The 45529-nt window shown below is 67.9% G+C and carries 50 protein-coding genes, 1 tRNA gene, 1 other RNA gene and 2 pseudogenes (1 of these 54 cut by a window edge); 21 read left to right on the top strand and 33 right to left on the bottom strand.

Annotated elements, in window-relative coordinates:
• Both OXS27_RS12400 and OXS27_RS12405 read left to right on the top strand, forming a co-directional pair.
• Positions 1-98, top strand: partial view of a TonB-dependent receptor gene (locus OXS27_RS12400; RefSeq protein WP_267356450.1) — the 3' portion only. The gene continues 2035 nt to the left of window position 1, outside the view; 98 of the gene's 2133 nt are visible here — the last part of the coding sequence; the start codon falls outside the window, past its left edge; the stop codon is at positions 96-98.
• A gap of 281 nt (positions 99-379) precedes the next feature.
• A complete protein-coding gene (locus OXS27_RS12405) occupies positions 380-910 on the top strand; it encodes a DUF1465 family protein (protein ID WP_243916172.1) in 531 nt (176 codons plus the stop codon).
• A 303-nt stretch (positions 911-1213) separates the two neighbouring features.
• On the opposite strand, the gene OXS27_RS12410 is transcribed toward OXS27_RS12405, so the two are convergent.
• Positions 1214-1972: a MetQ/NlpA family lipoprotein gene (locus tag OXS27_RS12410; RefSeq protein WP_267356451.1), complete on the bottom strand. Its 759-nt coding sequence runs from the start codon at positions 1970-1972 to the stop codon at positions 1214-1216.
• A gap of 441 nt (positions 1973-2413) precedes the next feature.
• On the bottom strand, positions 2414-2662 hold the full coding sequence (rpmE, locus tag OXS27_RS12415) for a 50S ribosomal protein L31 (protein ID WP_243916173.1): 249 nt from the start codon (positions 2660-2662) through the stop codon (positions 2414-2416).
• Between the two features lie 242 nt (positions 2663-2904).
• Here rpmE and OXS27_RS12420 point away from each other — a divergent pair, with 242 nt between their 5' ends.
• Positions 2905-4749, top strand: a complete 1845-nt coding sequence (locus OXS27_RS12420) for an ABC transporter transmembrane domain-containing protein (protein ID WP_267356452.1) — start codon at positions 2905-2907, stop codon at positions 4747-4749.
• A 27-nt stretch (positions 4750-4776) separates the two neighbouring features.
• On the opposite strand, the gene OXS27_RS12425 is transcribed toward OXS27_RS12420, so the two are convergent.
• The 7 genes from OXS27_RS12425 to OXS27_RS12455 all read right to left on the bottom strand — a co-directional run bounded on the left by OXS27_RS12425 (position 4777) and on the right by OXS27_RS12455 (position 11116).
• Positions 4777-5790, bottom strand: coding sequence for a peptidoglycan -binding protein (locus tag OXS27_RS12425; protein WP_243916175.1), 1014 nt, complete (start codon positions 5788-5790; stop codon positions 4777-4779).
• Positions 5790-6782: a MotA/TolQ/ExbB proton channel family protein gene (locus OXS27_RS12430; RefSeq protein WP_267356453.1), complete on the bottom strand. Its 993-nt coding sequence runs from the start codon at positions 6780-6782 to the stop codon at positions 5790-5792. Before OXS27_RS12430 ends, OXS27_RS12425 begins: the two co-directional genes overlap by 1 nt.
• A 168-nt stretch (positions 6783-6950) precedes the next feature.
• Positions 6951-7769, bottom strand: coding sequence for a TIGR00282 family metallophosphoesterase (locus tag OXS27_RS12435; RefSeq protein ID WP_267356454.1), 819 nt, complete (start codon positions 7767-7769; stop codon positions 6951-6953).
• A gap of 3 nt (positions 7770-7772) precedes the next feature.
• Positions 7773-8378 (bottom strand): 5-formyltetrahydrofolate cyclo-ligase, encoded by a 606-nt coding sequence (locus tag OXS27_RS12440; RefSeq protein ID WP_267356455.1) that lies wholly within the window; start codon positions 8376-8378, stop codon positions 7773-7775.
• A non-coding RNA gene (gene ssrS / locus OXS27_RS12445) (6S RNA) lies at positions 8368-8524 on the bottom strand. Before ssrS ends, OXS27_RS12440 begins: the two co-directional genes overlap by 11 nt.
• 363 nt (positions 8525-8887) lie before the next feature.
• Positions 8888-9151 carry a hypothetical protein gene (locus OXS27_RS12450; RefSeq protein ID WP_267356456.1) on the bottom strand — a complete coding sequence of 88 codons (264 nt, stop codon included), beginning with the start codon at positions 9149-9151 and terminating at the stop codon, positions 8888-8890.
• A 435-nt stretch (positions 9152-9586) separates the two neighbouring features.
• A complete protein-coding gene (locus tag OXS27_RS12455) occupies positions 9587-11116 on the bottom strand; it encodes a formyl transferase (RefSeq protein ID WP_267356457.1) in 1530 nt (509 codons plus the stop codon).
• Between the two features lie 256 nt (positions 11117-11372).
• Here OXS27_RS12455 and OXS27_RS12460 point away from each other — a divergent pair, with 256 nt between their 5' ends.
• The 3 genes from OXS27_RS12460 to OXS27_RS12470 all read left to right on the top strand — a co-directional run bounded on the left by OXS27_RS12460 (position 11373) and on the right by OXS27_RS12470 (position 15536).
• Positions 11373-13472, top strand: a complete 2100-nt coding sequence (locus OXS27_RS12460) for an exopolysaccharide transport family protein (protein WP_267356458.1) — start codon at positions 11373-11375, stop codon at positions 13470-13472.
• 32 nt (positions 13473-13504) lie between these two features.
• Complete coding sequence (locus tag OXS27_RS12465; RefSeq protein WP_267356492.1) at positions 13505-14773, top strand: VpsF family polysaccharide biosynthesis protein; 1269 nt, start codon at positions 13505-13507, stop codon at positions 14771-14773.
• A 148-nt stretch (positions 14774-14921) separates the two neighbouring features.
• A complete protein-coding gene (locus OXS27_RS12470) occupies positions 14922-15536 on the top strand; it encodes a septation protein A (protein WP_243916182.1) in 615 nt (204 codons plus the stop codon).
• Positions 15537-15539: 3 nt separating this feature from the next.
• On the opposite strand, the gene OXS27_RS12475 is transcribed toward OXS27_RS12470, so the two are convergent.
• From OXS27_RS12475 to OXS27_RS12485, 3 genes are read right to left on the bottom strand one after another with little or no spacing between them, the layout of a single operon-like run.
• Positions 15540-16154 carry a DsbE family thiol:disulfide interchange protein gene (locus OXS27_RS12475; protein WP_243916183.1) on the bottom strand — a complete coding sequence of 205 codons (615 nt, stop codon included), beginning with the start codon at positions 16152-16154 and terminating at the stop codon, positions 15540-15542.
• Positions 16151-16294, bottom strand: coding sequence for a heme exporter protein CcmD (gene ccmD / locus OXS27_RS12480; RefSeq protein ID WP_243916184.1), 144 nt, complete (start codon positions 16292-16294; stop codon positions 16151-16153). The genes OXS27_RS12475 and ccmD overlap by 4 nt, the downstream gene beginning before the upstream one ends.
• Positions 16295-16304: 10 nt before the next feature.
• Positions 16305-17105 (bottom strand): heme ABC transporter permease, encoded by an 801-nt coding sequence (locus OXS27_RS12485; RefSeq protein ID WP_267356459.1) that lies wholly within the window; start codon positions 17103-17105, stop codon positions 16305-16307.
• Positions 17106-17510: 405 nt separating this feature from the next.
• Between OXS27_RS12485 and OXS27_RS12490 the strand changes: the two genes are divergently transcribed.
• On the top strand, positions 17511-18185 hold the full coding sequence (locus OXS27_RS12490) for a trna delta -isopentenylpyrophosphate transferase (RefSeq protein ID WP_267356460.1): 675 nt from the start codon (positions 17511-17513) through the stop codon (positions 18183-18185).
• 29 nt (positions 18186-18214) lie between these two features.
• Complete coding sequence (locus OXS27_RS12495; RefSeq protein ID WP_243916187.1) at positions 18215-18526, top strand: hypothetical protein; 312 nt, start codon at positions 18215-18217, stop codon at positions 18524-18526.
• Between the two features lie 9 nt (positions 18527-18535).
• On the opposite strand, the gene OXS27_RS12500 is transcribed toward OXS27_RS12495, so the two are convergent.
• A complete protein-coding gene (locus OXS27_RS12500) occupies positions 18536-19288 on the bottom strand; it encodes a methyltransferase (protein ID WP_267356461.1) in 753 nt (250 codons plus the stop codon).
• Positions 19285-19509 carry a DUF2007 domain-containing protein gene (locus OXS27_RS12505; RefSeq protein WP_267356462.1) on the bottom strand — a complete coding sequence of 75 codons (225 nt, stop codon included), beginning with the start codon at positions 19507-19509 and terminating at the stop codon, positions 19285-19287. Before OXS27_RS12505 ends, OXS27_RS12500 begins: the two co-directional genes overlap by 4 nt.
• Before the next feature lie 156 nt (positions 19510-19665).
• Here OXS27_RS12505 and OXS27_RS12510 point away from each other — a divergent pair, with 156 nt between their 5' ends.
• Positions 19666-20685, top strand: a complete 1020-nt coding sequence (locus OXS27_RS12510) for a polyprenyl synthetase family protein (RefSeq protein ID WP_267356493.1) — start codon at positions 19666-19668, stop codon at positions 20683-20685.
• A gap of 125 nt (positions 20686-20810) precedes the next feature.
• On the opposite strand, the gene OXS27_RS12515 is transcribed toward OXS27_RS12510, so the two are convergent.
• Complete coding sequence (locus OXS27_RS12515; protein WP_267356463.1) at positions 20811-21239, bottom strand: helix-turn-helix domain-containing protein; 429 nt, start codon at positions 21237-21239, stop codon at positions 20811-20813.
• A gap of 153 nt (positions 21240-21392) precedes the next feature.
• On the opposite strand from OXS27_RS12515, the gene OXS27_RS12520 reads away from it, so the two are divergent.
• On the top strand, positions 21393-23210 hold the full coding sequence (locus OXS27_RS12520) for a chloride channel protein (protein WP_267356494.1): 1818 nt from the start codon (positions 21393-21395) through the stop codon (positions 23208-23210).
• Positions 23207-23686, top strand: a complete 480-nt coding sequence (locus tag OXS27_RS12525; protein ID WP_267356464.1) for a hypothetical protein — start codon at positions 23207-23209, stop codon at positions 23684-23686. Before OXS27_RS12520 ends, OXS27_RS12525 begins: the two co-directional genes overlap by 4 nt.
• Positions 23687-23698: 12 nt before the next feature.
• Here the strand turns inward: OXS27_RS12525 and OXS27_RS12530 are convergent, their stop codons facing one another.
• The 5 genes and pseudogenes from OXS27_RS12530 to glp all read right to left on the bottom strand — a co-directional run bounded on the left by OXS27_RS12530 (position 23699) and on the right by glp (position 26695).
• Entirely contained in the window at positions 23699-24571 is an 873-nt protein-coding gene (locus OXS27_RS12530; protein ID WP_267356465.1) for a 4-(cytidine 5'-diphospho)-2-C-methyl-D-erythritol kinase, read from the bottom strand.
• A 121-nt stretch (positions 24572-24692) separates the two neighbouring features.
• Positions 24693-24938: pseudogene (locus tag OXS27_RS12535) on the bottom strand (PIN domain-containing protein); the annotation flags it as partial.
• A 91-nt stretch (positions 24939-25029) separates the two neighbouring features.
• Positions 25030-25116: pseudogene (locus OXS27_RS12540) on the bottom strand (VapC toxin family PIN domain ribonuclease); the annotation flags it as partial.
• Between the two features lie 11 nt (positions 25117-25127).
• Positions 25128-25355 carry an AbrB/MazE/SpoVT family DNA-binding domain-containing protein gene (locus OXS27_RS12545; protein ID WP_267356466.1) on the bottom strand — a complete coding sequence of 76 codons (228 nt, stop codon included), beginning with the start codon at positions 25353-25355 and terminating at the stop codon, positions 25128-25130.
• Positions 25356-25459: 104 nt separating this feature from the next.
• Positions 25460-26695, bottom strand: coding sequence for a gephyrin-like molybdotransferase Glp (gene glp / locus OXS27_RS12550; RefSeq protein ID WP_267356467.1), 1236 nt, complete (start codon positions 26693-26695; stop codon positions 25460-25462).
• Between the two features lie 157 nt (positions 26696-26852).
• Here glp and OXS27_RS12555 point away from each other — a divergent pair, with 157 nt between their 5' ends.
• Positions 26853-27998, top strand: coding sequence for an aminotransferase class V-fold PLP-dependent enzyme (locus tag OXS27_RS12555; RefSeq protein ID WP_267356468.1), 1146 nt, complete (start codon positions 26853-26855; stop codon positions 27996-27998).
• Between the two features lie 8 nt (positions 27999-28006).
• Here OXS27_RS12555 and OXS27_RS12560 read toward each other — a convergent pair whose 3' ends face one another.
• From OXS27_RS12560 to OXS27_RS12570, 3 genes are all read right to left on the bottom strand, one after another.
• Positions 28007-29137 carry a GNAT family N-acetyltransferase gene (locus OXS27_RS12560; protein ID WP_267356469.1) on the bottom strand — a complete coding sequence of 377 codons (1131 nt, stop codon included), beginning with the start codon at positions 29135-29137 and terminating at the stop codon, positions 28007-28009.
• A gap of 2 nt (positions 29138-29139) precedes the next feature.
• Positions 29140-30129: a sterol desaturase family protein gene (locus OXS27_RS12565; RefSeq protein WP_267356470.1), complete on the bottom strand. Its 990-nt coding sequence runs from the start codon at positions 30127-30129 to the stop codon at positions 29140-29142.
• Between the two features lie 233 nt (positions 30130-30362).
• Positions 30363-31499, bottom strand: coding sequence for a glycosyltransferase family 4 protein (locus tag OXS27_RS12570; RefSeq protein WP_346733012.1), 1137 nt, complete (start codon positions 31497-31499; stop codon positions 30363-30365).
• A gap of 214 nt (positions 31500-31713) precedes the next feature.
• On the opposite strand from OXS27_RS12570, the gene OXS27_RS12575 reads away from it, so the two are divergent.
• Together OXS27_RS12575 and OXS27_RS12580 are read left to right on the top strand one after the other, a co-directional pair.
• Positions 31714-32892: a DUF1972 domain-containing protein gene (locus OXS27_RS12575; RefSeq protein ID WP_267356471.1), complete on the top strand. Its 1179-nt coding sequence runs from the start codon at positions 31714-31716 to the stop codon at positions 32890-32892.
• Positions 32889-34133 (top strand): cellulase family glycosylhydrolase, encoded by a 1245-nt coding sequence (locus tag OXS27_RS12580; protein WP_267356472.1) that lies wholly within the window; start codon positions 32889-32891, stop codon positions 34131-34133. The genes OXS27_RS12575 and OXS27_RS12580 overlap by 4 nt, the downstream gene beginning before the upstream one ends.
• Positions 34134-34446: 313 nt before the next feature.
• Here the strand turns inward: OXS27_RS12580 and pyrC are convergent, their stop codons facing one another.
• The 3 genes from pyrC to aroQ all read right to left on the bottom strand — a co-directional run bounded on the left by pyrC (position 34447) and on the right by aroQ (position 36828).
• The gene (gene pyrC / locus OXS27_RS12585) at positions 34447-35526 is read right to left on the bottom strand and encodes a dihydroorotase (protein ID WP_267356473.1); all 1080 of its coding nucleotides are present in this window, start codon (positions 35524-35526) and stop codon (positions 34447-34449) included.
• Between the two features lie 10 nt (positions 35527-35536).
• Complete coding sequence (locus tag OXS27_RS12590) at positions 35537-36238, bottom strand: orotate phosphoribosyltransferase (protein WP_243916201.1); 702 nt, start codon at positions 36236-36238, stop codon at positions 35537-35539.
• Positions 36239-36378: 140 nt separating this feature from the next.
• The gene (gene aroQ / locus OXS27_RS12595; protein WP_243916202.1) at positions 36379-36828 is read right to left on the bottom strand and encodes a type II 3-dehydroquinate dehydratase; all 450 of its coding nucleotides are present in this window, start codon (positions 36826-36828) and stop codon (positions 36379-36381) included.
• A gap of 175 nt (positions 36829-37003) precedes the next feature.
• Between aroQ and OXS27_RS12600 the strand changes: the two genes are divergently transcribed.
• The 3 genes from OXS27_RS12600 (at position 37004) to OXS27_RS12610 (ending at position 38594) form a co-directional block, all read left to right on the top strand.
• The gene (locus tag OXS27_RS12600; protein WP_267356474.1) at positions 37004-37846 is read left to right on the top strand and encodes a 3-keto-5-aminohexanoate cleavage protein; all 843 of its coding nucleotides are present in this window, start codon (positions 37004-37006) and stop codon (positions 37844-37846) included.
• Positions 37847-37897: 51 nt separating this feature from the next.
• Positions 37898-38422 carry a hypothetical protein gene (locus OXS27_RS12605; protein WP_267356475.1) on the top strand — a complete coding sequence of 175 codons (525 nt, stop codon included), beginning with the start codon at positions 37898-37900 and terminating at the stop codon, positions 38420-38422.
• Between the two features lie 98 nt (positions 38423-38520).
• A tRNA-Gly gene (locus OXS27_RS12610) sits at positions 38521-38594 on the top strand.
• A gap of 88 nt (positions 38595-38682) precedes the next feature.
• Here the strand turns inward: OXS27_RS12610 and OXS27_RS12615 are convergent.
• The 7 genes from OXS27_RS12615 to OXS27_RS12645 all read right to left on the bottom strand — a co-directional run bounded on the left by OXS27_RS12615 (position 38683) and on the right by OXS27_RS12645 (position 42568).
• On the bottom strand, positions 38683-39909 hold the full coding sequence (locus tag OXS27_RS12615; RefSeq protein WP_267356476.1) for an integrase: 1227 nt from the start codon (positions 39907-39909) through the stop codon (positions 38683-38685).
• On the bottom strand, positions 39899-40150 hold the full coding sequence (locus OXS27_RS12620) for a hypothetical protein (RefSeq protein WP_267356477.1): 252 nt from the start codon (positions 40148-40150) through the stop codon (positions 39899-39901). The genes OXS27_RS12615 and OXS27_RS12620 overlap by 11 nt, the downstream gene beginning before the upstream one ends.
• Complete coding sequence (locus tag OXS27_RS12625; RefSeq protein WP_267356478.1) at positions 40150-40689, bottom strand: hypothetical protein; 540 nt, start codon at positions 40687-40689, stop codon at positions 40150-40152. The genes OXS27_RS12620 and OXS27_RS12625 overlap by 1 nt, the downstream gene beginning before the upstream one ends.
• A 511-nt stretch (positions 40690-41200) precedes the next feature.
• Entirely contained in the window at positions 41201-41383 is a 183-nt protein-coding gene (locus OXS27_RS12630) for a hypothetical protein (protein ID WP_267356479.1), read from the bottom strand.
• Positions 41374-41832, bottom strand: coding sequence for a hypothetical protein (locus OXS27_RS12635; RefSeq protein ID WP_267356480.1), 459 nt, complete (start codon positions 41830-41832; stop codon positions 41374-41376). Before OXS27_RS12635 ends, OXS27_RS12630 begins: the two co-directional genes overlap by 10 nt.
• Entirely contained in the window at positions 41829-42161 is a 333-nt protein-coding gene (locus tag OXS27_RS12640) for a hypothetical protein (RefSeq protein ID WP_267356481.1), read from the bottom strand. Before OXS27_RS12640 ends, OXS27_RS12635 begins: the two co-directional genes overlap by 4 nt.
• Entirely contained in the window at positions 42158-42568 is a 411-nt protein-coding gene (locus OXS27_RS12645) for a hypothetical protein (protein WP_267356482.1), read from the bottom strand. The genes OXS27_RS12640 and OXS27_RS12645 overlap by 4 nt, the downstream gene beginning before the upstream one ends.
• 300 nt (positions 42569-42868) lie before the next feature.
• Here OXS27_RS12645 and OXS27_RS12650 point away from each other — a divergent pair, with 300 nt between their 5' ends.
• The 4 genes from OXS27_RS12650 to OXS27_RS12665 all read left to right on the top strand — a co-directional run bounded on the left by OXS27_RS12650 (position 42869) and on the right by OXS27_RS12665 (position 45430).
• A complete protein-coding gene (locus OXS27_RS12650; protein ID WP_267356483.1) occupies positions 42869-43093 on the top strand; it encodes a hypothetical protein in 225 nt (74 codons plus the stop codon).
• Between the two features lie 577 nt (positions 43094-43670).
• A complete protein-coding gene (locus tag OXS27_RS12655) occupies positions 43671-43823 on the top strand; it encodes a hypothetical protein (protein WP_267356484.1) in 153 nt (50 codons plus the stop codon).
• 271 nt (positions 43824-44094) lie between these two features.
• Positions 44095-44994 carry a DUF3800 domain-containing protein gene (locus tag OXS27_RS12660; RefSeq protein WP_267356485.1) on the top strand — a complete coding sequence of 300 codons (900 nt, stop codon included), beginning with the start codon at positions 44095-44097 and terminating at the stop codon, positions 44992-44994.
• A 115-nt stretch (positions 44995-45109) separates the two neighbouring features.
• Positions 45110-45430 carry a cell wall-binding protein gene (locus tag OXS27_RS12665; protein ID WP_267356486.1) on the top strand — a complete coding sequence of 107 codons (321 nt, stop codon included), beginning with the start codon at positions 45110-45112 and terminating at the stop codon, positions 45428-45430.
• The last annotated feature ends 99 nt before the right edge of the window (positions 45431-45529 follow it).

Here is a 45529-nt window from a genome sequence, read left to right on the forward strand (position 1 = left end):
TGGCGAATGCCCGGACGGCTGGGAGCCCGGCGGCCTTGGCGGCGTTCTATCCTGGAAGCGGTCGCAGCATATTCGGCGGTCTGCGTGCTGCGTTCTGAACGTGAGAGCCGTGCCGGATCGCGTTGCAATCGGGCACGGCTCTCAGCCTTTATGTGACGCGCTTTCCCACGCCGAACCGGTGTCCAGTTCGGCGGAGAGCGCTCTAGCATCCCCCGGTAGACCGCTTATCTTGAAGATCCGCGGTCCGTTAAGGTTAAAAAAGGTTGAAGCCTGCTGCCAGCGTCGATCGGCGCTAGGATTGCAGCGTCGTCGGATAGCGCGGGGCAGCGCGTCCCGATTCGAGACGGACGGCGCCGTCTGACGGCACGGGAGAGGCAGGATGAACGGCTTCGATGTTACGTTCCGGCACGATCAGGATTGGGTCGATTTCGGCAAGTCCTACGTCAACTCGGACGCCTTCAAGTCTCTGTTCCGTGAGGGCATGAGACTTGTCGAGGAGACGGCCGCCTATCTCGACGGCGAGGGCCGCGACGAATCACGCCTCATCTCGCGCGATGCGACGCTGAGCTACGCGGCGGAGAGCATGCGACTCACGACGCTGCTGATGCAGGTCGCCTCCTGGCTGCTGGTGCAGCGTGCGGTGGCCGAGGGTGAAATGACCCCGGCCGAGGCACTGCAGGAGAAGCACCGGGTGAAGCTTGCCAGCAGCGAGCCGCCGAAGCCGCAGGATTTCAATCTGCTGCCGGTGCGGCTCCAGCAGCTGATTATGCGGGCGCGACGCCTGCACAGCCGCATCCTGCATCTCGACGTTCTGATCACCGAGGACCGGCCGACGCCCGCCCCGGTGGAGAGCCCGGTCGCTGCCCAGCACGGCCTTCTGCGCATGGCGTTCCGCCTCGGCGAGGGCTGAGGCGCCCTAAGGCGGATCGGGCTGTGGCAGATGTTGCCGGCCGCGTCGCAAGATGGTCCACGACGCGAGGTCGGGAAGGCCTCGGGTCGGTTGTCCGACACACTCCCTCATCCTGCGGTGCAAGAGCGTAGCTGAGGCCTCGAAGGAACCTTCCAGGGACCGCTCCCCTGGCTGGAGGCCCCCTTGGAGGCTCACTGCGCTCGCACATCCGAATGAGGGCAGCGGGTGGGATCGCCCCGGCACGGCGCGCGCTGGAGTACCGCGCTCCTGCGTTGAACCCTCATCCAAGGTGGCTTGGAATGTCTAGAACGCCGGGAACTGGCCGGGAAACTGCTCCTTGAGGAGTTGGCGGATGGCGTCGTTCTGGAAGGCCCGCACCAGCCGGGCCACCCAGACGGCATTCCTGTCGGTCTCTCGCACCACGATGACGTTGTTGTAGGGATTGGCGACTGCAGACTCGACGGCGATCGAGTCCTTGCCGGGCGTCAGGCCGGCCGCCACGGCGTAGTTGGTGTTGATCACTGCCGCGTCGAGATCGTCGAGACTGCGCGGGAGCTGCGCGGCGTCGAGCTCGTGGAACTTCAGCCGCTTCGGGTTCTCGATCACATCGAAGACCGTGGGCAGCAGACCGACGCCATCCTTCAGCTTGATCAGCCCCTGGGCCTGCAGCAGCAGGAGCGCGCGCCCACCGTTCGACGGGTCGTTCGGGATGCCGAGTTCGGCCCCCGGCTTGAGTTCGCCCACAGCCTTCACGCGCCGGGAATACAGGCCGATCGGCGTGACGATCGTCTCGGCGACCGGGACGATCTTGTAGCCGCGCACCTTGATCTGATTGTCGAGGAAAGGCCGATGCTGGAAGGCGTTCGCGTCGAGATCGCCGGCGGCCAGGGCCTCGTTCGGCAAAAGATAATCCGAGAAGACAACCAACTCGATATCGAGCTCGTCCCGAGCGGCGATCTCCTTGGCTTTCGCCCAATGGATCTCGGAATCGCCCCCTATGATGCCGAGCTTGACCCGGTCCCGGGCGAAAGTGGGCGCAGAACTCGCGACCCATAGCGCCAAAGCCCAAACAACCCACCGAAGAAGCTTATTCCTCACGGAGGTGCGCAAATCATCACGGCGCATCGCCATCGAAGAACCCAAACTCCGCACCGTCTTCCTCCCGTTCGCCGGATCAACAGGCCTAGGATCTACGATGTTGAGACGATGCCGAGAATGGACCAGATCTACGAAAGACTGCGCGCACAGGTCAAAAAGCGGCGCATCAGAGAAGGATCAACTCCGGCGCGACGGATAAACAGCCGCATCATCGTACGACCGGCCGCCTCTTCGCGATACGGTTCTGTGGACAACACCCGGGTGGCCGGTCCTTCGAGGCGGCTCCGCCGAACCAGGGCGCGCAAGCGCACGCCCGGCTCAACCGAAACAAAAAACGGGCGGCCCCGCAAGGAAGCCGCCCGTTTTCGAGATTGGCCGCACCCCGGGGCGCGGCCTCCGCTTCGCTCAGCGCTTGCCGAGGTTGCCGAAGCGCGAGTTGAAGCGCGAAACGCGGCCAGCCCGGTCGAGCATCTTCTGCTCGCCGCCGGTCCAGGCCGGGTGGGTGAGCGGATCGATGTCGAGGTTGAGGGTGTCGCCCTCCTTGCCGTAGGTCGAACGGGTCCGGTACTCGGTGCCGTCCGTCATCACGACCCTGATGAAGTGGTAGTCGGGGTGCTCTGTCCCCTTGGCCTTTGCGGCCGCGTCCTTCGCCATGACCTGTCGTCCCTAATCTGGCACGCCGGCGGGAAGCGCAGGAGGCGCCGCCCGGCCCGGAATGCGGAAGATGACACCGGTTGCACCGAACCGTGGGTTCGTGCAACGGCACGTACAAGCCGACCGTGGTGGCGGCCCGCGGCCATTGAACACACGCAATCGGATGAGCGGCGGCGTATACCGCACGCGCTTCCCGGTCACAAGCGCCGCGGACCGGGAGAGTGAGGGACACGAGAGGCGTAATGGCCCGCAAACCCAAGGTGGCCGTTGAGGGGCGGCCCAAAGCTCCGCTGAGCGCGCTTCGGCCGCTGCTCCCATTCGCGCTGCGCTATCGCGGCCGGATCATCGGCGGAGTCCTCGCCCTCGCCTGCGCGTCGGCCTCGACGCTGGTGGTCCCCATCGCGATGCGCCGGGTGATCGACCACGGCTTCACGGCCGACGGCTCAGGCGTGATCGACGCCTATTTCCTCGCCCTGCTCGGGGTGGTGGCGGCCTTCGCGCTGTCGAGCGCGGCCCGGGTCTACACCGTGGTGACGCTCGGCGAGCGGGTCGTGGCGGATCTGCGGGCAGCCGTGTTCGCCCGGCTCACGATCCTCGATCCCGCCTTCTTCGACCGGGCGCAGTCGGGCGAGATCGTCTCGCGTCTCACCGCGGACGCGACGCAGATCAAATCGGCTTTCGGAGTCTCGGTTTCGATCCTGCTGCGCAACCTGTTCCTGTTCGTGGGCGCCACCGCCATGATGGTGATCACGAGCCCGCGGCTGTCCGTGATGGTGCTGGCCGCGATTCCACTGATCGTCTTCCCGCTGATCCTGTCGGGCCGCGGCGTGCGGCGCCGGTCCAGGGCCGCCCAGGACCGGCTGGCCGAGGCCTCCGCGTATGCCGCCGAGGCGGTCGGGGCCGTGCGGACCATGCAGGCGTTCGGGCGTTCGGGCAGCACGGCCGCCCAGTTCGCAGCGGCGTCCGAGGAGGCTTACGGGGCCGCCCGCGATTCGATCCGGGCGCGGGCGCTGCTGACGGGGGTCGCGATTTTCCTGATCTCCGCCTCCGTGGTCGGGGTGATGTGGTACGGCGCGCAAGGCGTGCTGAGCCACACGATGACCGGGGGCGAACTCTCGCAATTCGTGCTCTACGCGGTGTTCGGCGCCGGGGCACTCGGCCAGCTCTCCGAGGTCTATGGGGATCTCGCCATGTCGGCGGGCGCCGCCGAGCGGCTGACCGAGATCCTGGCCGCCGAGCCAGCGATCCGCGCGCCCGTGCCGCCCCTCCCGCTGCCGGAGCCCGCGCAGGGCGCGGTGACCTTCGAGGCGGTGCGCTTCGCCTATCCGACGCGGCCCGGCCACACCGCGTTGGGCGGCCTGAGCTTCGCGGCGGCCCGCGGCGAGCGAATTGCCATCGTGGGCCCGTCCGGCGCCGGCAAATCGACGGTCTTCCAGCTGCTGCTACGCTTCTACGATCCCCAGGACGGTCGCGTCCTGGTCGACGGCGCGAACATCGCGCAGGTCGATCCCGAGCACTTGCGCGCCCGCATCGCCCTGGTGCCGCAGGATCCGGTCGTGTTCTCCGGCACCGTGACCGAGAACATCCGCTACGGCCGGCCCGAGGCGAGCGAGTCGGAGGTCCGGCATGCCGCCGAACTCGCCCACGCGCATGGCTTCGTCACAGCCCTGCCCCAGGGCTACGACACGCAGGTCGGCGAGCGCGGCGTGACGCTCTCGGGCGGCCAGAGGCAGCGGATCGCCATTGCAAGGGCGATCCTCAAGGACGCGCCGATCCTGCTTCTCGACGAGGCGACCTCGGCGCTCGACGCCGAATCCGAGCGCGCCGTGCAGGCGGCTCTCGACACGCTGATGCGGGGGCGCACCACCCTGGTGATCGCCCACCGGCTCGCCACCATCCGCGCCGCCGACCGGATCCTGGTCCTCGACGATGGCCGCATCGTCGAGACCGGAACCCACGAGAGCCTGCTGGCGCAGGGCGCGCTCTACGCGCAGCTGGCGAACCTGCAATTCACGGATGCGCTCGACGAGACCGCCCGGGGCAAGGAGCCCCGCACCCGGGGCGAGCGTCTGCCGGCGGCCGAGTGAGTTGCCCCTACGAAAGGGAGAGACTCGCTATCGCTCGGTGAGCTTCATCTCGATCCGGCGGTTGCGGGCATAGGCGTCTTCGGTGGTGCCGGCATCGAGCGGCTGAAACTCGCCGAAGGCGCCGGCCAGGAGATGCTGCGGCGGGATGCTCTTGCCGGCGAGGTACTGAACCACCGCGATGGCCCGGGCGGCCGAGAGCGCCCAGTTCGACGGGAATTGTGACGTGCTGATCGGACGGGCATCGGTGTGGCCGTCGACACGCAGCACCCAGGGCAGATCCGCCGGGATCTGCTTGGCCAGGTCCGAGATCGCTCCGGCGATTCGGTCGAGCTCCGGTCCGGCCTCGGGCTTGAGGGTCGCCGAGCCAGCCGGGAACAGCACCTCCGATTGCAGCACGAACCGGTCGCCGACCACGCGGATGTCGGGGCGGTTGCCCAGGATCTGGCGCAGGCGCCCGAAGAAGTCGGACCGGTAGCGCGCGAGTTCCTGGACCTTCTGGGCCAGGGCGACGTTCAGCCGGCTGCCGAGCTCGGCGATGCGGGCCTGCGATTCCCGGTCGCGGCTCTCGGAGGCGGCGAGCGCATCCTCCAGGGCGGCGAGCTGGCGGCGCATGGCGCTGATCTGCTCGTTCAGCAGGTCGATCTGTGACAGCGCCCGCTTGGTCGCGCCCCGCTCGGCGTCCAGTTGCTTGTCGAGCGCGCCCGTAGCCCCCTGAGTGACGGTCGCGGCCTCGGCCTGGGTCTTCGCCCGATCGCGCTCGGCCTCGACGCCGGCCAGCGTCGTGCGCAAGTTTCGGACTTCGTCCTCCTGCGTGCGGCGGCTGGAGCGTTCCAGGGCGAGGAGATCGGTCAGATCGGCGATCTGGCGGTTGAGCTTGGCCAGCGTCTCATCCCGACCGGTCAACTCCTGCGACAGGAAGAACTGACCGACCACGAACACCGTCAGCAGGAACACGACCGCGAGCAGCAGGGTCGCCAGCGCATCGACGTAGCCCGGCCAGACATTGAGGGTGCGCCGGGAGCGTGCCGCCCTGGACGCCATCAGACCCGCTCCCGGCCGAGCCGGTCGAGCACCTGCTTCAATTCCCGCTCACGGCTGGCCTGGGCCTCGACCCAGTCGCGGATCATCTGCTGCTCGGCGCGCATGTGCTGCACGAGCCCCTGGATGCCCTCGGCGAGGTTGGTCATGGCGAGCGTCGCGGCGCGGCTGCCGCCGCCCTCCGCCACCAGGGCGGTCAGACGATCGATCGCCTCCTTCAGTTCCTGCGTGCCGGCCCCCCCCGCCGTCCGGACCGGCACCGATGCCGCGGCGCCAACGGCCGCGACGGCGGCCTCGCCGGACATCAGCCAGTCCTGCAATTCGTTGTGGAAACGCGCATGGGCCTGGCCCGCCTGCAACTCCAGGAAGCCGGTGATCAGCGACGAGGCAAGTCCGAACAGCGAGGCGGAGAACGCCAGACCGATTCCCGACAGCGGGACCGCAAGGCCTGATTTCAACTCGTCGAACATCACCCCGGCATCGCCGCCGCCGCGCATGCCCTTGATCACGCCGCCCACGGCCGAGAGCGTATCGATCAGGCCCCAGAAGGTGCCGAGCAGGCCGAGCAGGATCAGGATGCCGGCGATGTAGCGCAGGATCTCGCGCCCCTCGTCGAGGCGGGCCGCAATGATGTCGAGATAGCCGGCGGTGCCCGGCAGCGTCGCCCCCTCGTTCCGGGCCACGATCATCGGCACCATGGGCGCCAGAAGGGCAGGCGGACGTTTCGACTGCGCATTGCGCGCGGCCGCGTTGACGTAGGCGACCTCGCGGAACAGCCGGATCACCTGCCCGAAGGCGATCACGACCGCGATGAAAAGAACGCCGAGGATCAGGCCGTTCAGGCCGGGGTTGGCCAGGAAGGCTGGCGTGATCTGCTTGAACAGAATGAAGGCGAGGAAGCCGACCAGGATGAGAAAGACGATCATGCGCCCGAGATAGATTCCGGGCTGAGCCAGCGGCCCCTTGGTGTTCTCGCCGGTATCGCGGGCGGCCATCGGTCGCTCTAGCCTGATCTCAGAAGATGCGGCCGCCGGCGGCGCCCGTCACGGTCACTGTGGCGGCAGGGCCGGACGCGATCAAGTCGCGCACAGGACGCAGTCGCGTCGCGTGGTGAACGGCAGGCGGCTCCGGGGGTCACCCGCGCGATGCGATCGGGACGAAGCCTAATCCCAGAAGTGTGGCGCACTCTCCTCCAGATGCGGCCCCAGCCGCAGGGCCGCAACCTGGGTGGCGAGCCCCCGTGCATCGATCTCGACCGCGATACCGCTGAGCGTGCCTTCCCCGGTGGCGACCTCCCAGCGGGAGCCCGGCGTCTTCTGGATCATCCGCCGGATCGGCTCGTCTTTCTGCATGCCGATCACCGAGTCATAATCGCCGCACATGCCGGCATCCGACATGTAGGCGGTGCCGCCGGGCAGGATCCGGTGATCGGCGGTCGGTGTATGGGTGTGGGTGCCGACCACGAGGCTCGCCCGGCCGTCGAGGTAATGGCCGAAGGCCTGCTTCTCGCTGGTTGCCTCGGCGTGGATATCCACCACCACGGCGTCGGCGGCGGCCCCTAGCGGGCAGGCCATGATCTCGCGTTCCACGGCGGCGAAGGGGTCGTCCATCGCGTCGAGGAAGACCCGGCCCATCACGTTGACGACGAGGACTCGGGCGCCCCCCTGCGTCTCCACCACGGTGGCGCCCCGTCCCGGCGTTCCGGGCGGGTAGTTGGCCGGGCGCACCAGACGCGGCTGGCGGGCGATGAACACCAGGGCCTCGCGCTGGTCGAAGCTGTGGTTGCCAAGCGTCACCGCGTCGGCACCGGCCTGGATCAGCTCATCGCAGATTGATTCGGAGATCCCGAAGCCGCCGGCCGCGTTCTCGCCGTTCACCACCACGCAGTCGAGCCGCCACCGGTCCCGCAGACGTGGCAGCTGTTCGCACACCGCGATGCGGCCCGAACGACCGACGACATCGCCGAGGAAGAGCAGCCGCATCGGTCACACCGTCCTGTCGAAGCGGATCAGACCCGCCTCGGTGATCACGCAATCGAGGGGCCGGTCGTGCGGCTCGGCCGGCACGTGCGCCACCTCCTGCACGGCAAAGCCGATACCGACGGTGAAGACCGGGTGGCTGCGGGACAGGCGCTCGATTGCGCCGTCGTAATAGCCGCGGCCGTATCCGATCCGCTGGCCGGTCCGGTCGAAGACGGCGAGCGGCACGATCAGCGCGTCGGGTTCCACCGGTGGCAGGGCGGGGTCGGGTTCACTCAGGCCGAAGCTGCCCGAGACCAGCGCATCCCCGGCGCGCCATTCCCGAAACACAAGACCGTCCTTGGTGACCTGCGGCAGGGCCACGGCCTGGCCGCGGGCGAGCAGTCCCTCGGCGGCGGGGCGAGGATCGACCTCGCTGCGGATCGGCCAGAAGGCTCCCACGAGCCGGGCGCGCGTCAATTCGGGTAGGCTGAGGAGTGCGCGGGCGATCGCCGCCGAAGAGGCCTGCCGGTCTTCCGCGCCGAGCGCGTCACGAGCCGCCAAGGCTGCGCGGCGCAGCTCGGGTTTGCGCGCCGCATCGGCAGGATCGGAGAAAGACGAGTGCGGAGCCACGTGAGCCGTTGGAGGATCGATCCCGGGAAACCTACAGAGTAGGTGGGCGCCGTATTGGCCAGGTCCAGGGACGAGGCCAGGGACAGCTCCCGAGGGAGTCGATAAGGCCCCGGGGATAGTGCTCCTGACGAACTCTGCAGCCCCGCCTCCGATATGTAGCGGGCCGGACGCCGTCCCGCCAGGGCTATGCGGCTAAGAAATTGGTGCCCAACGCGGGAGGGGCCAATCCCCCGCGCACTCGCCCGCAGCCTGCGCAAAGCGTCGGACCAACCCTAGGCCGCCGCCGACGCAACACTGAAGACCCGGGCGACAATCACCGGGTCGCATTGCACCGGCGTTCCATGAGCCCGGGTATCCATCTGCTCAGGACGAAGGCGGCACGGCCAAACGCGAATGCGATCGACGGCCGTGGATTCTATTCGACTCTCCGGTTCGGTCCCGCCGGGCTCGAACCGGGGATCAGGCATGCTTCCACGCCGTCGCGCGCGCCACCCGCGCTGGATGGCTTGCTAGGCGCGATCGGCGGCCTGCGCACCGGTCCTATCACGCGCCTCATTCTTACGCAGAAGCGAGATCTTCGCGTGATCCTCAATGGCCAAGTTCAGTACTGCATCGCTTTGCCGAGGAGAAACCTTCTGCGCGGATCGGGGATCGGCGGATTGCACATGCTGCGTGGTCTTGGCGCTGTCCGACTGCTTCGTCTCGGACTTCGCGGCATGCGCTTGAACGGCATGCGTGTGGGCGGTGGATACCGGAGCGATGGACGTACTCATCGGAAAACTCCTGTTGAGCGGCTAGCCTCCAGTGAGTCGTCTTTAAACTGATTGACTCGCCGAGCGGATGCGTGATCGAGCTGAAGAACTCAGACTTGGCTTTGCCCAGTTTGAGTCGGCATCCGGCACGATCAGCCGTTTTCGGCACCCGCGGATCGGAAACTTGACAAACATCGAGCAAATGTCAAGCATCGGCCTATGAAGCAAAGATACGACTTTATCTGATAATACATCCTTTATAGATGCGCAAAATACCAATCCCATGGTCTGAAGCATATAAAATTGAATTGCAGAATATTTAGAGCATTAAAAATTCTTGACCGCGCGGGCCGCACGGCGCTGCCCTGTCTCGAAAGTTGTTCCGCTCCAAGTTTCGGTCTAACGGCGGCCGCCCAGAGCCACAAAACGGATGCCCCTGCGACAACTTGGTCCGGATCACCCCGTGAGCCGGGCGCGGCCCGGGATCGTGACACGCGGCGCGCGCCCGGCCCCGTCGATGCACTCGATCCCGCCACCCGCGTTCAGGGTATGCAGCCGGTTGCCGGGCCATGCCGGGCCGGGCTCGACTCGGCCGATCACGGTCTGGGCGAATCCCTCCGGATCGAGGCGGTCGATCCGCGCGAGCACCACAGCGCGGCCGTAGCCGGCGGCGCAATCCTGGATCGGGCGGATCAGCCGGCCGCCCCGCGACACGATCCGGCCCGCCGGCCGCGCCAGGGACGGATCGACCAGGACCGGATTGGCCGGATGCGGCGTGTAGGGGCCGCGGAAATCGGGCGCCGACCAGAGGTGCAGCGCGTCGTGGAAGGAGCCCGCGCCGGGCGGCGCGTTGAGGCCGGCATCGCGCACGGTGGCGAAGATCCACCAGCGGCCTGCGTGCTCCACGAGGGTCGCGTCGCTCGCCACCACGCCGGAGAGGAGCGTCGCCTCCTTGACCCAGCCGCCGGGGAAGCGCGTGGCGCGGTAGAGGTCGACCGTCCCGGCGGCGGAACTCTCCGGCACCATCCAGACAGCTCCGTCCCGCTCGAACACGAACGGGTAGGACAGGTGATGCGTCTCCTCCAGCACCGGCACCGGCACGCCCTCCGGCCCGTCCGGCCCGAAGCAAACGGACGAGATGATCGCCTTGCCCGTGGCGTGCGGGAAATCCTCGACGAAGAGGTGCGTGCTGCCCCCGACGGAGATCGGAAAGGGATCGGCATAAAAGCGCCGGCCGTCATCGGGCAGGACGGTCCATCTCGCCTCGGGATGACGGCCGAGATCGATCAAGTCCGGCCCGGCAAGGCGCCGCCAGCCGCAGCGCCAGTGCGGAGCGTTGTAGCAGAGGCGATAAAGCCGATGGATCAGGGCGCCCGCGAGCATGCGCCCGGCCCGCACGCCGAGGCGCGGAACCGTCAAGACCACGCGATGATCAACGGACGCGTCGCCGGCGCCCCCTGCCCCGGCCCCTCCCGCTATGTGGTCGCGCAGAGCCGCGGCAACCAGCGTGATCGTCCGGGCGAGCGCATCCTCGAAACTGGCCAACACGATCCCGGGCCGGTCGGCACCAAGGCGGCCAGCGGCGCGGATTGCGCCATTCTCCACGAGGGTGAGACGCGGCACTGCATCGGCGAGCAGGCTGGCCAACAGGGCGTCCGCGCCGACCCGGCCGTCATACGCGATGTGCCATGTGGCCGGTCCGGACGGGACATCGCCGCACAGGTCGAGGACGATATCCGGTCGGGCGGCGGGCTGGCGCCAGAGCTCGAGTTCGGCGCTCGGAACCGGCTCCGTGCCGGGGCGAGGCAATCCATGAACGAGCGCCTCGAGCCGGAACAGCAGCTCAGCCGTACGCGGCCACGCCCCGGATGCCGGCGCGTCGTCGACGCTGACCGCGGTCAGGCCGGGGATCTCGACGATCCGCCGCAGCAGGGCCACGTGCCAGTGCTGCGGGTTGGAACCGTCGAGGCGAACGCGCACATGCATCGATCAATGCACCCTCATCCAGCACCGTGCCGCGTCACGCAATGAACCACGCCGCTCCAATCCCCAACCGTAACGCGCGTGATACATAGTAAATATCATTCGAAGTTGCGCGAGGTGTTTACCGGAAACGCAGTAATGGATACGTCTTGTTGGGACAACTTCAGTTTCGGCAGCTTATCACCCATATGCGCGACTCTTGCAGGCTCGGGTACGGCCCCCGCGGGTCTGGCCAGGATTGAGACGACGGTGACCGATCGTGACACGGATCGACCCTAACCTCGCTGTCGCGACTTGGCTGGCGCCGGTGCAGCCTGCTCTGCCCGAGCGGCCCGTCCGGCCGGAGACGAGCGCCGAGGCCAGCGACCTGTGGCGCATCCTCTGGCGGCGCAAGACGCTGGTGATCGGGACCGCCCTGCTGCTGGCCCTGCTGGCCCTGACCTATGCCCTGCTTACACCATCCCTCTACACGGCGACCGCCCAGATCCTGATCGACCCGCGCGACCGTCAGGTCGTGTCCAACGACGTCAACCCGGGCACCCTCTCGCCGGATGGCGGCATCGCGCAGGTCGAAAGCCAGGTGAAGGTGATCGAATCCGACGCGGTTTTGGGCCGGGCCGTGGCCCAGACCGGGCTGGAAACGGAACCGGGCTTCGGCGCACCCCGCAACCTCTGGCTGACGCGCACCGTGGCCACGCTGCGGGCGCTGGTCACTGGGCCGCAGCCCGAACGGAAGGTCGACGCGCAGGGCCGTGCCCTCGCGCAGCTCCGGCGCAAGCTCGCCGTGAAGCGCGCCGACAAGGTGTTCGTGATCGACGTGATCGTCACCACGGAGGATCCCGACCTCTCGGCGAAGATCGTCAACGCGATCGCCACCGCCTACCTGACGGACCAGACCGAGGCGCGTGCCGATGCCGCCCGACGCGCGGCGGGCGATCTTCGGGGCCGGCTCGACGAGTTGCGCCAAGCGGTCAACGTCGCCGACAAGAAGCTCGAGGATTACAAGGCCCGCGCCGGCCTGATCACCGCCAGCGGCCGGCTCGTCAACGAGCAGCAGCTGACCGACCTCAACACCCGGCTGGTGGCCGCCCAGGCCCGGACCGCCGACGCGCAGGCGCGGCTTCAGGGGATCCGCGACGCCCGCGGCCGGGCGGTCGGGGCCGGCGCGATGCCGGAGGCGGTGCAGTCCGCGTCGATCGACCGCCTGCGCGGGCAATACGCCGAACTCGCCGCCAAGGAGGCGGACCTGCGCACCAATTTAGGCGAGCGCCATCCGTTCATCGCCGCCGTGCGCACCCAGATGCAGGATGTCCGCCGCCTGATCGACGCCGAGCTCAACAGGATCGCAGGCGCGGCCGAGACCGAGGCCCACCGCGCCCAGGCCAACGAGCGGACGCTCACCGCCGAGTTGACTCGGCTCCGGCAACAGGCGGCGGTCAATTCCCAGTCTTCGGTGCAGCTGCGCGAACTAGAGCGCGAGGTCGAGGCGGCGCGTTCGGTCTACAACGCGTTCCTGGTCCGCGCCCGAGAGATCAAGGAGCAGAGCAGCATCGACAGCTCGAACGCACGGATCATCACGGCGGCCCGCCCGCCGGAGGATCCGAGCTGGCCGCCGCGGTTGATCCTGATCGCCGCCGCGCTGTTCGGCGGGATCGGCCTCGGCGCCGGGCTCGCGCTGATGCGGGAATATCTCGCCCCCACGGTGCTGTCGCCGCGCCAGCTGGAGCGGATCTCGAACGCGCCGGTCGTGGCGGTCCTGCCGGGCCTGCGACCGCGCGGCGCCAACGCGACGGCCGCGGGCATCACCCTGGACCATCTCGCCGCGACCGCCGGCAGCCTCGGGCGCTCGCTCGTGCTGATGGTGACGTCGGGCGAATCGGACCAGAAGCGGCGCCGGGCCGTGATCGGGCTTCTCGCCGCGGTAGCGGTCGGGCGCGGTGATCGGGTTCTGCTCGTGGACGCGGATCTGCGCGGCTATGGGGCGAGCGCCGGCGGCCTGCTCGATGTGCTGCGCGGCGAGCAGAGCCTCAACGCGGTGACCGACACTGATTCGAAATCCGGCGCGCGGCGAGTCGGGCTCGGCGACACGAGCAAGCTGGTCCGTGAAGCCCTCACGGTCGATAACGTCGAGCGGTTCGTGGCCGGCGTGAAGGCCCGTTTCGAGCTGGTGATCGTGGATGGCGGGGTCCTCAGCGAGAACCTGCGGCTCGGCCCGCTCGCGAACGCTGCCGATCGGGTGCTCATGGTGGCCTGCAATGGCGCGACCCGCCAGCGCGACCTGATCGACCTCGTCGACAGCTCCGAGGCTTTGGGCCGGCCGATCTCCGGCTCCCTGTTCCTGACCCGGCGCCGGGCGTGAGGCTCGCGCGCGCCGAACCCGCGGCCGAGCGAATCGCGCCGCTGCGGGCGGGCACATCACGGCGCGGCGTAATCGCCCGTGCCGAGTCCCTGGTCTTCGTCCTGTGGGCGGCGCTCCTCGTCGGTGTCTCGGGGGGCCTGCTGTGGGTGTTCGGGCTCAACTATGACGGGCTCACCGGCTCGGCCGCCTCCAAGATCCACCCGGCGACCTACCTCGCGGTCGCGCTGTTCGGCTGGACGCTGCTGCGCGCTGGCAATCCGGTGATTCCCGTGGCGCAGGCTCTGAACCGCCGGCCCGCCAGCGTGCTGCTCTCCGTCTGTGGCGTGCTGCTCCTCGCCCTGATCGCAACTCGCGGCGGGACCGGGCTCGCGGGCTCGATTGATACCTTCGTGCTGGCGGGCCTCCTGCCGATCCTGCTGCTCGATCGCGACGCGGAGACCCTCGGGCGGATCGAGATCGTGTTCCATCTGGTGATGCTCGCCAATGCGCTGCTCGGCCTCTACGAGCTCGCCAGCGGCCAGCGCTTCTTCCCGTTCCGCCTCGACGGCGCGGATTTCGACTGGGACACGCGCTCGGCGGCCTTGCAGGGCCACCCGCTCAGCAACGCGACCGTCACGGCCTGCTACATCCTGGCGCTCGCCGCGGGCGGTGGCCGGCTGGGGCCGGCCCTGCGCACCGGGATGATCGCCCTGCAGCTCGTGGCGCTGGTGACGTTCGGCGGGCGCTCCGCCATCGTGATTACGCTTATTCTCGGCGGCGCAGTCGGGCTCGTTGCACTTGGGCGCGTCCTGCGGAGCGGGCGGATTCCGCTGATCGGTGCGGCCTGCGCCTGCTTTGCGCTGACGCTGGTGCCGGTCGCGGTGGCGGTGCTGGCGGCGCTTGGCTTTTTCGACACCTTGCTGGACCGATTTGCCTCCGACGGCGGCAGCGCGCAGGCCCGGGTCGACATGCTGGAAATCTTCCGCGCGATCCCGTTCCGGGAGCTGCTGCTCGGCCCGGATCTCCAGCAGGTCACCACTCTACGGCGGATCTACGGGCTGGAATGGGGCATCGAGAACTCGATCCTCTCGACCCTGCTCTACCAGGGCATCCTGATGACGACGCTCCTCGTGGTCGCGGTGGGCTTGTACCTCGCCGAGGTCGCGCGCGTCTGCCGGCACGGCGTCTGGCTGCCGATCCTCGCCTTCGTGATCCTGGTCAACACCTTCGAGGGGCTGGCGGGCAAGACCACGCTTCTGGCGAAATTCGCCCTGATGCTGATCGTCTTGTTCCCGAAAGCGCCGCTCCGCGGGCGCGCCTGAGACCGTCCGGCGCCGGGCGGGCCGAGGTGGGCGATCCCGGCAGTCTTGATCGTGATGGACAACGCGCGCGCCGCGTTCCACACACCCCACGAATCCAGTCCGGCCCCTGCACGTCCCGCGGGTGCCGCATCCGAGCCAACTGACGCGCATGCAGATCGAATCCGTCCCTCCGCGCCGCCACCTGCCGCCGCTGATGAAGCTGGCGCTCGAACTCGGCCCGCTGGTCCTGTTCTTTCTTGGGAATGCGTACTCGGAAAAATTCGGCGTCGCCCCCGACCAGAAGCTGTTCGTGGCCACCGGCCTGTTCATCGCGGCGACCGTGGTGGCGCTGGCGATCCACTACGTGCTGATGCGGCGCCTGCCGATCATGCCGCTGGTGTCGGGCGCGGTCGTGATCGTCTTCGGCGGGCTGACCGTGGCGCTGCAGGACAAGACCTTCATCATGGTCAAGCCGACCATCGTGAACGCCCTGTTCGGCACCATCCTGCTCGGCGGCCTCGCCTTCGGACGGCCGCTCCTGTCGGTGGTGCTCGATTCGATGTTCAGCCTCACCGAGGAAGGCTGGCGCAAGCTGACCTTCCGCTGGGGCCTGTTCTTCTTCGTGCTGGCGGCGCTGAACGAGATCGTGTGGCGGACGCAGACCGAGGATTTCTGGGTCAACTTCAAGGTGTTCGGCATCATGCCGATCACCGTGCTGTTCGCCCTGGCGCAGACCCCGCTGCTCTCCCGCTACGAGAACAAGGCGCCGCAGCCGGAGGCGTGAGCCCTACTGGGCCGCCGCGACCTTGCCGGCGGCCCGGATCCGCGTGAGCACGCTCGCAAAGTTATCGGGCGTGAGGATGCCGACGAGCTTGTCGCGGATCACCCCGTCCGGCCCGACGATGAAGGTCTCGGGCACGCCGTAGACACCGAAATCGATCGCCGCGCGCCCGCTCGCATCGGCGCCGACGGCGCTGAACGGTACGCCGTGCCGGGCGAGGAAGCGCTGCCCGGCCTCCGGGTTCGGCTCCTTGTAGTCGATGCCGACGAGCCGGATGCCGGGCTCCTTGGCTAGCCGCATCAGCATCGGGTGCTCGACCTGGCAGGGCGCGCACCACGAGGCGAACACGTTGATCACCGTGATCTGCCCCTTCAGCTCGGCGCTCGACAGCCCCGGCACGGGAGCCCCGGCCGCGGTCAGCCCCGGCACGGCCGGCAGGTCGAAGCTCGGCACGGGCTTGCCGATCATCGCCGAGGGCAGTGCGGCCGGGTCGACCCCGGAGCGCAGGCGCAGGAAGAATACGGCGGCGAGCAGCACGAAGGCGAGCGCCGGCACGATCAGCAGCAGGGAGCGGCGAACCGGAAGCGGCCGCTCGGTCACGTCGTCATGCAGGTTGGTCATCGGCGGTCCTCACCGAAACCCTTGAGCGCCCGTAGCTGCGCCCTCCGGTCGCGGATCGCGTTGCCAACCAGCGCGACCATCACCAGCGCGGTGAAGGCGTAGGCCACCAGGATGAAGCCGCCGTGAGACCCGAGATCCATCGTGCCGATCCTAAACCGGTTGGCCCACCGGCAGCCCGGTCGAGGGCTGCGGCGTGATGCGGGGCTGAACGCGATCCAGGCGCTCGGCCTCGCGGATGGTCAGCGTCCGGACCCGGCGCCGCATGATCTCGGTGCGCATCGCGTAGAGATGCAGCGTGGTGCCGCCGAGCGTCGCGGCGCCGATCATGATGAGCAGCGGGTAGAGCATCGAAGGGTCGATGGTCGAGCCGCCCATGCGTAGGATCGAGGCCGGCTGGTGCAGGGTCGACCACCAGTTCACCGAGAACTTGATGATCGGCAGGTTCACGGCGCCGACCAGCGTCAGGATCGCGACCGCGCGGGCGGCGCGGTTCGGATCCTCCAGCGTGCGCCAAAGGGCGATGATGCCGCAATAGATCAGCAGCAGGATCAGCATCGAGGTCAGCCGCGCGTCCCAGACCCAATAGGTCCCCCACATCGGCTTGCCCCACAGGGAGCCGGTCACGAGGCAGATCAGCGTGAAGGCCGCGCCGATCGGCGCCGCCGCGCGCTGGGCCACGTCGGCCAGCGGATGGCGCCAGACCAGGGAGCCGATCGCCGACACGCTCATGGCTCCGTAGAAGAACACGCCGAGCCATGCCGCCGGGACATGGATGTACATGATCCGCACAGTCTCGCCCTGCTGGTAATCGGGCGGCACGACGAAGAAGGTCTGATACAGGCCGACGGCCAGCACAGCGAGCGATAGGACCGTAAGCCACGGCACCAACGCTCCCGACCAGCGCATGAAATGGCTGGGATTCGACAGGCGGGTCCAGAGGGAAGGCGTCATCGCGGCTGCTGTCTCGGACATCGTGATTGCCGGTCTACCCTAGGGTGCGGTGCAGCAACAATGCGGGTCGTCGGCGCAGTCTGTCTGGTCGCTGAAATGTGGTCGCTTCGGGCTGGCAAGGGCTCGGGTGATGGACAGGGCATCTGCAGGAGCTGAAATGGCACTCAACGTGGATTGGCCTCCAGCCTCATACGGCTTCGCGTTCCTCCTAACCCCCGGCGCCGAGACGCGCGGGCGATGATGAGGCGCATCCATCGCACGCCCCCCAGGCCATGGCTTTTCACGTCCCGACCTTGCAAGCGGCGGGACGATCACGCATATAGATACGAACAAAAAGAGAACAAAAGAGCGTCGCCTGAGAAAGCTGTGGACGACGCGGCCTGATCCTCCCGGAACGAGCCCCGCATGCGCACCGCCGACAAGCAGATCTCCGACATCCTCGTCCGCTACGGCGAACCCTTCGGGGGCAACGTCTGGCGGGTTCAGGGGACGGCCGTCATCTACCACAAGACGCTGGAGCGGATCGCCGCCCAAGCCGGGATCGTGTTCGAGCCGCCAACGGTCATCCGTGCCGAGCGCGACGAGGCGGTGATGCTCGTCACTGGCCGTCTGCCCGGCACGAAGCCCGGGACGGAGCGGGTCGAGTGGTCGATGGGCGAGGCGCTGGTCAACGTGAACTACCGCGTGTCCGGCAAGCAGGCGGCCTACGTCTACGCCATGGCGGAGAAACGCGGGAAAGATCGCGTGATCCTCAAGCTCATCGAGTTGCACGGTCTCGTCTACTCGGAGGAGGAGGCCGACGAGTTCCGCGCCCACCAGCTCCCGATCCGGGCCGTCGACGAGGATTTCGAGGAGGCGCCCGCCTTCGACGAGGTCACCGAGGCGGAGGGCGACCTCAAGCGCCGGATCGACGAGGCCGGGACGATCAACGCGGTCACCGACCTGATGCTGGATGGCGCCACCCAGACGATCCTCGCCGCGATGCCGCCCGGCACCCGCGACGAGGTCCGCGATTACGCCAAGGCACGCCTCGTGGCGCTCGGCTGGCCGAAGCGCCCCGGCCGCCGCAGCGCCGCCTGACCCGTATCCCTTCACCCAAGGAGACCGCCATGCATCGCGCGACGCGCCGCCGCACCATGAAGGCCCGCGGACACAGCCACCAAAGCTGGAGCATCGAGACCCTGTCGTACAGCCCCTCCCGGATCGTTCGGCTGGGCGACGAGAAGGTCGCAATCCTGTTCCCGCCGGTGGAGCCCGGCGCCGCCTGGCAGCTTTACCCGCATCCCGACACGTTCCCCGGCCTGAACTTCGAGGGCCTGCCGGCGCCGCTCCGCCCGGAATTCCTGGCCTTCGCGGATCTTCCGGAAGTCGAGCGCTTCCTGGGGATCGGGGACGAGGAGCCCGCCGCCCTGGCGGCGTGACCGGTCGGGTCAGCAGCGCGGCGGCGCCCCGTGAAGTTCGGCGGCCTCCCGCGTGAAGGCGCCGTCCGGTCCGTGCAGAATTAAGGGTGGCTGCAAACGCAGCGGGGCGCGGCTTCCCTTGACGGCGCTGATCAGGATCCGGATCGCCGGCGCCTCGGCGCGGGGATGGACCGGACGGATCGCCAGATCGCCATACCGGCCGCGAAGGGTTTGCAGGCATTCGGCGAGAGCGTCGGCCCGATGGATCAGCCCAAGCCGCCCGCCGGGTCGCAGGATCGCCGTGCAGGTGCGGATCCAAACGTCCAGCGTCTCACTGGAGGCCTCACCGGCAAAACTATGCGCCGTAGCCCGGCCAGGATGCGGTGAAACCCGGTGATGGCCGACCGTGAAGAACGGGGGGTTCGTCAACACCACGTCGAAACTGTCCGGCAGCAGACCGGCTGCGCGGCGTTCTGTCGCGGGGGCGAGCACGTTGGCTTCGATCACGCGGGCATCGATCCCGTTCAGCGCGGCGTTCGTCCGAGCCTGTGCAGCAAGATCGGGATCGCGCTCGACCAGGGTCGGTCGAAGGCCGGGCACCATCGCGGCGCAGCCGAGCCCGACGGCTCCGGTTGCGGCTCCGACATCGCACAGTCGATCCTCGGGGGCCGGGATAAGGAGGCGCGCCAGCAGCACCGCGTCGGTCCCCGCCCGGTGTGCTCCGCGCGCGGGCTGATGCAACCGCAGGCTCCCGCCCAGGAAGGCATCCGGCGCCTCCGTCACGGCTGGCGCAGCTCGTGGGCGAGGCCGGCATCCTTGAGCAGGCGCCGCGCCTGGGCCTCGTAATCGCGCGGCACCAGCAGCCGCTGCCCGAACATGCCGATCGACCCCTCCATCAGGCTCATCTGGCTGTCGGCCACGAGGACCGGGATCTCGGCCGCTTCGAGGATCGTGCGGGCGAACCCGATCAGCACGACATCGTTGGCCCGGATCAGCTCGACCATCAGAGTCCCCCAAGGGCCGGCGGTTTCGCCGCGTCGGCACTGCGCTCCCGGCGACCCATATCGCAGGGGAGCCGATGTTGCGGCGCCGCGAGGCCCGTGCGAAGGGATCGCCCTCCGCCCGGGGCGGAACCGGTCTGGAGGTCACGCATCTTGGGTATGGCCCTCTCCATCGAGAACCCGAAGCCTGAGATCGAGGCGGGGTTGAACGACCTCGTCGCGCTGGTGGCCGACGGCATGGCGCGGGTCAACACCACGATCCTGTCGCGGACGGGCTCCGAGGTGACGATGATCCCGGAGGTGGCGAACCACCTGATCGCCTCCGGCGGCAAGCGCCTGCGCCCGATCCTGACCCTCGCCTGCGCCAAGCTCTGCGGCTACGCGGGCGACACGGACGGCGACGTGAAGCTCGCCGCCAGCGTCGAGTTCATGCACACCGCCACGCTCCTGCACGACGACGTTGTGGACGAGAGCGACATGCGCCGTGGCCGGGTCGCCGCCCGGATCAAGTGGGGCAACGAGGCCTCGGTGCTGGTGGGCGACTTCCTGCTCGGCCAGGCCTTCCGGATGATGGTGGAGGTCGGCTCCCTGAAGGCGCTCGACATCCTCTCGGCCGCCGCCACGGTGATCGCCGAGGGCGAGGTGATGCAGCTCACCAACGCCAAGAATCTGGAAACCGATGAGGCCGCCTACCTCGCGGTGATCCGCGGCAAGACCGCCGAGTTGTTCGCGGCCGCCTGCGAAGTCGGGCCCGTCCTTGCAGCACGCCCCGAGGCAGAGCAGGCGGCGGCGCGCGCCTACGGCATGAGCCTCGGCATCGCCTTCCAGTTGATCGACGACGTGCTCGATTACGGCGGCACCTCGGCCGAACTCGGCAAGAACGTCGGCGACGATTTTCGCGAGGGCAAGATCACGCTGCCGATCGTGCTTGCCTATCGCCGGGGCAGCGAGGGCGAGCGCGGCTTCTGGCGGCGGACCCTTCAGCAGGGCGAGATTCGCGACGGCGATCTGGAGACGGCCCTCGACCTGCTCCAGCGCCACGGCGCCCTTGAGGAAACGGTGGCCCGTGCCCACCAGTACGGCGCCGAGGCCCGGGCGGCCCTCGATATCTTTCCGGACGGTCAGGTGAAAGCGGCGCTCAACGGGGCCATCGAGTTCTGCGTGGCGCGGGCGCGCTGAGGCGGCGCGTCAGAGCGTTTCCGATCGATTGATCGGGTCTGCCGGATTGGCGAAAGACAGTATGCGGCGCAATCGGCGCCCTGGCAGAACGACCAGAAAGGTCGGCCGGACGGACATGCCCTGCGTCAACGCGCCGCGGATGCGAGCGCCTCGGTCAGCGCGGGTGCCAATCCGCGCAGCTCTCCCAGATGCGCTGCCGTCAAGGTCCGCAGCAGCGCCTCGGCGCGGGGGGTGAGCGCAAGCTCGCTCCGGCGCCGGTCCTCGGCAGCCCGTGTCTTGCTCAAGAGCCCGGCCTCGACCATGCGGGCGACCAGTTCGGCGGCGCTGTGGGGCGCGATGAGCAATTGCTCCGCCAGCAAGCCAACGGTGGCCGGGTTGCGCCCAACATGCCCGGCAAGGGTGAGCAGGGCCTGATGCTGCTGCGGCGGCAGCCCAGCCCGGCCCGCGGCCGCCTCGCTGAAGGCCAGGAAGCGCCGGAGGCGGAACCGGAAATCCGCCAGAGCCGCATATTGCTCCGATGACAATGTCTCGGCGCCCAATGCATCGGCGTCCATAGCAATACCCCAGCTTCCAGGGCCCCCGTATCCTAACGCACCCCTGCGCGTCCCATGCCGAACGACGCTCGTCCGTTCCGCCCACCCGTAGATCCGCGCCTAGATGTATCGTATTACGATATATATGACGGGGTGACGGAAGAGGAGGCCTTGATGGAGGGCGGGCTGGAGATCGAGCGTGGCGGGCGCGGGCCGCATCGTCGGGCGCTGGGCGATTTCAGCGCCGATCGGCGCGTGGTGATCCTGGCCGGGATGGCGATCGTCACCGGCACGGCAGCGAGCGGCACCGCCTGGATCCTGCTCACGCTGATCGGCTTCGTCACCAATGTCGCGTGGTACGGCCGCTTCGACACGGCCCTGACCTCCCTCGCCGACGCCGCTCCGGGCCCGTGGATAGTGGCGATCCCGGTGATCGGCGCCCTGATCGTCGGCGCCATGGCGCGTTACGGCTCCGAGAAGATCCGCGGGCACGGCATCCCGGAGGCCATGGAGGCGATTCTGATCGGCGGCAGCCGGATGTCGCCCAAGGTCGCGGTGCTTAAGCCGCTCTCGTCCGCGGTTGCCATCGGCACCGGCGGACCGTTCGGCGCCGAGGGGCCGATCATCGTCACGGGGGGCGCAGTCGGCTCGCTGTTCGCCCAGTTCTTCCACCTCAGCGCCGCCGAGCGGAAGACGCTGCTGGTGGCAGGCGCCGCCGCCGGCATGACGGCGATCTTCGGGACGCCGGTGGCGGCCGTGCTGCTGGCGGTCGAGGTGCTGCTGTTCGAGTGGCGCCCGCGCAGCCTCGTCCCGGTCACGGTCGGGGCGGTGACGGCGGCCTGCTGGCGGCCGGCCTTGTTCGGGGCGGGCCCGCTGTTTCCCTTCGCCGACAACCCGGCGCTGCCCTGGTGGGGCCTGCCGGCCTGCGCAGTTCTGGGCCTCGCCTCCGGCTTGATCTCGGGCGTTCTGACCCGGGCGCTGTATGCTCTGGAGGACGGGTTCGGCAAGATCCCGCTGCACTGGATGTGGTGGCCGGCGCTCGGCGCCGTCGTGGTGGGTTTCGGTGGCCTCGTCGAGCCCCGGGCACTCGGCGTCGGCTACGATGTCATCCACGACCTGCTGTCCGGGCATATGCTGGCCGGCGCGGTCGTGACGATCCTGGTGGTCAAGGCAGTGATCTGGCTCGCCGCCCTGTCGTCGGGCACCTCCGGGGGCGTGCTCGCGCCCCTGCTGATCCTGGGCGGGGCGGTGGGATGGCTGATCGGCCTCCTGTTGCCGGGGGCGCACGGATTCTGGGCGCTGATCGGCATGGCCGCGATGCTCGGTGGCACGCTGCCGGCACCGCTGACCGGCGTGGTCTTCGCGGTCGAGGTGACGGGCGACGTCGCCGCCCTGGGGCCGCTGCTTGCCGCGACCGTGGCGGCCTACGCGGTGACCGTTTTGCTCCTCAAGCGGTCGATCCTCACGGAGAAGATCGCCCGGCGCGGCCAGCACATCACCCGGGAATACGGGATCGATCCCTACGATCTCACCCGGGTCGAGGCAGTGATGACCCGCTTCGTCGCGACCCTCGACGCCAATCTTTCAATACCGGAAGCGCTGGCCGCCATCGAGGCGGGCGTGCATCATGCCTACCCTGTCGTCGACGCGGTAGGCCGGACGGTAGGTCTGGTGTCGCGCAGCGATGCGCTGCGCTGGACTCTGGAGCAGCAGGACACCGACCCTCTGGCGGAGACACTCGGCGAGCGCGTTTCCGATGCCGACCTCGCGATCGTCCATCCGGGCGACGTCATTTCGCACGCGCTCGACGTGATGCTCTCGGCCGGGCAGGGCCGCCTGCCGGTCACCGACCCACAAAGCGGACGCTTGGTCGGCTTACTGACCCGCAAGGACCTGCTGCAGGTGCGCGCGACCGTGGTGCGGGCCGAAGCCGAGCGCCGCGCGTTCTTCCGGAGACGCCGGGGTGAGCACCGCACGGGATCAGGAGCATGAGTTTGGAGATTCGGATCCCCGGGCGGACGATCGGCCTGGATCGACTCAAGCCAGGCGCCTGCTATCTCGCGACCGGTGCCGATGGGCCGGACCTCGCCCTCATCGTCATCCGGGCGGGACGGCGGGAGGCGCTGCTGCTCAACCGACGCAGCGGCAACGGCGATCTGCCCATCCTGTCCGGTCTCGCCACCGGCATCGATGTCCTCGAATTGCAGGGCGCCGTCCTGGCGCCCTGCGGCGCGATCGGCGACATCGCTTTCGGCCCGGCAGACAGCGTTCCCGCGGCACTCCATCTCGGAGACGGCAACGCCTATCTGTGCGGCCGCGACGCGTCCGGGGGCTTGGCAACCTTTGATGTCGTCAGCGGTGTCGCGAGCGTGATCGATCCCGGGGACTTGCCGCATGCAAAGCGCTGGCGCGTGATCGTGCCGGATGCAGGCGGCGTCGTCACAGTCTACGCGGCGGAGCCGGCCTGAACCCGGCGGGGCTCAGCGCAGGAAGGTCGGCGCCACCCACCAATCCGGATGGGCAGCGCGCAGGCTCGCGGCCGCCCGCACCGCCCCGCGCCGATCGGCGTACAGCGCGAACACCGTCGCGCCGGAGCCCGACATCCGCGCGAGCCGACAGCCTTGGTTGCGCAGGGCCGCCAGAACGGTCCCGATCACCGGCGCCACCGTGAGGGCCGGCGGCTCCAGATCGTTGCGCGCCGGACCGATGGCCGCCACGAGGGCGTCGCCGCCGAGCCCCAGGCCGATCACGGGATGCTCCGCCCCAGGCAGGCTCTGCCCGACGGCGAGGCCCAGCGCCTTGAACACCGGCGCCGTCGGCACCGGGACGCCGGGATTGATCAGCACCGCAGGCAGCGGTGCGAGATCGAGCGGCGCACCGATCTGCTCGCCGACGCCGCGCATCATCCGAGCCCGCGGATCCAGGCAGACCGGCACGTCGGCCCCCGTCTCCCGCGCCGCCGCGACGACGGCCGCGTCGTCGCGCGACAGTCCGTTGAGACGCGCAAGCAGGCGCAACGCCGCGGCGGCGTCGGACGAGCCCCCGCCAATTCCGGCCGCCACCGGGAGGCGCTTGGTCAGGTGGAAGGCGCCCGTGCGAAGACCCGGCACGCGTGCCGCAAGGTGGCGCGCCGCGCGCAGGACGAGGTTGTCGCCGGTGGGACCGGCCGGCCCGGCGGTCGGACCCGAAACGGTCAGCCCGAGGGGCGCGGTGGGATCGAGGGTCAGTCGGTCGGCGGTGCCAGCGAAGGCCACAAGGCTCTCCAACGCGTGGTAGCCGTCATCCGCCCGCCGCCCGAGGATGTGGAGCGTCAGGTTGACCTTGGCGGGGGCGCGGTCTGCAAGCAGGGGCACGGGATCTCGGGCAGGTGACGATTCGAACGAGCGGTCGCTGTACAGGCTCCCGACCGCGAAGTCCCGCTGCCGTGAATGCAAATCCGGGCCGTGCGACCGGCCGCTTTCCGCTATGGCAGCGTCACGCGGGTACGCCCGCTGCCCCTTCGACCCAGTTCTCAACGCGAAGATCCGGCTTCAGCCGGTCGAACTCGCGCGTATTGTTGGTCACCAGCGTCACATCCCGTGCAGGGGCGTGAGCGGCGATCCAGAGGTCGTTGTTCACGATCATCAGACCGACCTTCTGGAGCTTCGCACGGAACAGCGCATACCGTGCGGCGACCGACTCGTCGAAGGGCACTGCCGGGATGAGCTGTGCAAGATCGGTGAGCGCGCGTCGCGCCGCCTCGCACCGGAGTCTCCCGGATCTTCTCGATACCGAACAGAAGTTCGCCCAGGGTGATCGGCGACATCACGACCTCGCCTGGCTGAAGCACCTGGAACCGCTCCAACACCTGCCGCGGCCTCGCGCGGCGGATGTGGATGCAAATGTTCGTGTCCAGCATGTAGCGCGGGGTCACGGAGTGTTGCGGTCCTGTGGTGGCCCATCGTCCCGGGCGAGATTGTCGATCGGCAGTTCCGTCAGGAGCGCGAAGGCTGCGGATAGATCACGGTCCTGAACCTCGCGCAGGACGACCTCGTCGCCCCGCCGATAGATCTCGACCTCAGGACCCTGCAGCTGAAAATCTGTCAGGATCCGAACCGCTTGACTGTTTCCGGAGCGAAAGACCCGCGTTCGTGTCATGTCCGCCTCCGAGTCTATACGGGGAGTATATATGCCCGATGCACAGTGTCGACGTGATGGTCGATACCGTGGGCCGGGGTGCCGCATGACGCTACCCGATACGCTCAGCCGAGATCCCCATGCGGCCGGTACGGCAGTGCATCGCCTGGGCGAATCTCCGTCAGGTCCTCGCCGAGTTCGACCAGCCCGTCGCTCGCCGACAGGCCGGTAAGCGCCCCCCCCGGCACGAGAATGGCCTCGGCCATTCCGGTCTCGCCGGGGCGCAGGCACACCCGCAGGTATTCCCGCCGGCCGGCGCGTTTCTGCAGGGCGAAACCGCTGCGCACGGTGAGCGCCGGCGTCGCATCCTCCGTCCCGGAAAGATGCAGGACCATGGGCTTGAGCACCGCAAGCGCGGTCACGTAGGCGGCGGCCGGGTTGCCCGGCAGCCCGATGAATGGCGTGCTCGCCACCGTTCCGAGCGCGACCGGACGGCCCGGCTTGATCGCGAGGCGCCAGAGCGTGAGCGACCCGGAGGCCTCAACGGCGGCACGGACGTGATCCTCCTCCCCGACAGAGACGCCCCCCGAGGTCAGGATCAGGTCGTGCTCGGCAGCGGCCGCCGCGAGGCGGTCGCGCACCTGCCCGGGCACATCGCGCAGGATGCCGAGATCGTGGGGGTCGGCGCCGAGCCGCCGTAGCAGGGCGGCGAGCATCGGCCGGTTGGCATCGTGGATGCCGGCGGGTGGCAAGGGCTCGCCCGGCGGCGTCAGCTCGTCGCCTGTGGAGAACAGCGCGACCCGCAGGGGTACGCGCAGGCGCAGATCGGGGCGCCCGAGCGCGGCAGCGAGCGCCAGATGCCGTGGCCCAAGCCGGGTCCCGGCGGGGATCGCACGGGTGCCGCGTGCGATGTCCTCGCCGGCACGACGCCGATTGGCGCCCGGCGCGAGCTCCGCGGGCAGGCGCACGATCTGTCCGTCGAGTTGAACGTCCTCCTGCATGGCCACGGTATCGGTGCCCGGGGGCATCGGTGCCCCGGTGAAGATCCGCACCGCGCGGCCCATTCCGGTTTCGGCCGGCGCATGGCCAGCCGGCACCCGACCGCCGAGGGGCAGGCTGTCCGCTCCAGGGGCAAGATCGGCGGCCCGGAAGGCGTAGCCGTCCACTGCGGCGTTGTCGAAAGGCGGCAGGTCGAGGGGCGCGATCAGATCCTCGGCGAGAATCCGGCCGTCTGCGCCCGCCAGCGGCACGGTCTCGATGCCGGCGAGCACCGGAAGGCAAGCCCGGATCAGCGCCACCGCATCGGCGACCCGCAGGGGTGCGGGCGGCGTCTCGAAGCAGTCGGAACTCAGGCGACCCATGATGGCACGGGATCAGGCTGGGGCAGGCGGGTCGGCACGGGGCGGCCTCGCGGACGGTGGTAGGCCGGCTTGCGACATCGGGATCGCGCGATCAAGCCCCGGGCGACGGCGCGAATCATCGCTCGCACGGGTCCGATCCGCTACGATCCAGTTCGCCATGCCCGAGCCCGCTCTGCCGACCGCCCAGGAACTTCCCTGCCAGCGCCACCTGTTCGAGGTGCCGGAGGCGGTCAGCTACCTCGATGCGGCGGCGTGGTCGCCGCTGCCGCTTTGCGTGCGCGCCGCCGGCGAGACCGGCCTCCTGACCAAGAGCCGACCCTGGGACCATCCGCGTGAGGCAATTCCCGCTCAGGTCGAGCGAGCTCGGGCCGCGGCGGCCCGGCTGATCGGAGCCGGGCCGGACGATGCCGCGATCGTCGGCGCAGTCAGCCACGCCATGGCAATAGCCGCGCGCAACCTCGTGCCGATCCCCGGCGGCCGCCTGCTGCGGGTGGCCGACGAATTTCCGTCCCTGCGCTTCGCCTTCGACCGGCTGGCTGCCGCACAGGAGCTCACCGTGGAGGAGGTCGTGCGTCCCCCGGATGGCGATTGGACCGCCGCGCTGCTCGCCGCAATCGCGCGCCCGGGCGCACCGCCGCTCGCGCTCGCCACTCTGACCCCGCTGCACTGGACCGACGGAAGCCTGATCGACCTCGACCGCCTCGCGCCCGCAGTCCACGCGACCGGTGCGGCCCTGGTGATCGATGCGACGCAGGCGGTCGGTGCCATCCCGGTGGATGTGGCCCGCTGGCGGCCCGATTTCCTGGCGTTCCCGACCTACAAATGGGCGCTGGGACCCTACGGCCTCGCCTTCCTGTACGCGGCGCCGCACCGGCAGGACGGCACGGCGCTCGACGAGCATGTCGGCAACCGCCCGGCGGCTGTTGGCGCGCGGCGCTACGATCGAGGCGAGCTCAACGATCCCGTGGCGCTCCCGATGGCCGCAGCCGGGCTGGAGCTGATCACGAGCTGGGGCGTGCCGGCCGTCGCCGCTCGCCTGCGCGGGCTGACGGACCGGCTTGCGGATGCGCTCGATGTGCTCGGTCTCGAGATTGCACCGCGAAACCTGCGGGCGCCCCACATTCTTGGAGTGCGGCGGCCAGGTGGGCTGCCTGCCGGATTTATCGAAGGCCTGCGCCGCGACGGGGTCTTCGCGAGCGAACGCGCCGGGGCTCTGCGGCTGAGCCCCCATGTCTGGGTCAACGACGACGACCTCGCCCGCTGCGTCGCGGCGATCCGGAACGGCCTCGGCGGCGCAGCGTAGCGCGACGGTCAGGCCGCGATCTCCGCCGCGGGGGCCTGCCCGGCCGCGTCCGCTCGCTTGCCGAAGCGTCGGCGCCACGCGTGCTGCGCCCGGTCCACGAGCTGCGCCGCCGTGCCCTGCGGCGTGCGCGCGCCCGTCATCGAGGCCAGGGTCAGGACCTCGGTGCCGAACCGGCTCTTGAAACCCTCGTCACCGCAGAGGAAATCCACCGTGTGCAGCCCGCGATCAATCGACCACATAATGTAGTCCATCATCAGCACCATGCCGGGCGAGGCGCGCTCGACCTCCGGATCGTAGGTGGTGACGAAGGCCATCATCGCGCCGGCCTGGACGAAGTTGATCGACACGGCCACAACGGCGCCGCCGCATTCCAGCACGAAGGCGTGCAGCAAGCCTGCATCGGCGAGTACCTGGACCATGACGGGCAACGCTTCGGACCCCGCGTCGTAGAAGGCAGTGGAGGCGAGGCCGTGGCGCTCGAGCCAAGCCCGCTTGAAGGTGGTCAGCCGGTCGAGCACCGGCCCGAGGGGCTCGTCCAGTCCGAGCAGGCGGAAAACGAGGGGGCCGCGTTCGCGCAAGGCTTTCTGGCCGCGCCGGTAGTTCTGCCGGGTCTTTTTCGACTGCGCGTCGAACCACGCCTGTCCGGTGGTCCACGAGCCGCGCACCCGCCAATTCGCCTCGTCGCGGTGGTTCAGGTGCAGCCGAACCCCGCCACCCTCCGGCTGGAGCAGCGTCCGAGCCACCGCGTCCGGCAGGAGCCGGTTGAGATAGGCGAGATCGAAACCGCCGGCCCGCCCGGCGTAAAGCCACATCCGCCGGACGAGGTCACGGTCGGTCCGGTCGGCGAGCAGTGCATCGCCGAAATCCGAGCAGTCCTTGGCGGCCCATTCGAGCACGCGGAACCCCTTCCGGCGCACGGTAGCGAGCGGCAGCACGCCGATGATATCGTCGCCCCGCCACGCCAACACGACGGCGAGCGCCCGGCGCTCCCGGTCGGGTGCGCTCGCCCACCACGCGGAAACCCAGGCGTGGCTCTGGAAGACCAGCGCGCCGCTCGCCTTCCACAGCGCCGTCCAGGCGGGCCCGGCCTCCGCCAGCCGCCCGGCGGTGCGGATGGTCTCGAAACGCTCGGTCGCCATGCTCAGGCCCCCGACCGCGGCTGGGCCGGCACGCCGCGCAGGCGTCGCACCTGTCGCGCGATCCGCCGGCCCATCTTCTTCAACGGCAGCACGTAAAGCCCCGACAGGGACTGGTAATCGGCGACGTCCCGGTCGACGAGGCCGAACTTGAAATCCTCATTGGGCTTCGGGATGCAGAGGGTACCGAACACCCGGTCCCAGAACGAGAACAGCAGGCCGAAATTCTTGTCGTAATGCTCCGGCGCCGTGGAGTGGTGGAGCTGGTGCCAGTGCGGGCACAGGATGATCGTGTTGAGCCGGCCGAACGAAATCTTGAAATGGGTGTGACGCACGAAGTCCATCATCAGGATGTTGCGCATGATGTAGACGTTGATGCCGAACACAGTCAGCTCGACCGGGTTCAGCGCCAGCAGGCTCCAGATCCCAAAACAGATCCCGGGGATCACGCCGTCCCAGGCGCGGTTCATCAGCTCGTCCAGCGGATGGACGCGGTCCTTGGTGATCCCGACCATCACCTCGGCCGAGTGGTGGACCTTATGGAGCTCCCACAGGAACGGGTAGCGGTGCTGGGCCGTGTGGTAGAGGTAGTAGGACAGATCGTAGGCCAGCAGCATCGTGGCGGTGAATACCACCACGGTAACCGGACCGGGCTCGCCGAGGATCGGCTGATCGATCCCGAACAGCGCGCCCAGCACCCGGTTGGTGGCGTAGCCGACCGCGACCACGAAAATCACGCCTGCCGGGATCAGCAGGAACGGCATGATTGCCTTGCGGGTGACGTAGAACAGCAGGTCCGCCCGAGCGGAGGGATGGGTCATCACCTCCCGCGGTAGCGCAAATTCGAAGAACTCGGCGAACGAGTACTTTTCGGCCGTGCGCAGATAGGCGATCAGGGCGCAGATCAGCGCCGTCGCGAACAGCAGGCCAGCGGCGAGCAGGTTCTCACCCGAGAGCTTCGCGGCGATCCGCTGGATGAAGTCGGCCACATCCATGTCTACGCGTTCCCTTCGGCCGATCGAGCCCGATCCATCAGCGCACCGTTCGGAGACTGTCGGTTCGAGGTCAGTGTCGGTGGCTCGCTCCACACAGAGTGCGTAGCCTTTGGACTATTTTGCCTGACAGACCGTCTGTCGGACATTGGTTTTGATTACGGATCGGTACCTTGAACGCCATGCGACGCGATCTTCGATCCTGTTCCGCCCCTGATGCCTTCACGCATCCCGGCTTAGCCGACCGGGACAACCGGACATCCTCGCCTCCCCGCTCGCCGCAGGGTCGCCTGCACCGCGGCCTCGATGCCCTCGGCCGCGGACGCTTCCGAGAACAGCGCCTCATAGCGCGCCCGTGCCGCTTGTCCGAAGCCGCGCCAAGCCGCCGGATCGCCGATCATGCCGGCGAGCGCCTGCGTGATCGGTTCGGGGCCGCCGGGCGGAACGATCCACCCCGTCCGCCCGTCTTCGACGACCTCCGGGAGCCCGCCGACCGCCGTCACCAGCGGCGGAACGCCGTACGCCATGGCCTCGATCGCCACCCGGCCGAGGGATTCCGGGCGCTGCGACGGCATGGTCACCACGTCGGCCCAACGGTAGAGGGCGTCCGGATCGGCCACGAACGGTTCGCGGGTGACCTGCTCCGACAGGCCGGCTGCCGCGATCCGCTCCACCAGGCCGCGTTCGCGCGCCGCGTCCTCGAAGGCGCTTCCGACGATGCGCAGTTCGATCCGCCGCCGCAGCGCCTCGGGCAGCGCGGCCACGGCTTCGATCAGAACGTCCTGTCCCTTGATCGGGCTGATGCGCCCCAGCATCAGTACCCGCAGCGGGCGGCTGCCGTCATACCCGCCCCGGCTCATCGCGGCCGGTGCGGCGATGCCGTTGTAGACCACCTGGGCGCCGACCCCCGCCGACAGCGGGTAGGCCCGGGCGGTAGCGTGCGAGTTGAACACCACGTCGGCCCCGCTCCAGCGGATCAGCCCGCGCAGGACCTTCAACACGGCGCCTTCCGGGATCTCGTGGATGTGGACGATGCTCCGCCCGGGAAGAAGCCGCGCGGCGAGCAGGTAATCAGCCACCACGGTCGTGTTGATATAGACGAGGTCGCTGCCGCGAATCCGCCAGAGCGCGCGAAGAACTGCGATCGGCAGGGTAAACGGGGCGACGATGCAGCGCCGCGCCAAATTCTTGCGCCGCAGGATCCACAGCGGCTCGATCACGACGCGGCTGGCGAAGGGTTCCAAGGCCGGCACGATCGGCCCATGGCGCGGCAGGATCACGTCGATCCGAGCGGACGGATGGGCGGCACGGAGGGTGCGGACCGTCTCGATGAAGCTGCGGTCCGATCCGTAGAGCTCGAAACCCTGATGCACGCAGGTAATCGTCAGCGCGGGCGCGCCTCGCGCTCCGGCGGCTACCGGAACACCTTGCTCGTCTGCCAGTACGGCGGCGACGGTATGCAATATCGAATCCTCTACCGTTGGATTAACTGTCAGTGGATTGGAAAACCGAAGGTTGATATTTCATTGGGTCGCTTGGCGGGCATGTCCTCTTATAATATAAACGCCGTCCTTGGAAGGAAGGACAATGCCGGACCGCGTACCCGCAGTGCTTATTTTAGGAACGCGCGGGATCCCGGCTGCACATGGCGGGTTCGAAACTTTTGCTGAGCGGTTCGCCCGTTACCTCGCAGTTCGTGGCTGGTCCGTCGGCGTCTATTGCCAACGGGAGGTCGAGCGGGTCGGCACGCGGATCTCGTCGCGGGTCTGGAACGGGATCGAGCTGATCACCGTGGAGATCGGCCTGAAGGGCCCGGCCGCGACCCTGGCCTTCGACGCGTTCTGCGCCTGGGATGCGGCCCGGCGCGGCGGCGTCTGCCTCGTGCTCGGCTACAACGGCGCGGCCTTCCTGCCCTATCTGCGCGCCTGCGGCGGGCGGATCCTGACCAACATGGACGGGATCGAATGGCGCCGCCCGAAATGGTCGTGGCCCATCCGGGCGTACTTCTACGTCAGCGAGTGGATCGCCGCGTGGTCCTCGCACCAGCTCGTCGCCGACCATCCGGCCATCGCCGACCACTTGGCCACGCGGCGCCCGCGCCGGGCCATCACGACGATCCCCTACGGGGGCGACCCGCCGCCCGACGAGATCACGCCACCGCCGCTCGGGCTGGAGGCCGGGCGCTATCTCGTGTCGATCGCCCGCATCGAACCCGACAACAACATCCTGACGATCGTCGAAGCGTTCTCGCGCCGACCCCGGGGTGTCCGCCTCGTGGTGCTCGGGACCATGAGCGTGCACAACCGCTATCATCGCGCCGTCGAGGAGGCCGCCTCCCCGGAGGTGCTGTTTCCCGGCGCCATCTACGAGCCCGATCAGGTCCAGGCCCTGCGGGTCCATGCGTTGGCCTACCTTCACGGTCACACGGTTGGCGGCACCAACCCATCGCTGGTCGAGGCCCTGTGGGCGGGCAACGCGGTGATCGCCCACGCCAACCCGTTCAATCGAGGAACCGCCGGCGAGGCGCAGTTCTACTTCGAAGGCGTCGACTCCTGTGCCGTCGCGATCGAGCGGGTTCTCGCTGAACCGGAGGCGGTCGCGCGTGCCCGCGCGGCGGCCCGGCGGCGTGCCGAGGATTTCCGATGGGGCGACGTGCTGGCCGCCTATGAAGACGAGGTGCGGCGGGTCGGAGGTTATCCCCCGGCGGAGCGCGTCAAGGTGCCGTTCGCCGAGCCGATCGGTGCCACGGCCGGCGCGAGCGGATGAGGGCCAGTCGCCGGAGGCTGCTCGCGGGCGGCCTCGCCGCATTGGGTGCGCAGGCGATGCCGGCCCGAAGCGCCGTCGCGCCGATCCCGCTGCGCCGGGGCATCGCGCTCTGGCCCTGGTTCTCGCTTACCACGGAATATCCGGCCCCGCGCATCGACTACGCTTGGCCGCCGTTCCAGGCGGATCGCCCCGTCCCGACCCAGGCCGACCTGATGCGGCTAGCCGCCCTCGGCTTCGATTTCGCGCGGCTGCCGCTCGATCCCGGCCCGTTCGTGGCCTTCACGGGAACCCGCCGGGCCGAACTCCTCGGCAGCCTGTCGGCGGCGATGGATGCGGTGTTGGCGGCCGGCCTGCGCGTCGTTCTCAACGTTCAGGCGAATGCAGCGACCCATCATTACACGCCGGAGGCCTTCTACGGCACAGATCGGGCGCCGCTGTTTCCGGCCTACCGGGATCTCGTCGCCGAACTGGCCCGCCTGTGTGACCGCAAGGGGGTCGATCGGGTGGCGCTGGAGCCGGTCAACGAGCCGCCGCAGGCCTGCGGTACCCTCACGTGGAATCGGGTTCAGGAGAGACTTCTGACCACGGCGCGGGCGGCGGCGCCAGCGCTCACCCTGGTGGCGACGGGCTCATGCGGCAGCCTCGTCGCCGGCCTGACGGCCCTCGACCCGGCGCCGCTCGCGCGATTTGCACCCCTGCTCTACACCTTCCACTTCTACGAGCCGTATCTGTTCTCGCATCAGGGGGCGACCTGGCTCACCGAGGAGCCGTTCTATCGCTGGCTCAACGCCGTGCCATGGCCGGGAACACGCGCGCGCATGCCAGAGACGCTGAAGGCGGTATCGGCCCGCATGGAGGCCGACCGGTCGGTTGCGCAGGCCGAGAAGGTTCGCGACCGTGCGGTGATCGAAGCGAAGCTGCGCGAGTACGGCGATGCCGAGCCTGGCCCCGCTTTCCTCGCCGCCGCCATGGAGCCGGTTGCGACCTGGGCCGACCTCTACGGGATCCCGCGCCGGAACGTGCTGATGGGCGAGTTCGGAGCCCTGCGCACCGACGCCCGCTACACCGCCGCGCGGCCCCTCGACCGGGCCGCCTATCTCCGCGACGTGCGGCTGACGGCGGAGCGGGCGGGATTTGGGTGGTCGTTCTGGAACCTGTTCGACGGGCTCGGTCTGATGGATGATGCGCACGCGGTCGATCCCGCCCTGGTGCCTGCTTTGGGCCTCAAGGCCGTCCCGTAGGACGCTCTCCCATGTGCGTCGACAGCCCTCCGCCATGACGGGCGAAGCTGAGCGATGCAGAGCGGCGCTAGACCGGGAGGCATGAGTTCGCCCAGGATGCCTACGCTCACGGTAAACGACGGAATTCCAGAAAGCCTTGGACCGGCACTCCAACCCTCCACCTCAGCCTGAGGTGACGGAGCGCAGCGCAGGCCTCGAAGGATCCCTCCAGAAGTCGCTGTGATCCCTGAAGCCCTCCTTCGAGGCCCGCTGACGCGGTCACCTCAGGATGAGGTAGAGGGGGAGGCAATCGAGCGCTGTCGTATCCCTGGGCCTAGGTCACCGCCCAGGGCAGCGTTTCATCGCCACGGAACACCACCACCGCCGTGTCCTCCACCGCGACCGCCTCGGCGATGCGGTTTTCCCGCCGTTCCAGCGTCACCGTTGCCGCGTTCGGCTCCAGCCCGTGGAAGCGGGCGCCGTTGAGCGACGCGAAGGCCTCGAACCGATCGAGCGCCCCTTCCTCGTCGAACACCTGCACGTAGGTCTGGAGCGCGGAAGGCCCGCAGAACACCCCCGCGCAGCCGCAGGACGCCTCTTTGGCACCGCGGACATGCGGGGCCGTGTCGGTGCCGAGATAGAAGCAGGCCTCGCCCGAGGTCGCGGCTTTGCGCAGCGCGAGTCGGTGTCGCTCGCGCTTGGCCACCGGCAAGCAGTACAGGTGGGGGCGCAGCCCCCCCTGGAAGATGTGCGTCCGGTTGATCACGAGATGGTGCGGCGTGATCGTGGCTGCGCACCGGCTCCGGTGCTCCCGGACCACGTCGAGGATCTCGGCCGTGGTGGCGTGCTCCACCGTCACCTTGAGGCCCTGATGGCGGGCGAGGAGCGGGATCAGGCTGCCCTCCATGAAGGCGGCCTCGCGATCGAAGATGTCGATTTCCGGGTCGGTCGCCTCGCCGTGGATCAACAGCGGCATGCCGATCCGCTCCATGCGCTCCAGCACGGGCGCGATCCCGAGAAGGTCGGTGACGCCCGCGTGCGAGTTGGTGGTCGCGCCCGCCGGGTAGAGCTTGGCGGCGACCCAGACCTTGTCCTTGAAGCCGCGCTCGATCTCGTCCGGATCGGTGTCGTCCCGCAGGTAGCAGGTCATCAACGGCGTGAAGTTCATGCCGGCCGGCAGGGCCGCCAGGATCCGCTCGCGGTAGCCTCGCGCGGCTGCGACCGTGGTCACCGGCGGCACGAGGTTCGGCATGATGATGCCCCGGGCGAACTGCGCCGCCGTGTAGGGCAGCACCGCCTTCAGCATCGCGCCGTCGCGCAGGTGAATGTGCCAGTCATCCGGGCGGCGGATCGTGATCCGCTCGACGGTCTTCGCGTCCTGCCGCTCGGCGGGGAACAGGTCGGCGACGCTCATCGCGGGCCTTTCAGGACTGACCGAAGGCGGAGATACCGCCATGGGCGGCGGACCACGCGGCCGGCGCGTTGAGGAAGCTCTCGACCTCGTCCAGCGTCTTCGGGTCGAAGGTGCCCATCTCCTTGGCGACTGCCAGCACGTCCCGCCACGTGGTGAGATAGTGGAGCTTGATGCCGATCTCCTGCATCAGCGCCGCGCTGTCGGGGAAGATGTCGTAGTAGAACAGCACGAAGCAGTGATCGACCTGGGCGCCCGAATCGCGCAGGGCCTTGCAGAAATTGACCTTGCTGCGCCCGTCGGTGGCGAGGTCCTCGACCAGCAGGGTGCGGGCGCCCTCGACGATCTCGCCCTCGATCTGCGCGTTGCGGCCAAAACCCTTGGGCTTCTTTCGGATGTACTGCATCGGCAGCATCATCCGGTCGGCGATCCAGGCCGCGAACGGGATGCCGGCGGTCTCGCCGCCCGCGATATGGGTGAGCTTCTCGTAGCCGATCTCGCGCACGATCGTGGCGGTGGCGAAGTCCATCAGCGTCGAGCGCAGGCGCGGGAACGAGATGATCTTCCGGCTGTCGGTGTAGACCGGGCTCGCCCAGCCGGAGGTGAACTTGAACGGCTCGTCCTTATAGAAGAGGACCGCGCCGATCTCGAGGAACATCTTGGCCGCCTCGCGGGCGATGACGTCCCGGTCGAGGGGCAGGAAGGGGCTGGTCATGCGGCGTGCGCGCTCCGCTTGGGTGCTCTCCGGGGCTTGAAGACCAGTCCGGTCGGAGAGAACGCGTTGAATTGGGCCTGACCGCCCTCCTCCGCCCTGTCTCGGCCAGCGTCAACCCTGCGCCGCGCGCTATCCGCGCTTCACGCAGTCCTGCCAGTGCGCAGATGCGCGATGTGCCGGATGGCGAGCGCGTAGCCGTGCGTCCCGAACCCCGCCAGCACCGCCGTGGCGGCGAGCGAGATGTAGGAATGATGGCGAAAAGCCTCGCGCCGGTGGACGTTCGAGATGTGGCACTCGATCACCGGCACTTCACAGGCGTTGAGTGCGTCGAGGATCGCCACGGAGGTGTGGGTGTAGGCCCCGGCGTTGATCACGATGCCGGCCGAGCCAACCCGGAATTCATGGATCGCGTCGATCAGCGCGTGCTCGGCATTGCTCTGGCGGCACTCGACCGTGAGCCCGAAGCCGGCAGCCGTCTCGCGGCACAGGGCTTCGACATCGGCCAGTGTTTCGTGACCGTAGATCTCCGGCTGGCGCTTGCCGAGCAGGTTCAGGTTGGGCCCGTTCAGGACCAGGATCGTGTCGTTCATCGTCTGCCTCGCCGCCTGAGAGGTGCGGCAAGCGCCGGCAAGACACAAGGCCAGGCTGTCATCCGACGCGAGATGTCCCGCATACGGACCCGGTGCGCGCGTCGGTCGGTTCAGATCCTTGCCCTGCGGCGCTATCCCGGACGGCGCGAGTGGACGGGACAGGGAGGACAGACGGATGGCAGCATCCCGGAGCGACGCGCCCGTGGTGATCGCAGTGGCGATCACAGGCTCGGTGCCGCGCAAGAAAGACAACCCGGCCGTTCCGGTCACCGTACCCGAGCAGATCGAATCGACCCACCAGGCCTTCGAGGCCGGCGCCACCCTGTGCCACATCCATGTGCGCAACGACGACGAATCTCCCTCTTCCGATCCGGAAAAATTCGCCGCCGTGCAGGAAGGGCTGCGCAAGCACTGCCCGGGGATGATCGTGCAGTTCTCCACGGGCGGGCGCGGCCGCGATCCGGCCGCGCGTGGCCTGTCGCTCAAGCACCGGCCCGACATGGCCTCCCTGTCCACCGGCTCGGTCAATTTCCCGACGATCGTCTACGAGAATTCCGCGAGCCTCGTGACCGATCTCGCCGGCCAGATGAAGCAGTACGGCGTGAGGCCCGAGATCGAGATCTTCGACCTCTCGCACCTGCATGGCGCCAAGCGGCTGGTGGAGGCGGGCCTGATCGACGCGCGCCCGCACGTGCAGTTCGTGATGGGCGTCCAGAACGCGATGCCGGCCGAGGAGCACCTGCTCGATATCCTCCTCGCCGAGACGCGTCGGATCCTCTCGGGGGCGACCTGGACGGCTGCCGGCATCGGCCGCAACCAGGCGGTGGTGATGGACTGGGCGCTCGCCCGCGGCGCCGACGCAGTGCGGACCGGCCTGGAGGACAACATTCGTGTCACGAAGGACCGGCTGGCAGCCAGCAATGCCGAGCTCGTTGGCCTTGCCGCCGAAGCGGTGGCACGCCACGGCCGCCGCGTCGCTACATCCGCAGAGGCCCGCGCCGCGTTGGGCCTGGGTTAATCGGGCGCGGTTCACGCCTGCGGCTGCCCCATGGAAGACGGCGTCGGATCCATGCGCCTCTCGACATGCACGCCGTCTCGACGGCGACCCCTGATCGTCGGCTGCGCCGCCGCGGTCTGCGCGTTGCTGGCCGTATCCTCGGAGGCATTGGGTCAGGCCGGGCCGCCCGGTCCGGCATCGGCCGAGGCGCTCGTGAACGGGATTCAGACGATCCGCCGCGGCGACACCGTCACGAAGGTCGACCGGACCGGCAAAGGTGCGGTGCTGTGCATGCGCGGCATCCTGCAGGCGATCCGCGCCGTTGGACAGGCCTGCCACGAGGACGCCGACCCGGAATTCCAGCAGGAACTGAAAACATCCCTCGATTCCATCGATCAGTTCATCGCCGAGAACGCCCGGAACGGGACCGTCCCATCACGCAGCGGGCCGGCGGAGTGCCAACCGCGATCGGTCTGCAGCCGCGATGCGGAGATGATGTACGGGGCCTTCCGGACCGGCGCCGCCGCGGGCCTGCGCGCGCAGGTCGGCGACCTGCTCTCGATCCCGCGCGAGCCAGTCTTGAATCCGTGCCTGTGAGCCGCCCGTCGCCGCCGGGACTTTGGGGCAGTGGCCGATGCAACGTCGGCTCCTTGCACCTTCTCACCGCCATCTCGGCGTGCTAACGGTCCGCCCGCGCGGGTGTAGCTCAATGGTAGAGCAGCAGCCTTCCAAGCTGAATACCCGGGTTCGATTCCCGGTACCCGCTCCACTCCCATCTCGCTGATGGTGCTAGCGAATTTCAGCCTTCGTGTTGATCTCGCGTTCCCCACGTTCCCCGTCGCGTTCCCCAAGGCTGTTTAGGCCTTGTTCTCCTTGACCCGGTGGGCGGCCCTCAGGACCGCCACGTTCCGGGCCTTCCCGACGGCGCCGCGCATGTACCGTTGCGTCGTCGAAGCGTTGGCGTGCGCCGCGGTCGACTTGATCGAGTCGAAGTCGGCGCCCGCGTCATCGGCTTCCGTGATCCCGCCGGCCCGGGCATCCATGTTCCGGACCTCGTCCGGGATGCCGGCCGCACGGGCCACGGCACGCCACTCGCGGGTGAAAACCCACTCCGCGTAGGGCTTGCCGGTGTGTTCGTTGATGATGAGCGGCCCGACCCGCCTAGCTGCCGGCACCATGTCGAGGAGCCGCGTCACCAGCGCGTAGAGCTTGAAGTCGTGCGCCACGATCGCGCCCGTCTTCGTGGTGACTTTCCGGACCACCAGGTCACCGGCGAAATCGGCCCAGGTCAGGCCGTTTTGCCAGCGCCGCCCGTTGATCACGATGCCGCTCGGTTCCTCGCCATCGGGGATCGGCATCCATTCACCGATCACGTCCCGCTGTCGGAGCACCGCCTCGAACTGGATAGCGGTGCCGAGTGCGAGGCTGAGCCGGCCTTGCTCAAGCGCGACGGGGATGAACGCCTCGACGTGTTCGAGCTTCAGGGTGATTCGGCGCCGGGCAGGCTGGGCGAACCGGGCGTGGCTCAGGATCTCGTGCAGCCGCTTGCACTGCGGCAGCCCAGCCATGATGCCGAAGGAGAACAGCTCCCGGAGCTTCTTGATCAGCCCGTAGCCGCGCCGGACCCGCTCGGGACCGCCCGGCGCCTTAGGCTTTTTGGCCTCGTTGTACCAGCGCCTGAAATCGTCGTTCCCGAGTTGCGCGAGCTGCCGGGCGCCAACGGTCCGCTCGATCAACCGCAGCATGCTGAGGTCGGTCCGACGGGTGTTGTGTTTCATGTTGGTGTTGAACGGGCTCGCCTCGTCCGTCTGGTACTTTCGGGACAGGCTGAGCAGGGTACCGTCGAAACGGTTCGGGTCCCGCCGCCGTCCGGACGCCCACTCCAGCAACTCGGCCTGGAGCTTCAAGCACAGGGCGCTGGCCAGCATCCGCTGGTCCGGGTCATCGAGATCGTAGGGGATCCGGACGGTTTCGGGTTGGTAGCCGGTCTTCACAAGATCGGCTCGGGCGACCCAGTAGGCCGCATCAGGCCCGGATTTTCGCGCTCGGCGCTTCAAGCCGGGGAAGCTGAGGTCAGAAGGCATCGAGGTTCTCCTGTCCGTCGAGGGCGGATGCCTCGACGCGGGAGAGACCGTAGCGGCGGTTGAGATAGGCGACGACGCCGGGCCAGAACCGGCCTCCGAACATGGGGTCGATCTTGGGCAATCCGTCCCGCTCCAAGACCACAGCCTTGGACTTCCACGAGACGGGATCTTGGCTGAGGCGCCGAGCGATCTCGGCCTCGCACGGGAAGAGGCCCTGAGCCTCAAAAGGAGGTTTAGGCATCAGCCCTCCCCACCTGCGGAAAGCTCGGGCAACTCCGGAGTGAACAGGCCACCGAAGATCGCCGGGGCCTCAATGGTGTGATGGATTGGGTAACGCATCTGCATGAGCGGGTGCGGAACTTCGTCAGGAGTTAATCCCCCGCCGCGGATATTCCCCCACTCGTCCGAGTAGATCCGGAAGCGCCAATTCCGCTCGCCTGCCTTGTAGGATTTGATAACGACTGGCAGGCCGGGCTCGTAGGACTCGCCTACCGGCGCCGCATCATAGGGGGTTTTATTGAGAAGCCGCGCGACGACGGACAAATGGGTCGCGTCCATGCCGAGCCGAGACAGGATGCTGAAGATCCGCGTCATCACGAGGTGCTTTTCATCGAACACCTTGGGTGCGGTCGGCCCGGTACCGCGTGTTTCCAGAGGCCCATACAAGCCACGTCGCGACCAATTGCGGATCTGGCCTGCCAGCAGCACTTCGTCAGCGGCGCCGATAGCAACAAGGCGCTCTACAACCTCAGCAACGGTCATCTGAAAATCGTGCGACATGATCCGTCTCGAAATCTGATTTCGAGCAGATTACACACTTGTAATCGGATTACAAGAGGGCAACACGGTTCTACAGTTAGGTCGCCCGACCATTAAGCTCGGAAGCTGTTTGCCCACGCCCGCACCGGATGCGCGAGCGGCGTTCGTGAGAAGCGGACATCAACCGGAAAAGTCCGACGCCTTTAATGAGGCGGTCAGTGCCGCAGCTGACCTCCACGCCTGCCCTAGGCGTCATGGCAATGAACTGTCTGGGCGGGCGTGGATGCTGAGACTCGGCTCGGCAAAACGGAAACCGTTTCCGTTTTCGAAAGCGACACGGTGTCGTGTTTGATCTCCCCGGATCCGGGGGGCGCAAAACGGAAACCGTTTCCGTTTTCCAAAAGCGAAACCGTTTCGCATTTACCGCTCCCCCGATCTGGGGAGCGACAAAGGGGGTGGCGTCTCACCACCTCCCTCGGCCCGTGAGTCGCCAAGTTGGCGAGACACGCGTCCGCAAGTTTACGGCAACGCCTCACCGCAGTGCCGCCCGTGACGGCAGGCCCGCTCGCGTGGCCAGACCATCGGCAAGCCGCACTCGCTCGCGCGACCGCTCAAAGGCTTCATCACCATCGCGGTGCAGGCGTTCCGACCTGTAGAGATCGAACCGGGCGAGCCGGATCATCCGGATGGCGAGGAAGGTGTAGATCAGGCGCATAGCGGCTGCCTCCGCCAAAGCTCGCGCAGCTCGTCCAGCGCATCATCTACGAAGGCGTCGAACGTCATTGCGTAGCGCAGCCGCAGCAGGATCGCGGGCAACGTCGTCATCGGCTCGTCGTCGGGACTGTAGAGCGCCTCGATCCTGTCGTTGACAGCATCAGCAGGCCTCCGAGCAGCGAGATACGCCGCCCATTCCGGCAGCCGTTCCGCGTGCTGCCAGCGCGGTATCGGAAACCGTTCTGACGCCTGCTCCCATGCCTCATAGTAGGGGTGCACGAGCGCCCACAGACGGTCGTACTCATCCAGCAGCGAGACCAGTTGCGGGCCGATCGCGAGTAACCGCGCTTCGTGGTCCGGCAGATGAGGTGCAACGGCGACCGCCGGCACGGATGCCAGCGGCGCGGCAAGGATGGCGCCGAGCGCGGCGCGGCGGGTAGAAGCGGTCATTGTCCGCCCTCCCGCCAGTTACAGCCGACAGCCGCCAGCACGAGCGCTGCGCGGGTCGAGGGCGGTCGAGCGTTGGCCCCGCTCATTTCTCGGTGCCACTCATAGGCCGGGCCATGAAGCGTGTACCAGTTGCGCTCCATTGAGCCGTGCAGCTCGACCTGAGCCCGGTAGTGCTCGAACGCCGCCCAGTTGGCATACTCGGTGAGCAGCCGTTCTGTGACCGGCTCAGCAACCGCGGAGGGCGCTCCGATCAGTGTTACACCGCCGCCGATGAGCGGGAGCATGGTGAGGCCGCGGAGGAAGCCACGGCGGTTGGCCGGGCCGCTCATAAGCAGCCTCCATAGCCACGGAAGCCCTGCTCGCCGATTGCGTCGTAGTCGGCAATGCCGTTGTCGTCGGTGTTGCCCTCGGCGTCGTGGCCGTCTTCGCGATCAGCGTCGCCGTCCAGCGCATCTAATAAGGCGAGATCCGCCTCGATGCGGTCGGCGATCCGGCGGCGCAGATCGCGAACGCGCTGGCGGTCAGCGCCGTCCTCCTCAACGAAGTAGCGGATCAGGCCTTCGCGGATGGCTTCGATCGCGGCATCGGCGGGCGGGAACGGCTCGTCTGCTCGCATGACGCGGATGGCCTGTGTGACGGGGCCCGCCTGCCCGCCGAGCCCCTGGCCTAATAAGGACCGAGGGTTGCTGGACAGGGGTAATAAGGGCGTGCGTGTGCTATGGGCGTGGGTAGCCATGCCGCTCTCCCAAACAGAGTGGTGGGGTCAGGGCCGATTGGAAGTTCGCACCTTCCCGTCGGCCCGGTTTTGTTGTAGCCACTTAAATATGCGGCTGTCAATTCCGGTGGATACAAAAAAGCGAGGGCGGCCTCCGGGTCGCATTCATTCCGATGAGTTCCGGATGCGCGTTGCGCCGGACTTCTTCGAGCCTATTGACGCGTGGCGCGAGGTTCAGCCCGACAAGCCATCCCGCTCTGAGGCCATCCGCCGCTTGGTAGAGGAAGCCTTGAAGGCGAAGGGAGGGTGATGAGTGGGGACGTGAGCACGATCGATCAGGCTGCGGCAGAGGCTGTGTTGCGAGACCGTCGGCGCATTGCGGCATTCGATCTCCTGCCCACGATCTCGGATGCATTGGACGCCTGGATCGCGGACCAGCCCGATCCCAAACCCTCCCGGCCGGAAGCTATCCGTCACGCCGTGACCGGCTGGCTCACCAGCCAGGGCTACGTGCGGCACCACGAGGATCCTGAGGCAGCGAACTGATACGCTTCCAGGGGAATTGAACACAAAGGGCTGCCTCGCCTGAGGATGAGCTTCGTCGGCAAGCACGGAGCGGCTTGATGCGCGCCATCCTTATCGCTGTGGCCGTCGCGTTCGCGGTCGTCGCTGTCGTGTTCCTAGGCGGCCTCGTGAGCCGTGGCGTCGGCTGACCTTCAGCCTCTGTGGCCTGTGGACCACGCAAATTCTGAATTGACGAACCGTTAAAATTTCCCGCTGGCGGGTGGATGCAGTCTATGGGCATCAATGGCCTCGGTGCTCAGGGCCTCCGCCAATGCCACTTGCTCTCTATGACCGCTTTCACTTCTACATCGTGGTGGCGTTGGTGTGCGGCGGCGTCTCTATGATGGCCGCGGCTTGGCTTTGGGACATGCTGTGAGCGATCCCGAGCCCGACGCCTTATTCCGCCAGCGCCTGCTACGGGTCGTTGCCGACAAGGATCGTCCCTCAGCCCTGGTAGTGAACGGGGACCGACTCGACGCCCTCGGTCGCAAGTATGGCCGGTTCAGGACCGGCGTGGCGCTGAAGGGCTTTGGCCCGCGTGGAACCTGAGGAGGCGGCTATGAACCCTCACGTGTTGGCCATGATGGCTGCGCTGCTAACCGCTTGGGTCGGGATTGGCGTCCTTGTGATCGCCTACGGCACGCCGCTCGGTGTCGCGTTCTACGTCCTTGCGATCGTGGCCACGAACCCGAGGGTCTGGCGGTTGCACTGACCCCATCCCCCGCCTCGTGGAAGAGGCGCTGAAGGCGGGGCTGGCTGGCTGGTCGATCCACAGGGGCGTGGGGGTCGGATTAGGAACTCCTTAACCCGCATCGGATTGGATTGACACGGATCGAGGGCGATGCCATCTGATCCGTTGAGATGCGGAGTTTCGACGCCGCGCTCATTCCGGGGCCCGTGCCATCAGGCGCGGGCTTCCGTGCTTTAGGCCCCCTTGTGGGCTTGCCCTTGCCCCGCATCGGTGGTGGTCGGACAATCGGCGCATGCTCTTCGTGTATGTCGACGACTTCGGGCACTCTGGCCCATACGTCCGCCGGTCCGATCCAAGGCACAACACAAGCCCTGTATATGGCTTTGCGGGCTTTGCACTGCCGGCTGAGGAATTGCGTGGCTTTTCATCTTTCTTTCTGCAGCTCAAGCAGCACAATTTGAGCAAAGACATTGAGGCCGCCAGAAAACCTGTCTATCGCTGGGAGAAGAAAGGCACGAACTTATTCACAAAAAATTCGATTAAGAAGTACAGGGCCGTCCGTGAGATGGGTTTCCGGCTTCTTGGCGAGGTCAAGAAGCGGAACGGATTTGTATTTTATCATGGGCGCGAGAAAGAACGTGGAGATGATGCACGTAGTCCCGTGGGCCTGCAAACAACCGTTCTAAGCCACGCTATTAGGAAACTGGACCGCGCCGCATCGCAGGCGGGAACACGCTTTGCATTAGTTATGGACCAATCATCATCGCGGTCCGAGCTTTTGGAATGCGCTCAAAAGACCATGTTTGGCGCTCAGCCATGCAGACAATTGGTTAGTCCTCCATTTGAAGTAGAGAGTCACCTCGACCAATCCATGCAAGCCGCGGATTGGATTGCCACATTGGTTGGGCGTGTCTGGGCATGGCGGCTAGATCCCGAAGGGTTCGCCGAATACAGCGACTATGACCGATATTTCAGCGATAGGTTGCAACGGGCAGCGTCATTTAGTTCCGTTGAGAAGCGTACAGAGATACCAAGAAACTACGTCGTGCGCGGCCAATCTGCAGCACGAGCGGTGTTGATAGAGCAGAAGTCGGTCGAAACGGTGATTGTAACCCCTGAGACACTTCAGACGACTGTCTCGCACGAAACGACCACGATCAGCCTGCGAAGGTATAGAAAACCCCGAGGCTAACCTCACGCCTGCCCGCTGTTGGACGCCATCGCGTAGGCCCGGCTCCTTCAGGCTCTGCTGGCTCGACACCACCATCCCGGCGCCTATCCTACCGGGATGGGGTACACGAGGTGTGATGAACCTACGAGCTAGCTACGAACAGGCCGTGCGCCGCCTTGAGGAGCGCGCTGTTCAGATGCGCCGGGACGGTGCGTCCTCTGAGACCATCGCCCGCGCCATCCATGCGGAGCGCCTGCGGTTATCGACACGGTTCAAGGCTCTGACGCCTGAGCCTTACCAAAGCCGCATCCGGGAGCGGACGATCAGGGTCTACGGCAACGAGAACGGCCCCTCGATTGAGTTCCTGAGGGCGAAGGGTAAGTCCTGGGACGCAATCATCGAGAGCGCGACGCGCGCAGGGCCACCAGTCGGGCTCGACCATGAGCAGTCTAAGTAAGCAGATCCGCGAGCCTGCCGGCGGCTTCCGCTCACCCCCCATCCGCCTTTGCCATCTGCCGCCCGTGGTTCTGCACCACGACGCGGAAGAGGTTGCCGG

Origin of the sequence: Methylobacterium sp. GC_Met_3, assembly GCF_026540775.1 — a bacterium.
Lineage (GTDB): Bacteria > Pseudomonadota > Alphaproteobacteria > Rhizobiales > Beijerinckiaceae > Methylobacterium.

What these genes read in the sequence shown, in the direction of transcription:
- OXS27_RS12425 (WP_243916175.1), bottom strand. Translation starts at nt 5,790, where the DNA reads ATGGCGTCCAGGGCGGCACGCTCCCGGCGCACCCTCAATGTCTGGCCG.
- OXS27_RS12635 (WP_267356480.1), bottom strand. Translation starts at nt 41,832, where the DNA reads ATGACCGCTTCTACCCGCCGCGCCGCGCTCGGCGCCATCCTTGCCGCG.
- OXS27_RS12525 (WP_267356464.1), top strand. Translation starts at nt 23,207, where the DNA reads ATGAGTTTGGAGATTCGGATCCCCGGGCGGACGATCGGCCTGGATCGA.
- OXS27_RS12605 (WP_267356475.1), top strand. Translation starts at nt 37,898, where the DNA reads ATGCGCCTCTCGACATGCACGCCGTCTCGACGGCGACCCCTGATCGTC.
- OXS27_RS12545 (WP_267356466.1), bottom strand. Translation starts at nt 25,355, where the DNA reads ATGACACGAACGCGGGTCTTTCGCTCCGGAAACAGTCAAGCGGTTCGG.
- OXS27_RS12580 (WP_267356472.1), top strand. Translation starts at nt 32,889, where the DNA reads ATGAGGGCCAGTCGCCGGAGGCTGCTCGCGGGCGGCCTCGCCGCATTG.
- OXS27_RS12485 (WP_267356459.1), bottom strand. Translation starts at nt 17,105, where the DNA reads ATGACGCCTTCCCTCTGGACCCGCCTGTCGAATCCCAGCCATTTCATG.
- OXS27_RS12420 (WP_267356452.1), top strand. Translation starts at nt 2,905, where the DNA reads ATGGCCCGCAAACCCAAGGTGGCCGTTGAGGGGCGGCCCAAAGCTCCG.
- OXS27_RS12645 (WP_267356482.1), bottom strand. Translation starts at nt 42,568, where the DNA reads ATGGCTACCCACGCCCATAGCACACGCACGCCCTTATTACCCCTGTCC.
- ccmD (WP_243916184.1), bottom strand. Translation starts at nt 16,294, where the DNA reads ATGGATCTCGGGTCTCACGGCGGCTTCATCCTGGTGGCCTACGCCTTC.
- OXS27_RS12560 (WP_267356469.1), bottom strand. Translation starts at nt 29,137, where the DNA reads ATGGCGACCGAGCGTTTCGAGACCATCCGCACCGCCGGGCGGCTGGCG.
- OXS27_RS12620 (WP_267356477.1), bottom strand. Translation starts at nt 40,150, where the DNA reads ATGCCTAAACCTCCTTTTGAGGCTCAGGGCCTCTTCCCGTGCGAGGCC.
- OXS27_RS12520 (WP_267356494.1), top strand. Translation starts at nt 21,393, where the DNA reads ATGGAGGGCGGGCTGGAGATCGAGCGTGGCGGGCGCGGGCCGCATCGT.
- OXS27_RS12505 (WP_267356462.1), bottom strand. Translation starts at nt 19,509, where the DNA reads ATGGTCGAGCTGATCCGGGCCAACGATGTCGTGCTGATCGGGTTCGCC.
- OXS27_RS12555 (WP_267356468.1), top strand. Translation starts at nt 26,853, where the DNA reads ATGCCCGAGCCCGCTCTGCCGACCGCCCAGGAACTTCCCTGCCAGCGC.
- OXS27_RS12490 (WP_267356460.1), top strand. Translation starts at nt 17,511, where the DNA reads ATGCGCACCGCCGACAAGCAGATCTCCGACATCCTCGTCCGCTACGGC.
- OXS27_RS12640 (WP_267356481.1), bottom strand. Translation starts at nt 42,161, where the DNA reads ATGAGCGGCCCGGCCAACCGCCGTGGCTTCCTCCGCGGCCTCACCATG.
- OXS27_RS12430 (WP_267356453.1), bottom strand. Translation starts at nt 6,782, where the DNA reads ATGGCCGCCCGCGATACCGGCGAGAACACCAAGGGGCCGCTGGCTCAG.
- OXS27_RS12660 (WP_267356485.1), top strand. Translation starts at nt 44,095, where the DNA reads ATGCTCTTCGTGTATGTCGACGACTTCGGGCACTCTGGCCCATACGTC.
- OXS27_RS12600 (WP_267356474.1), top strand. Translation starts at nt 37,004, where the DNA reads ATGGCAGCATCCCGGAGCGACGCGCCCGTGGTGATCGCAGTGGCGATC.
- OXS27_RS12450 (WP_267356456.1), bottom strand. Translation starts at nt 9,151, where the DNA reads ATGAGTACGTCCATCGCTCCGGTATCCACCGCCCACACGCATGCCGTT.
- aroQ (WP_243916202.1), bottom strand. Translation starts at nt 36,828, where the DNA reads ATGAACGACACGATCCTGGTCCTGAACGGGCCCAACCTGAACCTGCTC.
- OXS27_RS12435 (WP_267356454.1), bottom strand. Translation starts at nt 7,769, where the DNA reads ATGCGGCTGCTCTTCCTCGGCGATGTCGTCGGTCGTTCGGGCCGCATC.
- OXS27_RS12575 (WP_267356471.1), top strand. Translation starts at nt 31,714, where the DNA reads ATGCCGGACCGCGTACCCGCAGTGCTTATTTTAGGAACGCGCGGGATC.
- OXS27_RS12630 (WP_267356479.1), bottom strand. Translation starts at nt 41,383, where the DNA reads ATGCGCCTGATCTACACCTTCCTCGCCATCCGGATGATCCGGCTCGCC.
- OXS27_RS12565 (WP_267356470.1), bottom strand. Translation starts at nt 30,129, where the DNA reads ATGGATGTGGCCGACTTCATCCAGCGGATCGCCGCGAAGCTCTCGGGT.
- OXS27_RS12655 (WP_267356484.1), top strand. Translation starts at nt 43,671, where the DNA reads ATGAACCCTCACGTGTTGGCCATGATGGCTGCGCTGCTAACCGCTTGG.
- OXS27_RS12475 (WP_243916183.1), bottom strand. Translation starts at nt 16,154, where the DNA reads ATGACCAACCTGCATGACGACGTGACCGAGCGGCCGCTTCCGGTTCGC.
- OXS27_RS12625 (WP_267356478.1), bottom strand. Translation starts at nt 40,689, where the DNA reads ATGTCGCACGATTTTCAGATGACCGTTGCTGAGGTTGTAGAGCGCCTT.
- pyrC (WP_267356473.1), bottom strand. Translation starts at nt 35,526, where the DNA reads ATGAGCGTCGCCGACCTGTTCCCCGCCGAGCGGCAGGACGCGAAGACC.
- OXS27_RS12515 (WP_267356463.1), bottom strand. Translation starts at nt 21,239, where the DNA reads ATGGACGCCGATGCATTGGGCGCCGAGACATTGTCATCGGAGCAATAT.
- glp (WP_267356467.1), bottom strand. Translation starts at nt 26,695, where the DNA reads ATGGGTCGCCTGAGTTCCGACTGCTTCGAGACGCCGCCCGCACCCCTG.
- OXS27_RS12665 (WP_267356486.1), top strand. Translation starts at nt 45,110, where the DNA reads ATGAACCTACGAGCTAGCTACGAACAGGCCGTGCGCCGCCTTGAGGAG.
- OXS27_RS12455 (WP_267356457.1), bottom strand. Translation starts at nt 11,116, where the DNA reads ATGCATGTGCGCGTTCGCCTCGACGGTTCCAACCCGCAGCACTGGCAC.
- OXS27_RS12405 (WP_243916172.1), top strand. Translation starts at nt 380, where the DNA reads ATGAACGGCTTCGATGTTACGTTCCGGCACGATCAGGATTGGGTCGAT.
- rpmE (WP_243916173.1), bottom strand. Translation starts at nt 2,662, where the DNA reads ATGGCGAAGGACGCGGCCGCAAAGGCCAAGGGGACAGAGCACCCCGAC.
- OXS27_RS12615 (WP_267356476.1), bottom strand. Translation starts at nt 39,909, where the DNA reads ATGCCTTCTGACCTCAGCTTCCCCGGCTTGAAGCGCCGAGCGCGAAAA.
- OXS27_RS12495 (WP_243916187.1), top strand. Translation starts at nt 18,215, where the DNA reads ATGCATCGCGCGACGCGCCGCCGCACCATGAAGGCCCGCGGACACAGC.
- OXS27_RS12510 (WP_267356493.1), top strand. Translation starts at nt 19,666, where the DNA reads ATGGCCCTCTCCATCGAGAACCCGAAGCCTGAGATCGAGGCGGGGTTG.
- OXS27_RS12470 (WP_243916182.1), top strand. Translation starts at nt 14,922, where the DNA reads ATGCAGATCGAATCCGTCCCTCCGCGCCGCCACCTGCCGCCGCTGATG.
- OXS27_RS12590 (WP_243916201.1), bottom strand. Translation starts at nt 36,238, where the DNA reads ATGACCAGCCCCTTCCTGCCCCTCGACCGGGACGTCATCGCCCGCGAG.